General features: G+C 54.0%; 50 protein-coding genes (1 of these 50 running past the window's edge). 23 read left to right on the forward strand and 27 right to left on the reverse strand.

The annotated features are described in order from the left end of the window. Positions 1-51: 51 nt before the first annotated feature. Positions 52-1415 (forward strand): IS3 family transposase gene (locus AOY24_RS25055; protein WP_099433379.1). Its coding sequence is split into 2 segments (ribosomal slippage): positions 52-520 and positions 520-1415, totalling 1365 coding nucleotides; the frame shifts between segments, so codons are not numbered across the junction. A gap of 107 nt (positions 1416-1522) precedes the next feature. Next, positions 1523-1852: a sulfurtransferase TusE gene (gene tusE, locus AOY24_RS19415; RefSeq protein WP_043001148.1), complete on the forward strand. Its 330-nt coding sequence runs from the start codon at positions 1523-1525 to the stop codon at positions 1850-1852. Here the strand turns inward: tusE and yccX are convergent. After that, on the reverse strand, positions 1849-2130 hold the full coding sequence (gene yccX, locus AOY24_RS19420; RefSeq protein WP_043001149.1) for an acylphosphatase: 282 nt from the start codon (positions 2128-2130) through the stop codon (positions 1849-1851). The genes tusE and yccX overlap by 4 nt on opposite strands. A gap of 94 nt (positions 2131-2224) precedes the next feature. Between yccX and rlmI the strand changes: the two genes are divergently transcribed. Then, positions 2225-3415, forward strand: a complete 1191-nt coding sequence (gene rlmI / locus AOY24_RS19425) for a 23S rRNA (cytosine(1962)-C(5))-methyltransferase RlmI (RefSeq protein ID WP_044256297.1) — start codon at positions 2225-2227, stop codon at positions 3413-3415. A gap of 57 nt (positions 3416-3472) precedes the next feature. Beyond that, complete coding sequence (gene hspQ / locus AOY24_RS19430) at positions 3473-3790, forward strand: heat shock protein HspQ (RefSeq protein ID WP_042319966.1); 318 nt, start codon at positions 3473-3475, stop codon at positions 3788-3790. Between the two features lie 68 nt (positions 3791-3858). On the opposite strand, the gene AOY24_RS19435 is transcribed toward hspQ, so the two are convergent. Continuing rightward, positions 3859-4272 carry a CoA-binding protein gene (locus AOY24_RS19435; RefSeq protein WP_044256299.1) on the reverse strand — a complete coding sequence of 138 codons (414 nt, stop codon included), beginning with the start codon at positions 4270-4272 and terminating at the stop codon, positions 3859-3861. Positions 4273-4444: 172 nt separating this feature from the next. On the opposite strand from AOY24_RS19435, the gene AOY24_RS19440 reads away from it, so the two are divergent. Together AOY24_RS19440 and mgsA are read left to right on the forward strand one after the other, a co-directional pair. After that, positions 4445-5107, forward strand: coding sequence for a DUF2057 family protein (locus tag AOY24_RS19440; protein ID WP_043001152.1), 663 nt, complete (start codon positions 4445-4447; stop codon positions 5105-5107). 93 nt (positions 5108-5200) lie between these two features. Beyond that, on the forward strand, positions 5201-5659 hold the full coding sequence (gene mgsA, locus AOY24_RS19445; RefSeq protein WP_044256300.1) for a methylglyoxal synthase: 459 nt from the start codon (positions 5201-5203) through the stop codon (positions 5657-5659). A gap of 31 nt (positions 5660-5690) precedes the next feature. On the opposite strand, the gene helD is transcribed toward mgsA, so the two are convergent. Then, positions 5691-7745, reverse strand: a complete 2055-nt coding sequence (helD, locus tag AOY24_RS19450; protein WP_044256301.1) for a DNA helicase IV — start codon at positions 7743-7745, stop codon at positions 5691-5693. Between the two features lie 123 nt (positions 7746-7868). Here helD and AOY24_RS19455 point away from each other — a divergent pair, with 123 nt between their 5' ends. Beyond that, the gene (locus AOY24_RS19455) at positions 7869-8327 is read left to right on the forward strand and encodes a YccF domain-containing protein (RefSeq protein WP_043001155.1); all 459 of its coding nucleotides are present in this window, start codon (positions 7869-7871) and stop codon (positions 8325-8327) included. A 6-nt stretch (positions 8328-8333) separates the two neighbouring features. Beyond that, on the forward strand, positions 8334-10496 hold the full coding sequence (gene yccS / locus AOY24_RS19460) for a YccS family putative transporter (protein ID WP_046401452.1): 2163 nt from the start codon (positions 8334-8336) through the stop codon (positions 10494-10496). Here yccS and AOY24_RS19465 read toward each other — a convergent pair. Beyond that, positions 10450-11079, reverse strand: a complete 630-nt coding sequence (locus AOY24_RS19465) for a TfoX/Sxy family DNA transformation protein (RefSeq protein ID WP_043001157.1) — start codon at positions 11077-11079, stop codon at positions 10450-10452. The genes yccS and AOY24_RS19465 overlap by 47 nt on opposite strands. A 217-nt stretch (positions 11080-11296) precedes the next feature. Between AOY24_RS19465 and sulA the strand changes: the two genes are divergently transcribed. Then, a complete protein-coding gene (gene sulA / locus AOY24_RS19470; RefSeq protein ID WP_043001158.1) occupies positions 11297-11806 on the forward strand; it encodes an SOS-induced cell division inhibitor SulA in 510 nt (169 codons plus the stop codon). A gap of 355 nt (positions 11807-12161) precedes the next feature. Then, entirely contained in the window at positions 12162-13217 is a 1056-nt protein-coding gene (gene ompA / locus AOY24_RS19475; protein WP_043001975.1) for a porin OmpA, read from the forward strand. 76 nt (positions 13218-13293) lie between these two features. On the opposite strand, the gene matP is transcribed toward ompA, so the two are convergent. Then, positions 13294-13746, reverse strand: a complete 453-nt coding sequence (gene matP / locus AOY24_RS19480; RefSeq protein ID WP_043001159.1) for a macrodomain Ter protein MatP — start codon at positions 13744-13746, stop codon at positions 13294-13296. A 185-nt stretch (positions 13747-13931) separates the two neighbouring features. On the opposite strand from matP, the gene AOY24_RS19485 reads away from it, so the two are divergent. Both AOY24_RS19485 and fabA read left to right on the forward strand, forming a co-directional pair. Further along, positions 13932-15692, forward strand: coding sequence for a Lon protease family protein (locus AOY24_RS19485; RefSeq protein ID WP_054177186.1), 1761 nt, complete (start codon positions 13932-13934; stop codon positions 15690-15692). Positions 15693-15760: 68 nt separating this feature from the next. Continuing rightward, the gene (fabA, locus tag AOY24_RS19490; protein ID WP_013097260.1) at positions 15761-16279 is read left to right on the forward strand and encodes a bifunctional 3-hydroxydecanoyl-ACP dehydratase/trans-2-decenoyl-ACP isomerase; all 519 of its coding nucleotides are present in this window, start codon (positions 15761-15763) and stop codon (positions 16277-16279) included. A 95-nt stretch (positions 16280-16374) separates the two neighbouring features. On the opposite strand, the gene rmf is transcribed toward fabA, so the two are convergent. The 6 genes from rmf to rlmKL form a co-directional block, all read right to left on the reverse strand. Continuing rightward, a complete protein-coding gene (gene rmf, locus AOY24_RS24230) occupies positions 16375-16542 on the reverse strand; it encodes a ribosome modulation factor (RefSeq protein ID WP_042320000.1) in 168 nt (55 codons plus the stop codon). A gap of 257 nt (positions 16543-16799) precedes the next feature. After that, positions 16800-17363, reverse strand: coding sequence for a membrane integrity-associated transporter subunit PqiC (gene pqiC, locus AOY24_RS19495; protein ID WP_044256303.1), 564 nt, complete (start codon positions 17361-17363; stop codon positions 16800-16802). Next, positions 17360-19000, reverse strand: a complete 1641-nt coding sequence (gene pqiB, locus AOY24_RS19500; protein ID WP_044256306.1) for an intermembrane transport protein PqiB — start codon at positions 18998-19000, stop codon at positions 17360-17362. The genes pqiC and pqiB overlap by 4 nt, the downstream gene beginning before the upstream one ends. A gap of 4 nt (positions 19001-19004) precedes the next feature. Continuing rightward, positions 19005-20258, reverse strand: coding sequence for a membrane integrity-associated transporter subunit PqiA (gene pqiA, locus AOY24_RS19505; protein WP_054177187.1), 1254 nt, complete (start codon positions 20256-20258; stop codon positions 19005-19007). 14 nt (positions 20259-20272) lie between these two features. Next, a complete protein-coding gene (locus AOY24_RS19510; protein ID WP_054177188.1) occupies positions 20273-22180 on the reverse strand; it encodes an ABC transporter ATP-binding protein in 1908 nt (635 codons plus the stop codon). A 12-nt stretch (positions 22181-22192) separates the two neighbouring features. After that, positions 22193-24301 carry a bifunctional 23S rRNA (guanine(2069)-N(7))-methyltransferase RlmK/23S rRNA (guanine(2445)-N(2))-methyltransferase RlmL gene (rlmKL, locus tag AOY24_RS19515; protein ID WP_054177189.1) on the reverse strand — a complete coding sequence of 703 codons (2109 nt, stop codon included), beginning with the start codon at positions 24299-24301 and terminating at the stop codon, positions 22193-22195. A gap of 97 nt (positions 24302-24398) precedes the next feature. On the opposite strand from rlmKL, the gene AOY24_RS19520 reads away from it, so the two are divergent. Further along, the gene (locus AOY24_RS19520; protein WP_054177190.1) at positions 24399-25508 is read left to right on the forward strand and encodes a YcbX family protein; all 1110 of its coding nucleotides are present in this window, start codon (positions 24399-24401) and stop codon (positions 25506-25508) included. On the opposite strand, the gene zapC is transcribed toward AOY24_RS19520, so the two are convergent. Both zapC and pyrD read right to left on the reverse strand, forming a co-directional pair. Next, entirely contained in the window at positions 25505-26047 is a 543-nt protein-coding gene (zapC, locus tag AOY24_RS19525) for a cell division protein ZapC (RefSeq protein ID WP_043001167.1), read from the reverse strand. The two genes, AOY24_RS19520 and zapC, sit on opposite strands and share 4 nt — an antisense overlap. A 179-nt stretch (positions 26048-26226) precedes the next feature. Beyond that, entirely contained in the window at positions 26227-27237 is a 1011-nt protein-coding gene (gene pyrD, locus AOY24_RS19530; protein WP_054177191.1) for a quinone-dependent dihydroorotate dehydrogenase, read from the reverse strand. Between the two features lie 243 nt (positions 27238-27480). Between pyrD and ssuE the strand changes: the two genes are divergently transcribed. The 5 genes from ssuE to ssuB are packed head-to-tail and all read left to right on the forward strand — an operon-like array spanning position 27481 to position 31732. Continuing rightward, positions 27481-28056 carry an NADPH-dependent FMN reductase gene (gene ssuE / locus AOY24_RS19535; protein ID WP_043001169.1) on the forward strand — a complete coding sequence of 192 codons (576 nt, stop codon included), beginning with the start codon at positions 27481-27483 and terminating at the stop codon, positions 28054-28056. Continuing rightward, positions 28049-29023, forward strand: a complete 975-nt coding sequence (locus AOY24_RS19540; RefSeq protein ID WP_054177192.1) for a sulfonate ABC transporter substrate-binding protein — start codon at positions 28049-28051, stop codon at positions 29021-29023. The genes ssuE and AOY24_RS19540 overlap by 8 nt, the downstream gene beginning before the upstream one ends. Next, positions 29020-30165: an FMNH2-dependent alkanesulfonate monooxygenase gene (gene ssuD / locus AOY24_RS19545; RefSeq protein WP_043001171.1), complete on the forward strand. Its 1146-nt coding sequence runs from the start codon at positions 29020-29022 to the stop codon at positions 30163-30165. Before AOY24_RS19540 ends, ssuD begins: the two co-directional genes overlap by 4 nt. An 11-nt stretch (positions 30166-30176) precedes the next feature. Beyond that, positions 30177-30968, forward strand: coding sequence for an aliphatic sulfonate ABC transporter permease SsuC (ssuC, locus tag AOY24_RS19550; RefSeq protein ID WP_054177193.1), 792 nt, complete (start codon positions 30177-30179; stop codon positions 30966-30968). Next, positions 30965-31732 (forward strand): aliphatic sulfonates ABC transporter ATP-binding protein, encoded by a 768-nt coding sequence (ssuB, locus tag AOY24_RS19555; protein WP_043001173.1) that lies wholly within the window; start codon positions 30965-30967, stop codon positions 31730-31732. Before ssuC ends, ssuB begins: the two co-directional genes overlap by 4 nt. Before the next feature lie 105 nt (positions 31733-31837). On the opposite strand, the gene pepN is transcribed toward ssuB, so the two are convergent. Further along, positions 31838-34450: an aminopeptidase N gene (pepN, locus tag AOY24_RS19560; protein ID WP_054177194.1), complete on the reverse strand. Its 2613-nt coding sequence runs from the start codon at positions 34448-34450 to the stop codon at positions 31838-31840. A 266-nt stretch (positions 34451-34716) separates the two neighbouring features. Between pepN and pncB the strand changes: the two genes are divergently transcribed. From pncB to aspC, 4 genes are all read left to right on the forward strand, one after another. After that, positions 34717-35919: a nicotinate phosphoribosyltransferase gene (pncB, locus tag AOY24_RS19565; protein WP_043001175.1), complete on the forward strand. Its 1203-nt coding sequence runs from the start codon at positions 34717-34719 to the stop codon at positions 35917-35919. 162 nt (positions 35920-36081) lie between these two features. Then, entirely contained in the window at positions 36082-37491 is a 1410-nt protein-coding gene (gene asnS, locus AOY24_RS19570) for an asparagine--tRNA ligase (protein WP_044256319.1), read from the forward strand. A 600-nt stretch (positions 37492-38091) separates the two neighbouring features. After that, on the forward strand, positions 38092-39201 hold the full coding sequence (gene ompF / locus AOY24_RS19575; protein WP_044256321.1) for a porin OmpF: 1110 nt from the start codon (positions 38092-38094) through the stop codon (positions 39199-39201). Between the two features lie 183 nt (positions 39202-39384). Next, the gene (aspC, locus tag AOY24_RS19580; RefSeq protein WP_044327011.1) at positions 39385-40575 is read left to right on the forward strand and encodes an aspartate transaminase; all 1191 of its coding nucleotides are present in this window, start codon (positions 39385-39387) and stop codon (positions 40573-40575) included. Positions 40576-40624: 49 nt separating this feature from the next. Here aspC and AOY24_RS19585 read toward each other — a convergent pair whose 3' ends face one another. The 7 genes from AOY24_RS19585 to cmoM form a co-directional block, all read right to left on the reverse strand. Further along, the gene (locus AOY24_RS19585) at positions 40625-41272 is read right to left on the reverse strand and encodes an MBL fold metallo-hydrolase (protein ID WP_044256324.1); all 648 of its coding nucleotides are present in this window, start codon (positions 41270-41272) and stop codon (positions 40625-40627) included. Between the two features lie 19 nt (positions 41273-41291). Beyond that, the gene (locus tag AOY24_RS19590) at positions 41292-41840 is read right to left on the reverse strand and encodes a YcbK family protein (protein WP_043001180.1); all 549 of its coding nucleotides are present in this window, start codon (positions 41838-41840) and stop codon (positions 41292-41294) included. A gap of 176 nt (positions 41841-42016) precedes the next feature. After that, positions 42017-43867: a L,D-transpeptidase gene (ldtD, locus tag AOY24_RS19595; protein WP_054177195.1), complete on the reverse strand. Its 1851-nt coding sequence runs from the start codon at positions 43865-43867 to the stop codon at positions 42017-42019. A 172-nt stretch (positions 43868-44039) separates the two neighbouring features. Next, positions 44040-48500, reverse strand: a complete 4461-nt coding sequence (mukB, locus tag AOY24_RS19600; protein ID WP_054177196.1) for a chromosome partition protein MukB — start codon at positions 48498-48500, stop codon at positions 44040-44042. Continuing rightward, positions 48500-49204, reverse strand: a complete 705-nt coding sequence (gene mukE, locus AOY24_RS19605; RefSeq protein WP_043001183.1) for a chromosome partition protein MukE — start codon at positions 49202-49204, stop codon at positions 48500-48502. Before mukE ends, mukB begins: the two co-directional genes overlap by 1 nt. Then, a complete protein-coding gene (gene mukF / locus AOY24_RS19610) occupies positions 49185-50507 on the reverse strand; it encodes a chromosome partition protein MukF (RefSeq protein ID WP_042320184.1) in 1323 nt (440 codons plus the stop codon). Before mukF ends, mukE begins: the two co-directional genes overlap by 20 nt. Before the next feature lie 3 nt (positions 50508-50510). Further along, positions 50511-51290 carry a tRNA uridine 5-oxyacetic acid(34) methyltransferase CmoM gene (gene cmoM, locus AOY24_RS19615; protein ID WP_054177197.1) on the reverse strand — a complete coding sequence of 260 codons (780 nt, stop codon included), beginning with the start codon at positions 51288-51290 and terminating at the stop codon, positions 50511-50513. 135 nt (positions 51291-51425) lie between these two features. Here cmoM and elyC point away from each other — a divergent pair, with 135 nt between their 5' ends. Next, positions 51426-52205, forward strand: coding sequence for an envelope biogenesis factor ElyC (elyC, locus tag AOY24_RS19620; RefSeq protein ID WP_044256330.1), 780 nt, complete (start codon positions 51426-51428; stop codon positions 52203-52205). Here elyC and AOY24_RS19625 read toward each other — a convergent pair. The 6 genes from AOY24_RS19625 to msbA all read right to left on the reverse strand — a co-directional run. Beyond that, positions 52182-53075 carry a YcbJ family phosphotransferase gene (locus AOY24_RS19625; protein ID WP_043001187.1) on the reverse strand — a complete coding sequence of 298 codons (894 nt, stop codon included), beginning with the start codon at positions 53073-53075 and terminating at the stop codon, positions 52182-52184. The two genes, elyC and AOY24_RS19625, sit on opposite strands and share 24 nt — an antisense overlap. A gap of 152 nt (positions 53076-53227) precedes the next feature. Next, positions 53228-53974 carry a 3-deoxy-manno-octulosonate cytidylyltransferase gene (kdsB, locus tag AOY24_RS19630; RefSeq protein WP_043001188.1) on the reverse strand — a complete coding sequence of 249 codons (747 nt, stop codon included), beginning with the start codon at positions 53972-53974 and terminating at the stop codon, positions 53228-53230. After that, the gene (ycaR, locus tag AOY24_RS19635; protein ID WP_042320194.1) at positions 53971-54153 is read right to left on the reverse strand and encodes a protein YcaR; all 183 of its coding nucleotides are present in this window, start codon (positions 54151-54153) and stop codon (positions 53971-53973) included. The genes kdsB and ycaR overlap by 4 nt, the downstream gene beginning before the upstream one ends. Positions 54154-54204: 51 nt before the next feature. Next, positions 54205-55437: a winged helix-turn-helix domain-containing protein gene (locus tag AOY24_RS19640; protein WP_054177198.1), complete on the reverse strand. Its 1233-nt coding sequence runs from the start codon at positions 55435-55437 to the stop codon at positions 54205-54207. A 41-nt stretch (positions 55438-55478) separates the two neighbouring features. Then, positions 55479-56456, reverse strand: coding sequence for a tetraacyldisaccharide 4'-kinase (lpxK, locus tag AOY24_RS19645; protein ID WP_054177199.1), 978 nt, complete (start codon positions 56454-56456; stop codon positions 55479-55481). Further along, positions 56453-57671 carry the 3' portion of a lipid A ABC transporter ATP-binding protein/permease MsbA gene (gene msbA / locus AOY24_RS19650; protein ID WP_043001191.1) on the reverse strand. The gene runs 530 nt beyond the window's last position, so 1219 of the gene's 1749 nt are visible here — the last part of the coding sequence; its start codon lies off the right edge, out of view; the stop codon is at positions 56453-56455. Before msbA ends, lpxK begins: the two co-directional genes overlap by 4 nt.

Raw genomic sequence — 57671 nt, forward strand, 5'->3', positions numbered from 1 at the left:
TGGACTGCACCCCAAAAGTTGGACACTCAACTGAGTAAGGTGCAGTTTTTTATGGCAAAGCCAAAATATTCCCCTGAAACAAAACTGGCTGTGGTTAATCATTATTTGTCCGGAAAAGACGGAGAAGAGCGTACAGCCGACCGTTTTGGTGTTGAAAGAACTTCCGTCCGTCGCTGGGTCAGGGCGTGGCAACTCCACGGTATGGAAGGGCTGTCAGGGAAAAATAAACATCATTCAGCTGAATTTAAACTCGTCGTCGTCCGGGCGGTTATCCGTGACCACCTGACGATGCGTGAAGCAGCTGCCCGGTTTAATCTCTCTGCAGAAACGCTTGTCCGACACTGGGTCTGCGTGTACAACGATGCCGGAGCGGAAGGACTGCTAAACATTCAACGCGGACGGCCTGGAAAAATGACAAAACAAAAAATCCCCCCATCCCCTACAGATAAAGAACTGGAAAAACTCTCCCCCGAAGAACTCCGGGCTGAACTCCGTTACCTGCGGGCAGAGAATGCCTATCTAAAAAAGTTGAAGGCCTTGGTTCAGAGCGAAAAAAACGGCAGCAAGCCCTGATAATCAGTGAACTGAGGCATAAGCACGCTCTGCGAGACCTCCTGCGCGCGGCAGGCATGTCCCGCAGTACATGGTATTACAATATGAATGCCCTGAAGCAGGTGGACAGGCATGCCGGGCTGAAAGATAAAATCCGTGAGATATACGCCTGGCACAAAGGCCGTTATGGCTACCGCAGGATCACGCTTTCGCTGAGAAAGCAGGGTCTGCTGGTGAACCATAAAACCGTGCAGCGGCTGATGACAGAGCTGTCGCTCCGGTCTCTGATAAGGGCGAAGAAATACCGCTCATGGAAGGGGGAAACAGGCAAGGCAGCCCCCAATATCCTGAGCAGGAACTTCAGTGCATCAAAAGCCAATGAAAAATGGGTTACGGATGTTACAGAGTTCTCGCTGCAGGGTAAAAAGCTGTACCTGTCGCCGGTACTCGATCTTTTTAACCGGGAAATAATCTCCTACAGCCTGTCGGAAAGGCCGGTGATGGAGATGGTTAATACCATGCTGCGGGATGCGTTCTTAAAGCTCGGACCAGACGACGCCCCCTTGCTGCACACAGATCAGGGCTGGCAATATCGGATGGCAGGCTATCAGGCAAAGTTAAAGGCGCAGGGCATGACGCAAAGTATGTCCCGAAAAGGAAACTGTCTGGATAATGCCGTGATGGAAAACTTCTTCGGGACGCTGAAATCGGAGTGTTTTTACCTGAGTCAGTTCAGCAATATCAGCGAACTGAGGAAGGCGATAGAGGATTATATCCGTTACTACAACAACGAGCGGATAAGCCTGAAACTAAAAGGCCTGAGTCCGGTAGAGTACCGGGCCCAGGCTCTGAAGGCCGCTTAATATAAACTGTCCAGATTTATGGGGTCAGTCCACCCTCTCGGCCCCGCTTATGCGGGGCTTTGTTTTTTGGTAAACTGCCGCCAGGTTGTCTAACGCAGTGAAGAATTATGTTGATCTTTGAAGGTAAAGAAATCGCTACCGACGCCGACGGCTATCTGAAAGATAGCGCGCAGTGGAGCGAGCCGATGGCGGTGGTCATTGCTGAAAACGAGGGAATTATCCTCTCCCCGGAACACTGGGAAGTGGTGCGTTTTGTGCGCGACTTTTATCTGGAGTTTAATACCTCGCCTGCGATTCGTATGTTAGTCAAAGCGATGGCGAATAAGTTTGGCGAGGAGAAAGGCAACAGCCGTTATCTGTATCGTCTGTTTCCAAAAGGCCCGGCAAAACAGGCCACTAAAATTGCTGGCCTGCCAAAACCGGTGAAGTGTATTTAATAACGAATACTAAAACCGGTAAACGCCTCTCGAGGACGGTGCGGCTCACTCAGGACTCTGTCTACCCGGGCAGAACGCGGGCCGCCGTCCTTGAGCCATTTCAGTAATTTGTCGACCTGCTCCGCTTCGCCGCTGGCAACCACCTCCACGCTGCCATCATCCCTGTTCCTGGCGTAACCGGTTAAGCTCAGACGCCGTGCCTCCTGCTGCGTGGTATAGCGAAATCCCACGCCCTGAACCCGGCCATAAACCCACGCGATAATGCAGACTCTCGACATTGTTATTCTCCTTCACATCCTCGGGCGCGTTGCAAATCCGGGTAAAACTCAGGACAATGGCGCCCATTTCTTTGATTCGACAGAACCGTTAATTATGAGTGTACGTTTAGTGTTAGCCAAAGGGCGCGAAAAATCATTACTTCGCCGCCATCCGTGGGTCTTTTCTGGTGCCGTTGCCCGTATGGAAGGTAAAGCCAACCTCGGTGAAACCATCGACATTGTTGACCATCAGGGTAAATGGTTAGCCCGTGGCGCCTTTTCCCCGGCGTCGCAAATCCGCGCACGCGTCTGGACCTTCGACAAGAACGAGTCTGTCGATATCGCCTTCTTCACCCGCCGTCTGCAACAGGCGCAGCAATGGCGCGACTGGCTGGCGAAAAAAGATGGTCTGGACAGCTATCGTTTGATCGCCGGAGAATCCGACGGCTTGCCGGGCATAACCATCGACCGCTTCGGTCATTTCCTGGTGCTGCAACTGCTCAGCGCTGGCGCGGAATATCAGCGTGCCGCATTGATTAGCGCGCTGCAAGCGCTCTACCCGGAATGTGCGATTTATGACCGTAGCGATGTCGCGGTACGTAAAAAAGAGGGGATGGAGCTGACGCAAGGCCCGGTCACCGGTGAGATCCCCCCTGCACTGCTGCCAATTGAAGAGCACGGTATGAAGCTGCTGGTGGATATCCAGGGCGGTCACAAAACCGGTTATTACCTCGATCAGCGTGACAGCCGTCTGGCGACGCGCCGTTATGTCGAAAACCAGCGGGTGCTCAATTGTTTCTCCTACACCGGAGGTTTTGCTGTTTCAGCGCTGATGGGCGGTTGCCGTCAGGTGATCAGCGTCGATACCTCCCAGGAAGCGCTGGATATTGCGAAACAGAACGTTGAACTCAACAAACTCGATCTCAGCAAGGCAGAATTTGTCCGTGACGATGTCTTTAAACTGTTACGAACCTATCGCGATCGTGGCGAAAAGTTTGATGTCATCGTGATGGATCCGCCGAAGTTTGTCGAAAACAAAAGCCAGTTGATGGGGGCATGTCGGGGTTACAAGGATATCAACATGCTGGCGATCCAGTTGCTGAATCCGGGCGGCGTGCTGTTGACGTTCTCCTGTTCCGGCCTGATGACAACAGATTTATTTCAGAAAATCATCGCCGATGCCGCAATTGATGCAGGGCGTGATGTACAATTTATAGAGCAGTTCCGTCAGGCCGCCGATCATCCCGTGATCGCTACCTACCCGGAAGGGCTGTATCTGAAAGGGTTTGCCTGTCGCGTCATGTAACTTGAAAAGTGGAATTTTACCCTCATATCGAGAGTAATGATTTCCCGGGAGGTGACTATGATTGCCAGCAAATTCGGTATCGGCCAGCAGGTCCGCCATTCCCTGTTAGGATATCTCGGAGTGGTCGTGGATATCGACCCGGTCTATTCGCTTGCAGAGCCGTCACCTGATGAGTTGGCGGTCAACGACGAGCTTCGCGCCGCTCCGTGGTATCACGTGGTGATGGAAGATGATGACGGTCGTCCAGTGCATACCTATCTTGCCGAAGCGCAGCTAAGCAGCGAAACGCAGGACGAGCATCCTGAACAGCCTTCGATGGATGAGCTTGCTCAGACCATTCGTAAACAGTTGCAGGCCCCTCGCCTGCGTAACTGATCCTTACCAGGGCCCGATGGCGCATTGCTTCTCGGGCCTGTCTTCTTTCGGCCGCCAGACTCGTCGACTTACTTCGTTAACCCCAGTCGTGGGATCTCAATCGCCGGGCAGCGATCCATCACCACCATCAATCCCGCTTCGCGCGCCAGCACCGCAGCCTGCTCATTAATCACGCCCAATTGCATCCACAGCGTTTTCGCGCCAATCGCAATCGCTTCCTGAGCGACGCCCCATGCCGCTTCTGAATTACGGAACACATCCACCATATCCACTTTTTCCGGCACGTCCGCCAGCGTCGCGTAGCCCTTCTGCCCTAACAAGGTTTTACCGGCAACCTTCGGGGAAACCGGAATCACGTGATAGCCCTGATCGAGTAAATACTTCATCACGCGGTAGCTTGGACGGTCAGGCTTATCGCTTGCGCCAACCAATGCAATGGTTCGGGTCGAGGTTAAAATGCCAGCAATATCGGTCTCTTTCATCATCATTCTCCAGGCTGTTTTGCAAAGTGTACGACAATCCTGACAACCCAACCATGCGTCCCACCCGTAAGTATGAGAGCAAAACGCCAAAATATGTCTATATGTTAGTAAACATGATTATCGAAAAATTTTGATACATTCTTACCCGGCGGTCCTTGGACAGGAGAACCCTATGAAAACCGGCACTGTGACCCTGATGATAGCCCTCTGCTTGCCGGTCACGGTTTTCGCTACCACTCTTCGTCTTTCAACCGACATTGACCTGCTGGTACTGGACGGCAAGAAGGTCTCCAGTTCACTCCTGCGCGGCGCGGACAGCATTGAGCTCGATAATGGGCCCCATCAACTTGTTTTTCGGGTTGAGAAGACAATCCGCCTCCCCAGCCATGCAGAACAGCTCTACATTTCCCCGCCGCTGGTGATCAGTTTTGACACTCAGCGCGTGGAGCAGGTTAATTTTCACCTTCCGCGCCTGGAAAGCGACCGCGACGCCAGCCATTTTGACGTGGCGCCACGGCTGGAATTACTGGATGGCAATGCGATGCCGATCCCGGTACAACTGGATATCCTCGCCATTACCTCAAAAACTAAAGCCATTGATTTTGAGGCAGAAACGGAGCGCTACAATAAATCGGCAAAACGTGCTTCCTTACCCCAGTTCGCGACGATGATGGCCGACGACAGCACTCTGCTTTCGGGGGTCTCAGAACTGGATACCATCCCGCCGCAATCTCAGACGCTCACAGAACAGCGTCTGAAATACTGGTTTCGCCAGGCGGACCCGCAAACGCGTAATAGCTTTCTGCAATGGGCGGAGAAACAGCCCTCGTCCTGATGTTTTGTTCCGTCCGGCTTTTTTTTTCGTCTTTCTCTTGCAGCATCAGGCACATTCAGTACTCTGTAGCAAAACCCACAATGGAACTGAATGATGGAACTGACGACTCGCACTTTGCCGGCGCGTAAGCACATTGCGCTGGTTGCACACGATCACTGCAAAAAGATGTTGATGAGCTGGGTAGAACGCCACCAGCCGTTGCTGGAAAAACATGTGCTCTACGCCACCGGGACGACCGGAAATCTTATTCAACGCGCGACGGGTATGGACGTTAACGCCATGCTGAGCGGTCCGATGGGCGGCGATCAGCAGGTTGGCGCGTTGATTTCTGAAGGGAAAATTGATGTGCTGATTTTCTTTTGGGATCCGCTTAACGCGGTTCCGCACGATCCGGATGTGAAAGCGTTGCTGCGCCTGGCGACCGTCTGGAATATCCCTGTCGCCACCAACGTCGCCACGGCGGATTTCATTATCCAGTCGCCACACTTCAATGATGCCGTTGACGTGCTCATTCCGGACTATCCGCGTTATCTGGCTGAACGCCTCAAGTAATCCCGCGCAGGCGACGGGCGTCGCCTATTGCTTACGGTTTTCTTACCAACGGCACGTCCAGGTCTTTGAGATCCTCCACGAAGCGTGAGGGGGTCGCTTTGTTGTACAGCAGCCAGACCCGATGGCGGGCGCGGGTCAGGGCAACGTAAAGCAACCGCCGCTCTTCCGCATCCGGAAAATCTTCCACAACCGGCAGCAACGCCTCTTCCATGATGGATTCACGCGCCGGTGCCGGGAACCCATCGCTCCCTTCCTGTAGCCCGACAATGATAACGTAATCCGCCTGTTGCCCCTTGCTGGCGTGGATGGTCATGAAATCAAGTTGCAGCTTAGGCCAACGGGTTGCCGCCTTTTCGAGACTGGCCGGTTTCAGATGGTGATAACGCGCCAGCACCAGAATCCGCTCGTCGGCTTTCGCATAACCGGAGATCTTATCCAACAACGCATCAAGCTGCGTGTCATCCAGCAACGTAACGGCTTTCTTATCTCCCGTCGTCAGACTATTAAGCGGTTTCTTGAGTTGATGTGGGTTCTGCTGAATAAAGCGGTTAGCGATTTCGCCAATGCGATTGTTGAAACGATAAGTGGTGTCGAGATCGCAACGGTCACCGTCGCCGAAGGTCTGATGAAACGCAGTCGTTAAGGAAAGCTGCGCGCCGCTAAAACGATAAATAGCCTGCCAGTCATCCCCGACGGCGAACAACGTGGTATGGCTATTTTGCTTACGCAATGCAGCCAGCAGCGCGGCACGCTGCGGGGAGATATCCTGAAATTCATCCACCAGAATATGCTTCCACGGACTGACAAAACGCCCTTTTTCCAGAATCACAATGGCTTGATGAATCAGACCTGAAAAATCGACGGCGTTTTCCGCTTTCAGCGCACTTTTCCAGGCTTTCAGCAATGGCGCCATCAGCTTCACACGCTTTCCAAACAGATCCCGAATCTCCTCCGGTGCGCTGGCAATCATCTCCGCCTGGGCTCCGCCATGCATGCGCATCAGGCTCACCCAGCGATCCAGACGCGAGGCAAGACGCCGCTGTAGTTTTTCATCGTCCCAGAAATTGCCTTCCGGCACCGTCCACGCCATTTCCTCTTCCAGCCACTGTCGCCAGCCCTTCGCCTGCGCTTTTTTCTCGCTGCATTGTTGACGCCAGGTGCTGATGAATAGTTTATTTCGCGCGGCGGTGTCATTTTCAAGCTTACTAATGGTCGGTACTTTTTTGCTGCCCTGCTGAATGATGTGCAGCGCCAGGGCATGGAACGTCCGCGCCGTTATCTCCTCGGTATGCAGCCGCTCACGAATACGCTCATCCATCTCCTGCGCCGCTTTGCGACCAAAAGCCAGTAGCAGGATCTGTTCTGCGGCCGCTTCGCCCCGCGCCAGCAGCCAGCCCGCCCGCGCCACCAGCACGGATGTTTTACCGCTACCGGCCCCAGCCAGCACCAGCAAAGAATGTTCGCCATTGACGACCGCTCTGGCCTGAGCCGGATTGAGCGGTGACGATTCCACCTTCTGGAAAAAATCGGCGTATTCCGTCAACATCGTTTCGGTATACGCCTGGTTATGCTGCAGGCGACATGCCTCGATATCTTTCAGCCACGCCTGGCACTGTCGCAGCGCATCGCGACAGTTCTCAAACTCTTCCAGCCGATTAACCGGTAACGGCAGCGCAGCAAACGCCTGCAGGATCTGTTGCTGTAATCCCGTCGTCTGCTCGCGCGTCAGCCAGGCATTTTGCCCGGTTCGGGCCGCAATCAAATCCAGTTGCTCCTGCAGTACGCCAGCCGCAACTTCACTCATTTCCTGGCTCCACTGCTGCCAGCGGCTATTCAGATGGTGATGGAAGCGCTGAGTTTCTGCCCACTCGGTGCCATGCAGTCGCACCACTTTTTCGTCCGGCAGCACAAATTCCAGCTCACCCCACACCAGCCCGCGCTTACAATGAATCGCCAGTAACTGATTGAAGGGAATGAGATATTCATGGCGATCGCCCGATACCTTAATGCCGGCATTAAGGATCACCGCCCGATCGTACGGGTGTTGCGCCAGACGTTTACCTATAGACGTTGCTTTCAGTTCCATGACTCAGCCGATCCAGACAAAGCGTATTTCTTCTCAGTGTAACCGCCAGAGAATACGTGCTCCAGCCCAAAAAAACGTTACAATTGCCGGAAATCACAGAAAACCAGAATCAATCGAGGGTTTATGCGTACCGTTCTGAATATTTTGAATTTTGTGTTGGGGGGTTTTGCCACCACGCTGTCCTGGTTCCTGGCAACGCTGGTCAGTATAGTGCTGATCTTCACCCTGCCGCTCACCCGCTCATGCTGGGAAATCACTAGGTTGTCGCTGCTGCCTTACGGAAACGAAGCGGTTCATGTTGATGAACTGGATCCGGCGGGTAAAAGTGTGCTGATGAATACGGGCGGGACGCTGCTGAATATTTTCTGGCTGATCTTCTTCGGCTGGTGGCTGTGTCTGATGCACATCGCCGCAGGTATCACCCAATGCATCACGATCATTGGTATTCCGGTTGGCATTGCGAACTTTAAGATTGCCGCGATTGCACTCTGGCCAGTGGGACGTCGCGTTGTCTCCGTAGAAGTTGCACGTGCAGCACGAGAAGCGAACGCCCGTCGCCGTTTTGAGTCATCAGGACGCTAAGTCAGTATGTTAAGTCCCCTGCTTCGCCGCTATACCTGGAACAGCACCTGGCTGTATTACGTGCGTATTTTTATCGCCCTCTGCGGAACAACAGCGCTGCCCTGGTGGTTGGGTGATGTCAAACTGACCATCCCCCTGACGCTGGGGATGGTGGCAGCAGCGCTGACCGATCTGGACGATCGTCTCGCGGGTCGTCTGCGCAACCTGATCATTACGCTAATCTGCTTTTTTATCGCCTCTGCGTCAGTCGAGCTACTGTTTCCTTACCCATGGCTGTTCGCCATCGGACTGACGCTCTCTACCAGCGGTTTTATCCTGCTCGGCGGTTTAGGGCAGCGTTATGCGACGATTGCCTTTGGCGCATTGCTGATCGCCATTTACACCATGCTTGGGGCGTCGTTGTACGCCCAATGGTATCAGCAACCGCTTCTGCTGCTGGCGGGCGCTATCTGGTACAACGGGCTGACGCTTATCGGTCATTTGCTGTTCCCAATTCGTCCCTTGCAGGACAATCTGGCACGCAGCTATGAGCAACTGGCGCACTATCTGGAGCTGAAGTCACGGCTTTTTGACCCGGATATTGAAAATGAAAGCCAGGCACCGCTTTATGACTTAGCGCTGGCCAACGGCCAACTGATGGCGACACTGAATCAGACGAAAGTGTCCCTGTTGACTCGCCTGCGCGGCGACCGGGGGCAGCGCGGCACACGGCGAACTCTGCATTACTACTTTGTGGCGCAGGATATTCATGAGCGCGCCAGCTCCTCGCATATTCAATACCAGACGCTACGTGACCATTTCCGTCACAGCGACGTGATGTTCCGCTTTCAACGCCTGATGTCGATGCAGGGCCAGGCCTGTCTGCAACTGTCGCGCTGTATTTTGTTGCGCGTCCCCTATCAGCACGATCCGCATTTTGAACGCGCATTCACGCATCTCGACGCCGCGCTTGAGCGAATGCGGGCAAACGGCGCCTCCGCCGATCTGCTGAAAACGCTGGGATTTTTACTGGCTAATTTGCGCGCCATCGATGCACAACTGGCAACAATTGAATCAGAACAGGCGCAGGCTATGCCGCGTAACGAATCGGAGAGCCAGCTCGCCGATGACAGTCCGCACGGGTTCAGCGATATCTGGCTGCGTCTGAGTCGTAACTTTACTCCCGAATCGGCGCTGTTTCGCCATGCGGTCAGGATGTCTCTGGTTCTGTGCGTCGGCTACGCGATCATTCAGATAACCGGTATGCATCACGGTTACTGGATCCTGCTGACCAGCCTGTTTGTTTGTCAGCCAAACTACAACGCCACGCGGCACCGCCTGGCGCTGAGGATTATCGGTACCCTGGTCGGGGTGGCGATTGGTATCCCGATTTTATGGTTTGTTCCGTCGCTGGAAGGTCAGCTTATTTTACTGGTGATCACCGGCGTTCTGTTCTTTGCCTTTCGCAACGTCCAGTATGCCCACGCCACTATGTTTATCACGCTGCTGGTTCTGCTGTGCTTCAACTTGCTCGGCGAAGGGTTTGAAGTCGCCCTCCCCAGGGTGATTGATACGCTCATCGGCTGCGCCATCGCCTGGGCGGCAGTAAGCTTTATCTGGCCGGACTGGCGTTTCCGAAACCTCCCGCGAGTGATGGAAAGAGCGACCGATGCAAACTGTCGCTATCTTGACGCCATCCTGGAGCAGTACCATCAGGGACGCGATAATCGACTGGCATATCGGATTGCCCGTCGCGATGCCCATAACCGCGATGCTGAGCTGGCCTCCGTGGTGTCGAATATGTCCAGCGAGCCCGACGTGACGGCACAAACACGTGAGGCCGCGTTCCGTTTGCTCTGCCTCAATCATACATTCACCAGTTATATTTCTGCTTTAGGTGCGCATCGTGAGCAACTCACCAACCCCGACGTGCTGGCTTTGCTGGACGATGCGGTCTGTTATGTTGATGATGCGCTACATCATCTCCCGGCCGACGAAGCGCGCGTGCAGCAAGCTCTCGCCGAACTGAAACAGCGCATTCAGCAGCTTGAGCCACGTCCGGACAGCAAAGAACCACTGGTGATTCAGCAGGTCGGTTTACTGGTGGCCCTGCTGCCGGAAATGGGGCGGCTACAGCGGCAAATCACTCACTCTTCTCCACCGACATCGGCACCGGCGAAAGCGACTTAACCCACAGAGCAAGCTCCTGGCGGCGTATCGCCGGGAGCGCCGCTTCATGGATACCATAAATAGCCCCTTCAAGATTAAACAGCACCTTGTCAGTGATGGATTTGTTCATTTGTCGCAGTCGCAACCAGCACATTTTAGCGCCCAGCATTCGCAGGGTGGCGACGTCGTAGATCCCCGCTTCATTCAGCAAACTCTCCAGATGAAAGGTCATATTGGGGAGATCCTTAAGCCGCTGCTGAGAACTGCGGGACAACTTCTCCTGCAACGCGGCATCCAGCGAAAACTTCGACAACTGGATCAACTGTTGCTGGTCGCGCCAAAGAGTGTCATCAACCTGATAATAATTAAGCATGACCGGACGCCCGCGTTTAAGAAACGTCAGCCAGACCGGGGAATGTTGCACGCAATACTGTACGCTTTGCTCACAGGCACGCAGATAGAGCTCCCCATTGGCAACCATCGCAAAGACGGTATTCCTGATTGTCAGACTGTAACTGCCAAACAGTGAGCGGAAGTGGATCGTCCCCAGAGAAGATAAATATTCCTGTGATTTATAGATCCTGTCATAGGAGTGAATTTTCATAAAATTCCCTTTTAAATCATAAACTAAAAGAATGATTTGCCGTCACGAATCCGTTAATGACGAAAATAGGCAACTTATTCTCAAGGGGCAAGCTGAATTTCGTTTTTACCGCTACCATGAATAAAAATTGCGAGTCTCTTTCCGAAAATAAAGTTGATCTTTCACGACATCAGGGTTACTGTACATCCATACAGTAACTCACAGGGCTGGATTGATTATGTACACTTCAGGCTACGCAAATCGTTCTCCGTCATTCTCTTCCACATCGAACACGATGGCGCGCGTCTCTTCCGAGAAAGTGTCCACCGGGCTTATCAGCGAAGTGGTCTACCGCGAAGACCAGCCCATGATGACGCAGTTACTGCTGTTACCGCTTCTTCAGCAGCTAGGACAGCAATCGCGCTGGCAGCTCTGGCTGACGCCACAGCAGAAGCTGAGCCGTGAATGGGTTCAGTCTGCCGGGCTTCCGCTGACTAAAGTGATGCAAATTAACCAACTGTCCCCCTGCCATACGCTGGAATCAATGGTTCGTGCATTGCGCACGGGCAACTACAGCGTGGTAATTGGCTGGCTAACAGAAGAATTAACAGAAGAAGAACATGCTGAATTGGTTAAGGCGGCAGATGAAGGAAATGCGATGGGATTTATCATGCGTCCCGTGAATGCACACACCCATGCCACGAGACAGCAAACCGGGCTAAAAATTCACTCAAATTTGTATCATTGAGTAAATTTAGGATTTATCCTGGAATTTTTTTTCCTCCTCGACCTTCACATTGAGGACTAACGTTTATTTTCTGTGAACGCTTGGCGCACGCGGTTCCCGCGAAATCTGGCGATAAATTCTGATGCGCCAAATGTTAAATATTATGTATACAAGTTTTTTTTTTTCATATGCCTGACAGAGTTCACACTTGTAAGTTTTCAACTACGTTGTAGACTTTACATCGCCAGGGGTGCTCGGCGTAAGCCGCAGATATCGGTAGAGTAACTATTGAACTACTCCCCCGGTGAAGGATTTAACCGTGTTATCTCGTTGGAGATATTCATGGCGTATTTTGGATGATAACGAGGCGCAAAAAATGAAAAAGACAGCTATCGCGATTGCAGTGGCACTGGCTGGTTTCGCTACCGTAGCGCAGGCCGCTCCGAAAGATAACACCTGGTACACTGGTGCTAAACTGGGCTGGTCCCAGTACCATGACACTGGTTTCATCAACAACAACGGTCCGACCCACGAAAACCAACTGGGTGCCGGTGCGTTCGGTGGTTACCAGGTTAACCCGTATGTTGGCTTTGAAATGGGTTACGACTGGTTAGGTCGTATGCCGTACAAAGGCGACAACATCAACGGCGCTTACAAAGCTCAGGGCGTTCAGCTGACCGCTAAACTGGGTTACCCAATCACTGACGATCTGGACATCTACACTCGTCTGGGTGGTATGGTATGGCGTGCAGACACCAAGGCTAACGAACCTGGTGGCGCTTCCTTTAAAGACCACGACACTGGCGTATCCCCAGTATTCGCAGGTGGTGTTGAGTACGCAATTACTCCTGAAATCGCTACCCGTCTGGAATACCAGTGGACCAACAACATCGGTGACGCTAACACCATCGGTACTCGTCCAGACAACGGTCTGCTGAGCGTAGGTGTTTCTTACCGTTTCGGTCAGCAGGAACAAGCTGCTCCGATCGTAGCGCCGGCTCCGGCTCCGGCTCCTGAAGTACAGACCAAACACTTCACTCTGAAGTCTGACGTTCTGTTCAACTTCAACAAAGCGACTCTGAAACCAGAAGGCCAGCAGGCTCTGGATCAGATGTACAGCCAGCTGAGCAACCTGGATCCGAAAGACGGTTCCGTAGTGGTTCTGGGCTTCACGGACCGCATCGGTTCTGACGCTTACAACCAGGGTCTGTCTGAGAAACGTGCTCAGTCTGTTGTTGATTACCTGATCTCTAAAGGTATCCCGGCTGACAAGATCTCCGCACGTGGTATGGGCGAATCCAACCCGGTTACTGGCAACACCTGTGACAACGTGAAAGCTCGCGCTGCACTGATCGACTGCCTGGCCCCGGATCGTCGCGTTGAGATCGAAGTTAAAGGCATCAAAGACGTTGTAACTCAGCCGCAGGCGTAAGTTTCCGTCTTATGAAAAAACCCCGCGTTGCGGGGTTTTTTTTGGCCGTCAGCAAAACAGCTTTGATGAAAACCTGTCACTCTTTGCCTAACAGCGCCTGCAGATCCTGCTTTAGCGAAGACATCTTGTTAGCGTACTTCTCTTTATTCTCTGCATCTTCAATCAGCTGCACTACGGTCTCTGATAGCGTTTTGCCTCGCCGCTGTGCCAGCCCTGCCAGTCTCTGCCAGACAATAAATTCCAGATCGATAGATTTCTTTCGCGTGTGCTGATGCTCGGCATTGAAATGACGTTTACGCCGTGCGCGTATCGTCTGTTTCATGCGGTTTTGCAGCGCGGGACTCATATGTTCGTCAATCCAGAGATTGACCCGCACCGGTTCATTTTCCAGCGTAAGCAACAAATCCACGGCCTCCTGGGCTGCACTGGCCTCCACATAACGGGTTATTAATTCCCCTTCGCGATGCTTCTTCACCAGGTACTTCCACTTCCAACCGCTTTCAAGATTCTCAAGTTGTTGATATTTCATGGCGATCTCAATGTTACCGTGTCACTCCTATCAGAATATCAGCTTTTTTAGCATCTGAAGAAAAGAATCTTCAGGCTGTGAGCCACTCTGCAGCCTCCTGTGCGTTTGCCATCGCATTCCACGTGTGAAGCGCGGACGGTTACGCTATAATCGCGTCTTTTACAACAGACTAAAAAACATCAACTTTGACCATTACGAAACTTGCATGGCGTGATCTTGTCCCTGATACCGAAAGCTATCAGGAGATTTTTGCACAGCCACATGTCACTGAAGAAAACGACACATTACTGAGTGATACTCAACCACGTTTGCAATTTGCCCTGGAGCAATTGTTACAGCCCAGAGCCTCATCCCCTTTCATGCTGGCCAAAGCCCCCGAAGAGCTTGAGTATCTTAATCTTCTTGCCGATGCCGCACGTGCCTTGCAGCACAATGCCGGTCACCTGACGGGAGGTCATTACGAGATCTCTGGTCATACGATTCGCTATCGTGACGCTGAGCGGGAAGAGGATAATTTTTCTACCTTATCTCAGGTGGTGATTGCCGACTGGGTTGAGGCAGAGCAACTGTTTGGCTGCCTGCGTCAATTCAATGGCGACATCACGTTACAACCGGGACTGGTTCACCAGGCCAATGGCGGCGTGCTGGTTATCTCGCTGCGCACTCTGCTTGCACAACCGCTACTGTGGATGCGCCTGAAAGCGATTGTCAGCCGCGAACGCTTTGACTGGGTAGCCTTTGATGAATCACGTCCGCTACCAGTCTCTGTGCCGTCTATGCCGCTTAAACTGAAGGTGCTGTTAGTCGGTGAGCGCGAATCGCTGGCGGACTTCCAGGAGATGGAGCCCGAACTGGCCGAGCAGGCGATTTATAGCGAATTCGAAGATAACCTGCAGATTGTGGATGCAGAATCCATGACGCAGTGGTGCCAGTGGGTAACGTGGACCGCGAAACGTAATCAGTTGCCTTACCCGGCACCCGACGCCTGGGAAGTGCTGGTTCGCGAAGCGGTGCGCTATACCGGCGAACAGGATACGTTACCACTCAATCCGCTGTGGATCATCAGGCAGTTCACGGAAGTCGCGCCGCTGTGCGAAAGCGAAACCTGCAGCGGTGAACAACTTAGCCTGATGCTTGCTCAGAGAGCGTGGCGTGAAGGGTTCCTGGCTGAACGCATGCAGGATGAGATCCTCCAGGAACAGATTCTGATCGAAACCGAGGGTGAGCGCGTGGGTCAGATCAACGCCCTGTCGGTGATTGAGTTTCCGGGTCACCCTCGCGCCTTCGGTGAACCTTCTCGCATTAGTTGCGTCGTGCACATCGGCGATGGCGAGTTCACGGACATTGAGCGGAAAGCAGAACTTGGCGGTAATATTCATGCTAAGGGGATGATGATCATGCAGGCGTTCCTGATGTCGGAACTCCAGCTCGAACAACAGCTCCCCTTCTCGGCTTCACTCACGTTTGAACAGTCCTACAGTGAAGTCGATGGCGACAGCGCGTCCATGGCGGAACTGTGTGCACTCATCAGCGCCCTGTCAGATGTGCCGGTAAATCAGAACATCGCTGTTACCGGGTCGGTCGATCAGTTCGGTCGAGCCCAGCCGGTTGGTGGTTTAAATGAAAAAATTGAAGGCTTCTTCGCGATTTGCCAACAGCGTGAACTGACGGGTAAGCAAGGGGTGATTATCCCTTCTTCTAACGTCAGACACCTGAGCCTGCAACCCGCACTGTTACAGGCCGTTGAAGAAGAGAAGTTCACTATCTGGGCGGTAGATGACGTGACCGACGCATTACCGCTGCTGTTAAATCTGGTGTGGGATGGCGAAGGCCAGATGACGCTGATGCAGACTATCCAGGAGCGTATCGCCCAAGCGACGCAACAGGAAGGACGTCACCGTTTTCCATGGCCGCTGCGTTGGCTGAACGGTTTTTTTCCTAACTGATCGGACTTGTTCAGCGTACACGTGTTAGCTATCCTGCGTGCTTCAATAAAATAAGGCTTACAGAGAACATGGTAGATAAACGCGAATCCTATACAAAAGAAGACCTTCTTGCCTCTGGTCGCGGTGAGCTGTTTGGTGCGAAAGGCCCACAGTTGCCTGCTCCTAACATGCTGATGATGGACCGTGTCGTCAAAATGACCGAAACGGGCGGCAACTTCGACAAAGGTTATGTTGAGGCAGAGCTGGATATTAATCCGGATCTTTGGTTCTTCGGATGCCACTTCATCGGTGATCCGGTCATGCCGGGTTGCCTGGGACTGGACGCCATGTGGCAGTTGGTTGGATTCTACCTCGGCTGGCTCGGCGGTGAAGGCAAAGGCCGCGCGCTGGGCGTAGGCGAAGTGAAGTTCACCGGTCAGGTGTTGCCTTCTGCGAAGAAAGTGACCTACCGTATCCACTTCAAGCGCATCGTAAATCGCCGCCTGATCATGGGTCTGGCAGATGGTGAAGTGCTGGTGGATGGTCGTCTGATTTATACCGCAAACGATCTGAAAGTCGGGCTGTTCCAGGACACCTCTGCGTTCTGATGCCAACCGGGTGAATGACCAGACAGCGTCATTTATCACAGGTCATAAAAGGCGAAACCTCCGCACTGCGGAGGTTTCTTTTTAAAGAGACAGAATCAGGCCATTACCACCCTGTCAGCCATGGCTTCTCGCCAGCCTCCTAGCCAGTACGACCTCTGATTCAGCGTCTGATAGGGACACATTTCTTTTGAGCGTCCGGCAATACCGGCCTGATAACCACGTTGATGTGCCCGTTCCAGGCGATCTCGTTTTTGTCTCTTCATGCCTCGTTTCCCTCATGCTTAATATCTGGTGGAAAAGATAACAGTGATTACGAAGTGTGCAATCACACTAAACGAATACCGCGAATCCCCGGTTCCGTCAATGCGCAAAATTCACACAGGTGTCATATTTGTGAGCTAGTGAAAAACTCGGTTGTTCAAAAAATGTGAACCGGAACAAGTTCCTGGCCCCTCTCTACGACCAAAAAAAACCGCCTCAAACGCACGGTCTGAGACGGTTTTATTTACAAAATTTTAAACTATGGGATGCGCTTCAGCTCCTGAGCGATCGCCGCCGCTTCCTGACTCCAGACGTTCGCCAGCACTTTCACCATTTCATCGTAACCGTCCTGTGTCTGTATGGCTTCAATGTGGAACGGGCGCTTAATGAGACGTCCCTGATGGTTTAGCAGCCACTCACCGCTGACCACCACTTTGCCATCATAACGACCATGGAAGCCGGTGACCGTCACGTTGAGCGTGTCCTGCACGCTGCCTAACGGTTGAGACGCCACCACCCAACCCGGCAATTGTGTACTCAGATTGGCAACCAGCGTATTGCGCAACTGTTGATCCAGCGGACTGGCCCACAGATTATTATTGGCGATCACGTACTGTACATCGCTGGTCTGATAGACCACGCCATTGCCGGCCAGATAATCCGGCACTGCAACTTGCTCGACCCACAGCAGACGGTTCCCCTGGCTTGCGGTACTCTGCACGCCACCTTGCGCAACAGGAAGCTGGTAATAGCTTTTGTTATCTCCACTGGTACTGCATGATGTCAGCCAGAACGCCATCGCCACCACTAGCCACTTTTTCATTGTTTCGCCCTCTTCGGCTCTGGATCTTTCTTGTCCTTCGCTTCAAACACCAGCGCGTTACTCTTGTCATTCAGCGTTTTCAGCACCGGCTGTAGCTCGCGGAGCACCTGATCAAGACGTTGCATATCGGCCACCATCTTGTTGTAGGCTGCCGAACCAGGCTGGAAGCCCTGCATGCTGCGATTCAGTTCACGCAGAGTATTCTGCATATCTGCCGGCAGTTGTTGCATAGACTGACTGGACGTAATCTTGTTCATGTTATCCAGTGTCGTTTGCAGATGTTTCATCGTGCGCTGGCTTTCACTCAACGTATTGGTGGCCTGCTCAATCATCGGGTTCAGCGGCAGATTGTTGATCTTATCCAGCGCTTCCATCAGCCGCTGCTGAATTTGTGCCAGACCGCCGCTCACCGTCGGGATGATCTGATAACCGTTAAACTCGCGAATGCCGGTAATCGGCGGCTCTTTTGGATAGAAGTCCAGATCGACATACAACGCCCCGGTCACCAGGTTCCCGGTTTTCAGCGAGCCGCGTAAGCCCCGCTTCAGCAGGTCGGCCAGATGAGCGCCCACGTCGGTATCTTCGCCCAATTGCGCTTTCAGACGCTCGGGTTCAATGCGCACCAGCACAGGAATACGGTAATCGTTGTTAAACACCTGACGCATATTTGGCGCAAAGAACGGCACTTTACTCACCGTCCCCAGACGAATACCGCGGAACTCCAGCGGCGCTCCCGGTTGCAGACCGCGGATCGAATCTTTGAAGAACATCAGGTAATCGATGTGCTCGGTGAACAGCGAATCCTGGATGCTTTTCTGATCGTCATACAGGCTAAAGGCGGCCTTCTCGGCAACCGGCTGACCCTGCTCAAGCCCTTCCGGTACGTCAAAACTAACACCTCCGCCAAATAACGTCGTCAGCGAGCCCATTTCTACCCGCATGCCTGCGGACGTCAGATCCACGGCAATCCCGCTGTCTTTCCAGAAACGGACGTTGCTGGTGACCAGGCGATCGTTAGGTGCATTAATAAACAGCTGATAGCTGATGCTGCGTTTTTGTGGATCAAAAGTACTGGTTTCCACCGATCCGACGCGATAGCCACGGAACAGAACCGGATCGCCGGGACTAAGCTGACCGGCTTTTTTACTGTCGAGCACCACGCGGATCCCCTTGGCATCAGGCGGCGCCAGTGGCGGCGAATCCAGCAGATCATACTTTTCCAGTTTGTTACCTTTATTACCCGGCTGCAGTTCGATATAAGCGCCAGAAAGCAGTGTCCCTAAGCCGCTGATCCCTTCACGTCCAACCTGTGGCTTCACCACCCAAAACACGGAGTCTTTGTGCAGCAGTTTTTCCATACCGGCGTTCAGGCGCGCTTTGATTTCAACATGCGTCAGATCGTCGGTCAGCGTGGCGCTTTCGACGACACCCACGTCAACGCTGCGGCTTTTGATAGTGGTTTTTCCGCCCTCGATGCCCTCAGCATTGGTGGTAATCAGGGTCACAACCGGTCCCTGATGGCTGTAGTGATAGAACAGAACCCATGCCCCAATCAGCGCAGTGACGATGGGAAAAATCCACACGGGAGACCAGTTTTTTACCTTCTGGATTTTGGCTTCCCCACTTTTAGATTCCATGTTATCAGGACTCCTCATGGCCTGGTTCTGGTTCACGATCCCACGACAGACGCGGATCAAATGTCATCGCAGAAAACATTGTCATAATGACGACTAAAGCAAACATTAATGCACCCATTGCTGGATAAATATTCATCAAACCTCCCATGCGCACCAGCGCAGAGAGCACGGCGATAACAAACACATCAATCATTGACCAGCGACCTACAAACTCCACCACTTCATAAATCAGGTGCATGCGTTCACTGTCACGCTTGCCATGCCCTTTGGCGTCCCAGCACAGCCAGGCAATGGCGATCATTTTTAGCGTCGGCACCATAATACTGGCGATAAAGATCACCGCCGCGACCGGATAAGAGCCTTCACTCCAGATTAAAACCACCCCTTCAAGAATGGTGGAAGGCAGTTTCGACCCCAGTAAATCGGTGATCATGATCGGCAGAATATTCGCGGGAAGATACAGCATGATCGACGTGAACAGTAATGCCAGCGTCCACTGCAGGCTGTTTCTGCGGCGCACATACCCTTTCGTTTCGCAGCGCGGGCAAAGATGCTCATCCGCCGGAAGGATCGCCGTACAGCAGGAACAAGAGCGTAATCCCTGACGAATGCCGGGAACGCCAGGCGTTAACGTCTGTTTAATCACGGGCATAGGGGCGATGTCGTCCCACAGCCAGCGACGGTCAACACACTGAAACGCGCGGAGTTGCAGAATGCAGAAGAAGCACCAGGGGATAAAGCTGCTGCCGACGCCGATATCGCCGTATGCCATCAGTTTGACGAAACTCACCAGCACGCCCGCGAGGAAAATTTCCGCCATTCCCCAGCTCTTTAGCTGAAACAGAATGCGAGCCAGTTGGGCTTTGAGCTTTGCGGGCATTTGTACCCGATTCACCAACAACAGAATGGTTAACAGGCAAAACGCGGGAACCAGTTGAACGAAGAGTAAAAAGAACGTACCGAGACTGGCGTAATTTTCCGAAAACAGGACACCAGGGATTTGCATCAGGGTCACTTCACTGCTCACCCCAGCGACATTCATATTCACAAAAGGGAACAGATTCGATAAAAGCAACATAAACAGCGCAACTAACGCATAAGCAGTGGGACGCTGTCTCGGCGCGTCCCACATCACCGTCAATGTTGTGCCACATCTCGGGCATGCCGCTTTCTGCCCATGCTCAAGGTGGGGCAATGCCACCAGCATGTCACACTGCGAGCACAAAATGTGCTTTGCGGCATGATGATGTTCGCACATGGTGTGCTCCTTAATTATGCACCATTCTTTAACGCTTCAAGATACTCCCAGCGCTCAAAGGCCTGCTCAAGTTCTTGCTCTGCATTTGCCAGATCGGCCAAAACCTGTTGTGTCTGCTCATGAGGCTGGCTGAAAAACGCGGCGTCGGCAACCTGTGCCTGCAGGGCTTCCAGCTTCGCTTCCAGTTCTTCCAGCAGTTGCGGTAACTGTTCCAGTTCGCGCTGCAGTTTATAGCTTAGTTTGCTACTGGCGCGTTTTACAATTTCTGCTTTCGGGGCAACCACTTCCTCAGTTTTTTTCGCCGCTGGCTGTTTAAACGCCAGATGCTGTTCCTGTTGACTGCGTGCATCATGATAGCCGCCGACATAACGGCCGATTTTCCCGTTGCCTTCGAAAATCCAGCACTCGGTCACCGTATTGTCGACAAACTGACGATCGTGGCTCACCAGTAACACGGTGCCCTGATAACCATCAATCAGCTCTTCCAGCAACTCCAGCGTTTCGACGTCGAGATCGTTCGTTGGTTCATCGAGAATCAACAGATTGCTGGGTTTCAGAAAAAGACGCGCCAACAGCAGACGATTTCGCTCACCGCCAGACAGTGCGCGTACCGGGGTCATCGCCCGTTTCGGATGGAACAAGAAGTCCTGCAAATAGCCGAGCACATGGCGCGGTTTGCCGTTAACCATCACTTCCTGCTTACCTTCGGCGAGGTTGTCCATCACCGTCTTGTCTGGATCCAGTTCGGCGCGGTGCTGGTCGAAATAAGCGACTTCCAGTTTCGTACCGACGTGGATACGACCGCTGTCCGGCGGCAACTGGCCTAACATCAGCTTCAGCAGCGTGGTCTTACCGCAGCCGTTAGGACCGATCAGGGCAATTTTATCGCTGCGCTGTACCTGAGCTGAAAAGTCTTTCACCAGCTGTTTGCCGTCGACCTGGTAATCCACGTTCTCCATTTCGAAGACGATCTTACCAGAGCGGGTCGCCTCTTCGACCTGCATCTTCGCGGTGCCCATCACTTCGCGGCGTTCGCTGCGTTCGCGGCGCATCGCTTTCAGCGCCCTCACGCGGCCTTCATTACGGGTACGACGGGCTTTAATGCCCTGGCGGATCCACACCTCTTCCTGCGCCAGCTTGCGATCGAACTCGGCGTTCTGGAGTTCTTCGACGCGCAGCGCCTCTTCTTTCTCCACCAGGTATTGATCGTAATTCCCCGGGTAGGTCACCAGCTTGCCACGATCGAGATCGACAATGCGGGTCGCCATATTGCGAATAAAAGAACGGTCGTGGGAGATAAAAATAATCGTCCCATTGAACGACTTCAGGAACCCTTCCAGCCAGTCAATGGTTTCAATATCGAGGTGGTTGGTCGGTTCATCCAGCAGCAGAACGCGCGGATTACTGACCAGCGCACGACCCAGCGCGGCTTTACGCAGCCAACCACCGGACAGCGACGACAACGCGGCATTAGGATCCAGTCCTAACTGCGCCAGCACCTCATTGATGCGGTTTTCCAGTTGCCACAGATTGTGGTGATCGAGCTGCTCCTGCACTTTTGCCAGCTCATTTAAGTTTCTGTCGCTCGGATCGGTCATCACCAGACGCGAAATTTCGTGATATCGCTTAAGGTAGACCGCCTGTTCTTCGATGCCTTCCGCGACAAAATCGTAAACGGTGCCTTCAATATTGCGCGGAGGATCCTGTTGCAAACGGGCAACGATCAGATCCTGCTCATAAATAATGCGCCCATCGTCCAGACCCTGCTCACGATTGAGGATCTTCATTAACGTTGATTTGCCGGCGCCGTTACGGCCCACCAGACAGACGCGTTCGTTATCTTCGATATGCAGTTCTGCATTATCAAGAAGCGGCGCGTCGCTGAACGACAGCCATGCGCCATGCATACTGATTAATGACATTTACTTATCCTTTCAGGCCGCGGTAATCAACCAGCAGTTGTGGATTTGACGGTTACGGGCAAAGTCCTGGGAAAGCGTTTTTTGGGTGATTTCTTGTGCTTTCAGCCCCAGCGCCGCCAGTCCGTCAAGATCCATACGGAATCCGCGTTTATTGTTGGAGAACATGATCGTGCCGCCTTTACGCAGCAGACGTTTCAGATCTTTCATCAGCGCCAGGTGATCGCGCTGAACGTCAAAGGCATCCTCCATCCGTTTCGAGTTGGAGAACGTCGGGGGATCGATAAAAATCAGATCAAACTGTTCATTAGCTTCACGCAGCCAGGCCAGACAGTCGGCCTGGATCAGGCGATGCGCGCGTCCGCTCAAGCCATTCAGACGCAGGTTGCGCTCTGCCCACTCAAGATAGGTACGCGACATATCGACCGTCGTGGTGCTGCGCGCGCCGCCTAAACCTGCGTGCACACTGGCGCTGCCGGTGTAGGAAAACAGGTTAAGGAAGTCTTTGCCGTTGCTCATCTGCCCCAGCATCCGTCGCGCAATACGGTGATCGAGGAACAGTCCGGTATCCAGGTAATCGGTCAGGTTCACCCACAGGCGAGCGTTGTATTCGCTTACCTCGATGAATTCCCCCTTCTCGTTCATCTTCTGATACTGGTTTTTCCCTTTCTGCCGTTCACGGGTTTTCAGCACCAGCTTGTTCGGCGCAATCTCCAGCACCGACAAGGTGGCGGCGATGATGTCGAACAGTCGCTGACGCGCTTTCTGCGCATCGACAGTTTTAGGCGGAGCGTACTCCTGAATCACGACCCAGTCGGCGTAGCGATCGACCGCTACGTTGTATTCAGGCAGATCGGCATCGTACAGGCGGTAGCATTCAATCCCTTCCTGACGCGCCCATTTTTCCAGTTTCTTGATGTTTTTACGCAGACGGTTGGCATAGTCTTCCGCCACCGTTGCCGGTTTGCTGTCCGGCGTGCTTTCCGCTACATGGTAGTTTTTCTGCACACAGTCCAGCGGGCCGTTTTTCGCTTTGAATTGTTTGTCCGCGCGCAGTTGCAGGCTGCTTAGCAAATCCGGTGAGGCGCTGAACAAAGAGAGATTCCAGCCGCCGAACTGGTTCTTCATGGTGCGTCCCAGCAGGCTGTGCAGCGCAATCAGCGCCGGCTCGCTGTCCAGACGTTCGCCGTAAGGCGGGTTGCTGATCACCGTCCCGTAAGGACCTTTCGGCAGCGGATTGCTCAGCTTCGCCACGTCTTTGACTTCGAAGGTAATCAGTTCGCCAATCCCTGCGCGACGGGCGTTGCTGCGCGCGCGTTCGATCACTCGGGCATCACTGTCAGAACCGTAAAAACGCGAGGTATATTCAGCCAGACCTTTGCGGGCGCGGGTTTGCGCTTCCGCCTTCACGTCCTGCCAGATAGCGTCATCATGCTGCGCCCAGCCGCTAAAGCCCCAACGACCACGGTGTAAGCCCGGTGCGCGATCGGTTGCCCACATCGCCGCCTCAATCAATAGCGTGCCCGAACCGCACATCGGGTCGAGCAATGGAGTTCCCGGCTGCCAGCCAGAGCGCATCACAATCGCCGCCGCCAGCGTCTCTTTGATCGGTGCCAGACCGGTGCGATCGCGATAGCCGCGCAGATGCAGACCATCACCGCTTAAATCCAGCGCAATGCTGGCCGTGTCTTTATTCAGCCAGACGTTTACGCGGATGTCTGGCGATTCGCGATCGACATTCGGACGCGGCAGATTTTTACGCGTGAAGGCGTCAACAATCGCATCCTTGACTTTCATCGCGCCGTACTGGCTATTGCGAATGGTGTCGTTCAGCCCGCTGAAGTGGACAGCAAAGGTCGCACCCGGATTAAACATTGCCGTCCAGTCGATGGCCTGCACACCAAGGTAAAGGTCTAAGTCACTGTAAACTTTGCACTCACCCATCGGTAAAATAATGCGCGAGGCCAGGCGACTCCACATCAGGCTCTGGTAAACAAGCCGGGTGTCGCCCTGGAAATGGACCCCACCCTGAACTACCTGACACTCCACGGCGCCGAGGCTTTCCAGTTCAGTTTTTAACAGCTCTTCCAGCCCACGGGCCGTACTGGCAAACAAAGAATTCATAGCGTCACTTATACTCGAAGAAAATTGCTGCGCATTATAGCTAATATGGGCGCTATGTCATAAAGTTGAAGGCTTATTTCTTTCGAGGGACTGTACCGTGTTGACGTTATCCAGACTTTTCATCCACCCCGTCAAATCAATGCGTGGCATTGGGCTGACCCACGCTCTGGCAGACGTCAGCGGTCTGGCTTTTGATCGTATTTTTATGGTTACCGAAGCCGATGGCACCTTCATCACAGCGCGTCAGTTTCCACAAATGGTGCGCTTTACCCCCTCGCCCCTGCACGATGGCCTGCATTTGACCGCGCCTGACGGCAGCAGCGCGCTGGTGCGGTTTGCTGATTTTGCCGCCCAGGATGCGCCGACGGAAGTCTGGGGCAACCATTTTACCGCGCGAGTCGCCCCCGATGCGATTAATCAGTGGCTTAGCGGCTTCTTCTCCCGCAGCGTGCAACTGCGTTGGGTGGGACCACAGTTGACCCGGCGGGTTAAACGCCACGCGGGCGTGCCGCTCTCTTTTGCCGATGGTTTCCCGTATCTGCTGGTGAATGACGCTTCGTTGCGCGATCTGCAGCAGCGCTGCCCGGCGGGGGTGCAGGTTGAACAGTTCCGCCCCAATATCGTGGTCTCTGGTGCTACGGCATGGGAAGAAGACAACTGGAAAGTGATCCGCATTGGCGAGGTTATCTTTGATGTGGCGAAACCGTGCAGCCGCTGTATTTTTACCACGGTCAGTCCGGAAAAAGGGCAAAAGCATCCCTCCGGTGAGCCGCTGGCAACGCTGCAAACCTTCCGTACCGCGCCGGACAATGGCGATGTCGATTTTGGGCTGAACCTGATCGCCCGTAATAGCGGCGTGATTCGCGTGGGCGATGAAGTGGAGGTTTTATCGACCGGTCCGGCTCGCGTTTATGGCGCCGCCGACACCGGGGAGACGGTTGAAGTCGCGCAGCAACCGAATGCGACGGTCACCATCGACTGGCAGGGACAGGCGTTTCAGGGGAACAATCAACAGGTATTGCTTGAGCAACTGGAAAACCAGGGGATCCGGGTACCCTATTCGTGTCGGGCGGGAATTTGCGGCTGCTGTCGTATCAAACTGCTGGAAGGCGAAGTGAACCCGCTGAAGAGATCGGCACTTGGCGATGATGGCACCATCCTCAGCTGTAGCTGCGTGCCAAAAACCGCGCTGAAGCTGGCGCGTTAAACCGCCTGTTCCAGGCTGAAGCTGTGCGGACGAAACGACGGCTTCAGTCGGTCATTCATTATTTTAATCGCATCACCAAGCTGCATCGTCCGCCCGGCCACAACCACGCCGGGTTGCGCCAGCAGGCACAGCGCCGCATTTTCGCCAGGCTCTACCACTAACAGATTGATTTGTTCCTGGGTATCGCTCAGCCAGACACAGGCCGCATCGCCAGTGCCGGGTACCCAGTTTTCGCCGTGCGCCACAAAGTGCCAGCTTTTCGGCATTTGGGGTTTCAGATAGCGAATGGCCACCAGCGCATTGAGCACCAGCTCAGCTTTCTGGTCTTTAGAGAGCTCAAGGTCGCGGCACTTTTCTTCAAAGGAGAAGTACAGCGCGGCATCGTCAACGCAAAAACCGGACGGTGAGAATGCATCCGGGGTGAGCATTTTGCGGGCAAAACGCGAGCGAAATAACATGCCATTGGCTAAATCGAGCATCATTCGGTCATGCTCTTCGTCATAATACCAGCGCCAGTTATCGTCAGGTTTAATTCGCATTGTTTTCTCTCCCCTCTCCATCGCCCCGTTGCAAAATTGTCCTTTTTCGCCGCTTCGTTTATTACCTTAATAAGCAAAGCTTAAAATGTTTAAATAAGCAACAGTGAAAGAATATAAAACAACCAAGGGAGGAAATAAACCCCTGGTTGTCTGATATTCTGATAAAGAGAGAGAAAAAATCAAATATGGGTAACGATTTCTTTAATCAGTGGCGGACCTTTAAAAATAAAACCAGAATAAATCTGAACCAGCGACGCCCCGGCAGCCATCTTCTCGCGCGCGGCAATCACTGAGTCGATACCGCCAACGCCAATAACAGGCAACTGACCTTTTAATTCCTGAGACAGACGGCGGATAATTTCTGTACTTTTTAATTGCAGCGGACGACCACTTAAGCCACCCATTTGATCGCAATTTTTCATTCCCTGAACCAAAGAACGATCAAGTGTTGTATTGGTGGCAATAACACCATCAATATTATAGCGTACTAAACTATCGGCAACCTGGATCAGTTCTTCCTCAGAAAGATCCGGCGCGATCTTTACAGCGATCGGAACATATTTCTGGTGGATCTTTTGCAGATCGTTTTGTTTATTTTTAATCGCCGTAAGCAAATCATCCAGCGCGTCGCCATATTGTAATGAACGTAATCCCGGCGTATTTGGCGAGGAGATATTAATGGCAATATAACCGGCATAGGCATAGATTTTTTCCATACAAATCAGATAGTCATCTTTACCCTGCTCAACCGGCGTATCTTTATTTTTGCCGATATTAATTCCGAGCACCCCGTCATAATGGGCCTTTTTAACGTTCTCGACCAGGTTATCAACGCCGTGGTTATTAAAGCCCATACGGTTGATCAAACCTTCGGCATCGACCAGGCGGAACAGCCTTGGCTTATCGTTGCCGGGCTGTGGACGCGGGGTCACGGTACCGATCTCGATCGAGCCAAATCCCATCGCGCCCAGGGCATCAATACACTCCCCGTCCTTGTCCAGACCAGCAGCCAGACCAAGCGGATTTTTAAAGGTTAATCCCATACAGGTGACCGGTTTCGCCGGGACCTTCTGGCGGATCAACGCTTCTAGCGGCGTTCCCGTCACACGACGTAATTGCTGAAAAGTTAATTCATGAGCGCGCTCTGGATCGAGCTGGAAAAGGGCTTTACGAACGAAGGGGTAGTACATGAACTCTCCTGGATTCCCGGTGTGCAAACCGGGGGCGTATTATGGGTGATATCGAACAAAAAGGGAATTGACCTGCGGCAATAAAAAGCAAACGTTTTCCCTGGCAGCTTCTTTTTATGCAATTTTCAGCTTTTCAATTCCGCATAAATCATTTCGATTCCCGATTCCCCTCTGTCAGACTGCAAAAATTGTTATCAATGTTAAATAAAAGCGAACAATTGGTTATAAGGGGAGAATGCAATTATGCGCGTCATCACTTTGGCGGGAAGCCCACGCTTTCCCTCTCGATCCAGTGCTTTACTGGAATATGCCCGGGAAAAATTGAACGGTCAGGACGTTGAGGTGTACCACTGGAATCTGCACAACTTCGAGCCTGAAGATCTGCTGTATGCCCGTTTCGACAGCCCGGCATTGAAAACACTGGTCGCACAACTGAAAGAGGCGGACGGCCTGATCGTTGCCACGCCGGTTTATAAAGCCGCCTATTCCGGGGCGCTAAAAACGCTGCTCGATCTGCTCCCCGAACGGGCGCTGGAAGGTAAAGTCGTCCTGCCTCTGGCGACAGGCGGCACCGTTGCACATCTGCTCGCCGTCGATTACGCGTTGAAACCGGTGCTCAGCGCCCTGAAGGCCCAGGAGATTTTGCACGGCGTCTTTGCCGATGACTCCCAGGTGATCGACTATCAGCATAAGCCGCATTTCACGCCCAATTTACAGTTACGTCTTGATAAAGCGCTGGAAACGTTCTGGCACGCCCTGCATCGCCGCGACGTTAAGGTTCCTGCTTTTGATACTGTGCGAGGTGCGGCCCATGCGTAATCTTCTCAAAGCTCGTACGGCATGGCTGGCATTCGCCGGACTGCTGGCCTTTTGCGGACTGACACAGGCGGCGGAGCCCTCACCTGATGCCCTGCGTATAGGCTATCAGAAAGGCAGCATCAGCATGGTCCTGGCGAAAAGCCACCAGCTGCTGGAAACGCGTTATCCCGGAACCAAAATATCCTGGATTGAATTTCCCGCCGGACCGCAAATGCTGGAAGCCCTGAACGTCGGCAGTATTGATCTGGGCAGCACCGGCGATATTCCGCCCATTTTCGCCCAGGCCGCTGGCGCAGATTTAGTGTACGTCGGCGTCGAACCGGCGAAACCGAAAGCCGAAGTTATTCTGGTGCCGGAAAACAGCCCCATCAAAACGGTGGCGGAACTGAAAGGCCATAAAGTGGCGTTCCAGAAAGGATCCAGCTCGCACAACCTGCTGCTGCGCGCCCTGCAACAGGTCGGGCTGAAATTTACCGATATCCAGCCGACGTATCTTACCCCTGCCGATGCCCGAGCAGCGTTCCAGCAGGGTAACGTTGATGCATGGGCCATCTGGGATCCTTACTATTCCGCTGCATTATTGCAGGGCGGTGTGCGCGTACTGAAAGACGGCAGCGATCTGAAACAAACGGGATCGTTCTATCTCGCCGCGCGACCGTACGCTGAAAAGAACGGCGCGTTCATTCAGGGCGTGCTGGATACCTTCAGTCAGGCAGATGCGTTAACCCTCAGCCAGCGGCAGGAAAGCATTGCCCTGCTGGCGAAAACAATGGGACTGCCAGAGCCCGTGATTGCGTCATATCTTGATCATCGCCCGCCGACCCACATTTCACCGGTCAGTGACGCTGTGGCCGCGTTGCAACAACAAACCGCAGATCTGTTTTACGACAACCGCCTGGTACCGAAAAAAATCGATATCCGCCAACGCATCTGGCACCCCACTCAACAGGAAGGAAAATCATTATGAGTCTGAATATGTTCTGGTTTTTACCGACGCACGGTGACGGTCACTATCTGGGGACGGAGGAAGGCTCGCGTCCGGTGGATCACGGCTATTTACAGCAGATTGCGCAGGCGGCGGATCGTCTGGGATTCACCGGTGTGTTGATCCCCACCGGGCGATCCTGTGAAGACGCGTGGCTGGTCGCGGCATCAATGATCCCGGTAACTCAGCGACTCAAATTCCTGGTCGCATTGCGCCCGAGCGTCACTTCACCGACAGTCGCCGCACGGCAGGCCGCTACGCTTGACCGCCTCTCCAACGGTCGCGCGCTGTTTAACCTGGTCACCGGCAGCGATCCACAGGAACTGGCGGGCGACGGTGTGTTTCTCGATCACAGTGAACGTTACGAGGCCTCTTCGGAGTTCACCCAGGTCTGGCGTCGTTTATTGCAGGGTGAAACCGTCGACTTCAACGGTAAGCACATTCACGTTCGCGGAGCGAAACTGTTCTTCCCGCCCATCCAGCAGCCCTATCCCCCACTTTACTTCGGCGGCTCTTCAGATGTCGCCCAGGATCTGGCCGCTGAACAGGTCGATCTTTACCTCACCTGGGGCGAACCGCCTGAGCTGGTGAAAGAGAAGATAGCCCAGGTACGAGCCAAAGCGGCGGCGCGTGGGCGTAACATTCGTTTTGGCATTCGCCTGCACGTCATTGTCCGTGAAACCAACGAAGAAGCATGGCGAGCCGCGGACCGGCTGATCGCTCACCTTGATGACGACACGATCGCGAAGGCGCAAGCGGCGTTTGCCCGGACGGATTCTGTCGGTCAGCACCGAATGGCGGCGCTGCATAACGGCAAGCGCGACCAACTGGAGATCAGCCCGAATTTGTGGGCCGGTGTGGGTCTGGTGCGCGGTGGCGCCGGGACCGCGCTGGTCGGCGACGGACCGACGGTGGCGGCGCGCATCAACGAGTATGCCGCGCTGGGCATCGACAGCTTTGTCCTTTCCGGCTACCCACATCTGGAAGAGGCGTACCGGGTCGGCGAACTGTTGTTCCCGCATCTGGACGTCGCGATCCCGGAAGTCCCACAACCGCAACGCCAGCATCAGCAGGGTGAAGCGGTGGCGAATGAATTTATCCCGCGCAAGGTTGCGCAAAGCTGAGGAGAACCGTGATGGCAACGCCAACGAAAAAGTGGTTGTTACGCGTTGCCCCCTGGTTTTTACCGGTGGGCATCGTCGCCGTCTGGCAACTGGCCTCCTCCATGGGCTGGCTCTCCGGGCGTATTTTACCCTCACCGGAAGGGGTGATCATCGCCTTCTGGACGCTCTCCGCCAGCGGCGAACTCTGGCAGCATCTGGCCATCAGCTCATGGCGTGCGCTGATCGGCTTTTCGATCGGCGGTTCGATTGGCCTGACGCTGGGGCTGATCAGCGGCTTATCGCGCTGGGGGGAACGCCTTCTGGACACCTCCATTCAGATGCTGCGCAACGTTCCACATCTGGCACTCATCCCGTTAGTGATTTTGTGGTTTGGCATTGATGAAACCGCGAAGATTTTTCTGGTCGCGCTGGGGACGCTCTTTCCAATTTACATCAATACCTGGCACGGGATCCGCAACATCGATCGCGGCCTGGTGGAGATGGCGCGTAGCTACGGATTATCCGGCTTTTCGCTGTTTATCCATGTGATCCTGCCCGGCGCCCTGCCCTCGATCATGGTCGGCGTCCGCTTTGCGCTGGGGCTGATGTGGCTGACGCTGATCGTCGCGGAGACCATTTCAGCCAATTCAGGAATCGGTTATCTGGCGATGAACGCTCGCGAATTCCTGCAAACGGATATCGTGGTTGTCGCCATTATTCTCTACGCCCTGCTCGGTAAACTGGCCGATGTCAGCGCTCAACTGCTGGAACGCGTCTGGTTGCGCTGGAACCCGGCTTATCATGTGAAGGAGGCCACCGTATGAATACCGCCCGTCTGAACCAGGGTACACCGCTCCTGCTGAATGCGGTAACGAAAAAGTACGCGGGTAACATCGTACTGAATCAGCTTGATCTCCATATCCCGGCAGGCCAGTTTGTCGCCATCGTCGGGCGCAGCGGTGGGGGAAAAAGCACCCTGCTACGCCTGCTGGCGGGGCTGGAATCGCCAAACGCCGGTGAACTGCTGGCGGGAACCACGCCGCTTCGCGATAGTCAGGACGACACCCGCATGATGTTTCAGGATGCCCGACTTTTGCCGTGGAAATCGGTGATCGACAACGTGGGACTGGGTCTGAAGGGCCACTGGCGGGACGCTGCGCGTCAGGCGCTGGCGGCGGTTGGGCTGGAAGAGCGGGCGAGCGAATGGCCAGCAGCGCTTTCCGGCGGACAAAAACAGCGTGTTGCCCTTGCGCGGGCGCTAATCCACCGGCCGGGCCTGCTGTTGCTTGACGAACCGCTTGGCGCGCTGGATGCGTTAACACGTCTGGAGATGCAAGATCTCATTGTTTCGCTGTGGCAGGAGCATGGTTTTACCGTGCTGCTGGTGACACATGACGTCAGCGAAGCCGTGGCGATGGCCGATCGGGTGTTGCTGATTGAGGATGGTAAGATTGGACTGGATTTGACGGTCGACATTGCACGCCCCCGCCGCCTGGGATCGGTGCGTTTAGCGGAGCTGGAGGCCAACGTATTGAGTCGGGTGATGCAGCGTGGGGTAACGGAACAGCCGATCCGTCGGCATGGATAAGTATTCAGGACGTTGTAGGCCCGGTAAGCATGAGCGCCACCGGGCATTTTGCCGGATAGCGGCGTTACCGCCTTATCCGGCCTACAAAAACGACAGGTCAACGTCTCAGGCTAACGCTTTGGTTACCTTCTCGTACAGATCGCCGGAAAGATTCTCCAGCCCTTTCAATTGTTCCAGCGCGGCACGCATTTTTTGCTGACGCTTCGCATCGTAACGTTTCAGACGGATCAAAGGTTCGATCAGACGTGACGCCACCTGCGGGTTACGGCTGTTAAGCTCGGTCAACATCTCAACCAGGAACTGATATCCGCTGCCATCTTCCGCATGGAACGCCGCCGGGTTACTGCCGGCAAACGCACCAATCAGCGAACGAATACGGTTCGGGTTGCTCAGGCTGAACGAACGATGTTTCAACAGACCACGTACCGTATCCAGCACGTTATCCGCCGGGCTGGTAGCCTGCAGGATAAACCATTTGTCCATCACCAGACCGTCCTGATGCCAATTGTCGTCATACTCCTGCATCAGCGCATCACGGCACGGCAGTTGCGCCGCTACGGCCGCAGACAGCGCCGCCAGCGCATCGGTCATGTTGTTAGCTTCACGATACTGCTTACTTACCAGCGTGTCCGCCAGCGTCGTTTCACCAAAGGCCAGGAAGCGCAGGCAGGCGTTACGCAGCGTACGTTTACCGATGTCCGCATGCTCAACACGATACTCCTCCAGCCGGTTGGCGTTGTAGATCGCCAGGAACTCATCCGCCAGTTCGGTCGCCAGCGTACGCGTTAACGCTTCGCGAACTTCAGCGATCGCCAGCGGATCGATGATATCAAACAGCTCAGCAATTTCGTTTGCCGAAGGTAACGTCAGGATCTCCGCCGCCAGCGCCGGATCGATCTTCTCATCCAGCAGCACCGCGCGGAACGCGTCAGCCACATGGACAGGCAGCGACAGCGGCTGGCCCTGCTGATGGCGGTTTACGTTGAGCTTGATGTAGGTCGCCAGTAGGCTTTGCGCCGCATCCCAGCGGGAGAAGTCATTGCGCGCATGACGCATCAGGAACGTCAGTTGCTGATCGCTCCACTTATACTCCAGTTTCACCGGGGCTGAAAACTCGCACAACAGCGCCGGTACCGGCTGGAAGTAAACGTTATCAAAGACAAACGTCTGCTCCGCCTGGGTGAAATTCAGTACCGAATTCACCGGGTGACCGCCTTTCTGCAGCGGGATCACTTTACCTTCGTTGTCATACAGTTCGATGGCAAACGGAATATGCAGCGGCAGTTTTTCCGCCTGATCCGGTGTTGGCGGCGTGCGCTGGCTGAGAGTCAGCGTGTATTGTTCGGTTTCCGGGTTGTAGTCATCTTTAACGGTGACAATTGGCGTGCCGGACTGGCTGTACCAGCGGCGGAAGTGGGAAAGATCAACGTTGGAGGCATCTTCCATGGCCTGAACGAAGTCATCGCAGGTCGCCGCGCTGCCGTCGTGACGTTCAAAGTACAGTTGCATCCCTTTCTGGAAATTTGCCTCACCCAGCAGGGTGTGGATCATGCGAATCACTTCTGCGCCCTTTTCATACACGGTCAGGGTGTAGAAGTTGTTCATTTCAATGACCATGTCCGGGCGGATCGGATGCGCCATCGGACTGGCATCTTCTGCAAACTGCAGGCCGCGCATGGTGCGCACGTTGCTGATCCGGTTAACGGCACGGGAACCGAGATCCGAACTGAACTCCTGATCGCGGAAAACGGTCAAGCCCTCTTTCAGGCTCAACTGGAACCAGTCGCGGCAGGTAACGCGGTTACCGGTCCAGTTGTGGAAATATTCATGGCCGATCACGCGCTCAATATCGAGATAGTCTTTGTCGGTGGCGGTATCGGCACGCGCCAGCACATATTTGGAGTTAAAGATATTAAGCCCTTTATTCTCCATCGCGCCCATATTAAAGAAGTCGACAGCGACGATCATATAGATGTCGAGATCATACTCCAGGCCGAAGCGCTCTTCGTCCCACTTCATTGAGTTCTGTAACGAGGTCATCGCCCAAGGCGCACGGTCGAGATTGCCGCGATCCACGTACAGCTCCAGCGCGACTTCGCGCCCGGAACGGGTCGTAAAGGTGTCGCGCAGCACGTCGAAATCACCGGCAACCAGTGCAAACAGATAGCACGGTTTCGGGAACGGATCCTGCCACTGAACCCAGTGACGACCGTTTTCCAGTTCCCCCTCGCCGGTGCGGTTACCGTTGGAGAGCAGGAACGGATATTGACTCTTATCGGCAATAATTTTGGTGGTAAAACGCGCCAGCACGTCAGGGCGGTCGAGATACCAGGTAATATGGCGGAAGCCTTCCGCTTCGCACTGAGTGCAGAGGGCATCGCCAGATTGATACAGGCCTTCCAGCGCGGTATTCCGGGCCGGGCTGATTTCATTCACAATACGCAGCGTAAAACGCTCGGGCAGATTGCTGATCACCAGCGCACCCGCTTCTTCTTTATAAGCGGTCCACGGTTCATCGTTGACGTGGAGAGAGACCAGCGTCAGATCTTCTCCATCCAGTTTCAGCGGGGCATCCGATGCGCCATGACGAACAGCCTGGCTCACTGCCGTGACCACGGTTTTTTCAGCATCCAGGTCAAAGGTCAAGTCAATATCAGTAATCTGGTAATCCGGCGCACGGTAGTCGTGGCGGTATTTGGCTTGTGGCTGTTGTGTCATAAAAAAACCTTTAGCATCTTTTGAAGAGTCTCGACTCCAGTCTATTCCTGTTGCGGAAATCGCGCTACGCAGAATGTTTATCTTTTCAGGCACAAACACTCTTTTCGCTACATTTTTATAACACGAGGCACGAAATGCACTCGACCCTAACGTCAGCTTATGGTGTGATCAGGGTTCAATAAATCGCTAAACAAGGTATACTCCAGCGGTTTTCTTAGTTGTTTATTGTACTAAACGCTCCCGTGAGAGGATGCTACTGCGCACCTATGACACAATTCGCTTCTCCTGTTCTGCACTCGTTGCTGGATACAGATGCTTATAAGTTGCATATGCAGCAAGCCGTATTTCACCACTACTATGATGTGCAAGTAGCGGCTGAATTTCGTTGCCGAGGCGACGACCTGCTGGGTATTTATGCCGACACCATTCGCGAGCAGGTTAATGCTATGCAGCATCTGCGCCTGCAGGATGAAGAGTACCAGTGGCTCTCCGGCCTGCCCTTCTTCAAAGCGGATTACCTCAACTGGCTGCGCGATTTTCGCTATAACCCGCAACAGGTATCCATCAGCAACGACAACGGGAAGCTGAATATCCGCTTAACTGGCCCATGGCGTGAAGTCATCATGTGGGAAGTCCCACTGCTGGCGGTGATCAGTGAGCTGGTCCATCGGTATCGCTCACCAGAAGTGGGTGTCGCGCAGGCCCTCGATACGCTGGAGACGAAACTAGTCGATTTCTCTGCTTTAACGTCAAGTCTCGATATGTCCCGCTTCCACCTGATGGATTTCGGCACTCGTCGCCGTTTTTCCCGTGAAGTGCAACAGGCTATCGTTAAGCGTTTACAGCAGGAGTCGTGGTTTGTTGGCACCAGTAACTACGATCTGGCGCGTCGTTTGTCGCTAACCCCGATGGGCACACAGGCGCACGAGTGGTTCCAGGCGCATCAACAGATAAGCCCTGAACTGGCAACCAGTCAACGCGCCGCTCTCGCCGCATGGCTGAATGAATATCCGGATCAGCTAGGTATTGCGCTGACCGACTGCATCACAATGGATGCGTTCTTACGCGATTTTGGCAGCGAATTTGCCACCCGTTACCAGGGACTGCGCCATGACTCTGGCGATCCGGTTGAATGGGGTGAAAAAGCTATCGCTCACTATGAAAAGTTAGGTATCGACCCGCACAGCAAAACGCTGGTCTTTTCCGACAATCTGGATCTGAATAAAGCCGTCGATCTTTACCGGCATTTCTCATCCCGCGTGCAGTTGAGTTTTGGTATTGGCACGCGTCTGACGTGCGATATTCCGCAGGTTAAGCCGCTTAACATCGTGATAAAACTGGTGGAGTGCAACGGTAAACCGGTTGCCAAACTGTCTGATAGTCCGGGCAAAACCATTTGCCACGACAAAGCTTTTGTTCGCGCATTGCGCAAAGCGTTTGATTTACCGCATATCAAAAAAGCCAGTTAATCCTGCCAGGGAGCCGCTTCGGCTCCCTTTTAGCATTTATTTCTGAATTCTTTTCTTTTCCTGTTAATTCTACTTGTCTGATTGCAGATGCCAGGTAACATAGGAAATCCCCATTCCGGGGAACATGTGTTTATATATCGGACTATTAACAGAGAGAATATTATGAGCGTTGTGCCTGTAGCCGACGTACTCCAGGGCCGCGTAGCCGTTGACAGCGAAGTCACCGTGCGCGGATGGGTACGTACCCGCCGAGATTCAAAAGCTGGCATCTCCTTCCTCGCCGTTTATGACGGTTCCTGCTTTGATCCTGTACAGGCCGTCATTAATAATTCTCTGCCCAATTACAATGAAGAAGTGCTGCGTCTGACCACCGGCTGCTCCGTTATCGTCACCGGCAAGGTTGTGGCCTCTCCGGGACAAGGACAGAGTTTTGAGATCCAGGCCTCTGAGGTTGAAGTTAGCGGTTGGGTTGAAGATCCAGACACCTACCCGATGGCGGCGAAACGTCACAGCATCGAGTACCTGCGTGAAGTTGCGCACCTGCGTCCGCGTACCAACATGATTGGTGCCGTTGCACGTGTTCGCCACACGCTGGCCCAGGCGCTGCACCGTTTCTTTGATGAGCAGGGCTTCTTCTGGGTTTCCACTCCGCTGATCACCGCATCCGATACCGAAGGTGCTGGTGAGATGTTCCGCGTGTCGACGCTGGATCTGGAAAACCTGCCGCGTGACGATCAGGGCAAAGTGGATTTCGACAAAGACTTCTTTGGTAAAGAGTCCTTCCTGACCGTATCCGGCCAGTTGAACGGTGAAACTTACGCCTGTGCGCTGTCGAAAATCTATACCTTCGGCCCGACTTTCCGTGCGGAAAATTCCAACACCAGCCGTCACCTGGCGGAGTTCTGGATGCTGGAGCCGGAAGTGGCGTTTGCCAACCTGAGCGATATCGCCGGCCTGGCGGAAGGCATGCTGAAATATGCCTTCAAAGCCGTACTGACCGAGCGTGCTGACGACATGAAGTTCTTTGCCGAGCGCGTAGATAAAGAGGCGATTAGCCGTCTGGAACGTTTCATTGAAGCGGATTTCGCCCAGGTAGATTACACCGATGCAATCGTTATTCTGGAAGAGTGCATTAAGAAAGGCAGAAAGTTTGAGAACCCGGTTTACTGGGGTGTCGATCTCTCCTCCGAGCACGAACGTTATCTGGCAGAAGAACACTTTAAGGCACCAGTGGTAGTGAAAAACTATCCGAAAGATATTAAAGCGTTCTATATGCGCCTGAACGAAGATGGAAAAACCGTTGCCGCGATGGACGTTCTGGCGCCGGGTATCGGTGAAATCATCGGTGGTTCTCAGCGTGAAGAGCGTCTGGATGTGCTGGATGCGCGCATGCTTGAAATGGGTCTCAATAAAGAAGATTACTGGTGGTATCGCGATCTGCGCCGCTACGGTACCGTGCCGCACTCCGGCTTCGGTCTCGGCTTTGAGCGCCTGATCGCCTACGTCACCGGCGTACAGAACGTTCGTGACGTGATTGCCTTCCCGCGTACACCGCGTAATGCGACGTTCTAAGATCGTTCACAAAAAGGCCAGCGTTGCTGGCTTTTTTATTGCCTGAAATGTCAGTTTTTGCGAGTAATAAGTAAGCAATTCTAAGATCAACCCCGATATCCCCCACTCCTGTTACCTGATATTACGTTGTAATATTTCTGAACAAAAAATAAACCGTAGTATTCTTGCGGATTAGTATTTACTCATCCATTAGCACGTTTTTTAAACAATCCAACAGCATTCCAGACGTCCAGATAATGCCATAAGCAAAACTGGAAATGTCTATTTTCTGTACATTGTTTTTCTTTTATTCAAATTAAAGATAAGAAAATCATATAAATAGATATAAGTGGTGTGTTCTGGCGCTGAAATCGTTTCGAAATTTGATATCGTTCACAAAGTTCCAAAAATGAAATAATTAGTTACACATTTTTTCTTTCTGAAACTAATTCTTTATCTTTGTAGCACTTTCACGGTAGCGAAACGTTAGTTTGAATGGAAAGATGCCTGTCAGACACATAAAGACACCAAACTCTCATCAATAGTTCCGTAAATTTTTATTGACGTAATTTATTGACGGCAGTGGCAGGTGTCATAAAAAAACCATGAGGGTAATAAATAATGATGAAGCGCAATATTCTGGCAGTGGTTATCCCTGCCCTGCTGGTAGCCGGTGCAGCTAACGCTGCAGAAATCTACAACAAAGACGGCAACAAACTGGACCTGTACGGTAAAGCGGTAGGTCTGCACTATTTTTCTGATAACAAAGGCAACGACGGCGACCAGACTTATGCTCGTCTTGGTTTCAAAGGGGAAACTCAGATCAATGACCAACTGACCGGTTACGGCCAGTGGGAATATAACTTCGCCGGTAACAACTCTGAAGGCGGTTCTGACGCACAGAACAACAACAAAACCCGTCTGGCGTTCGCCGGTCTGAAATTCGGCGACGCGGGCTCCTTCGACTATGGTCGTAACTACGGTATCGTTTACGATGCACTGGGTTACACCGATATGCTGCCAGAATTCGGCGGTGATACTGCATACAGCGATAACTTCTTCGTTGGCCGTGTTGGTGGCGTAGCAACTTACCGTAACGCTAACTTCTTCGGTCTGGTTGATGGCCTGAACTTCGGTGTTCAGTACCTGGGCAAAAACGAGCGCGCAAGCAGCTACGAAGTTGACGCTACCGATCCGACCAGCACCAACTTCAGCGATGTTCGTCGTTCTAATGGTGACGGCGTTGGCGGCTCCATCAGCTATGAGTTCGAAGGCTTCGCTGTTGTAGGTGCTTACGGTGCAGCTGACCGTACTAATGCACAGCAAGATCCGGCACTGCGTGGCAGTGGCGAAAAAGCTGAGCAGTGGGCGACCGGTCTGAAATATGACGCGAACAACATCTACCTGGCGACCAACTACGGTGAAACCCGTAACGCTACTCCGATCAGCGGTGGTTTCGCCAACAAAACTCAGGACTTCTTCGTGGTCGCTCAGTACCAGTTCGATTTCGGCCTGCGTCCGTCCATCTCCTACAACAAATCTAAAGCGAAAGACGTAGAAGGTGTCGGTAGCGAAGATCTGGTGAACTACATTGAAGTGGGTGCCACCTACTACTTCAACAAAAACATGTCCACCTATGTTGACTACCAGATCAACCAGATTGATTCTGACAACAAACTGGGCGTGAACTCTGACGACACCGTTGCTCTGGGTATCGTATACCAGTTCTAATAGCAGACCCCTTTGCTAAATGCCTAAAAAACAGGACTTCGGTCCTGTTTTTTTATGCCTGTCAGCAAAATCTTGCGACTTCAAAAAACCTTCAGGCTTTTCATCACTAACGGTTGGCATTTTGTAAATCTACCGTTAACCTGATAACGGATTTCCCTTCTGTAACCACAATGGAACCTCGTCATGTTTGAGAACATTACTGCCGCCCCTGCCGACCCCATTCTGGGTCTGGCCGATCTGTTTCGTGCTGATGACCGTCCTTCGAAAATTAACCTTGGGATCGGTGTCTATAAAGATGAAACTGGCAAAACGCCAGTGCTGACCAGCGTTAAAAAAGCCGAGCAATACTTACTCGAAAATGAAACAACAAAAAACTACCTCGGCATTGACGGTATTCCGGAATTTGGCCGTTGCACGCAGGAGCTGCTGTTCGGCAAAGGTAGTCATCTTATCAATGACAAACGCGCACGCACGGCGCAAACGCCGGGCGGCACCGGCGCGCTACGCGTTGCTGCCGACTTCCTGGCAAAAAATACGGCAGTAAAACGCGTCTGGGTGAGCAACCCAAGCTGGCCGAACCATAAGAGCGTGTTTAACTCCGCCGGGCTGGAAGTACGCGAGTACGCTTATTACGACGCAGAAAACCATTCACTCGACTTCGATGCGCTGCGAAACAGCCTGAGCGAAGCACAGGCGGGCGATGTGGTGCTATTCCACGGTTGCTGCCATAACCCAACCGGTATCGATCCTACGCTTGAGCAGTGGCAAACCCTGGCACAGCTTTCCGTCGAGAAAGGCTGGTTGCCGCTGTTTGACTTCGCGTATCAGGGCTTCGCCCGTGGTCTGGAAGAAGACGCGGAAGGACTGCGCGCGTTCGCCGCGCTGCACAAAGAGCTGATTGTCGCGAGCTCCTACTCCAAGAACTTTGGCCTGTACAACGAACGTGTGGGTGCCTGTACGTTGGTTGCGGCAGATGCGGAAACCGTTGACCGCGCCTTCAGCCAGATGAAATCCGCCATTCGTGCGAACTACTCTAACCCGCCAGCCCACGGCGCATCAGTGGTTGCCACAATTCTCAGCAACGATGCGCTGCGCGCAATCTGGGAACAGGAACTGACCGACATGCGCCAGCGCATTCAGCGTATGCGTCTGCTGTTTGTGAACACCCTGCAAGAGAAAGGGGCTGAACGCGATTTCAGCTTCATCATCAAACAAAACGGCATGTTCTCATTCAGCGGCCTGACCAAAGAGCAGGTTCTGCGTCTGCGTGAAGAGTTTGGCGTTTATGCGGTGGCTTCTGGTCGCGTCAACGTTGCCGGAATGACGCCGGATAACATGGCGCCGCTGTGCGAAGCCATTGTTGCCGTGCTGTAAGACGTGCGATAAAAGCAAAGCCCGCGATAAGCGGGCTTTTTAACGGGAATTACCAGACAGGCATTTCATCCTGCAGGAACGGATTGTGCAACCGTTCATAGCCCAGCGTCGACAGCGGGCCATGACCCGGAATAAACGTCACGTCATCGCCTAACGGCAACAGCTTACGTTTGATCGAGTCAATCAACTGGCTGTGATCGCCGCGCGGGAAATCACTGCGCCCGACTCCACCTTTAAAAATCACGTCGCCTGAGATAAGAAGTTGCGACTGCTCATCAAAGAAAACAACGTGTCCAGGCGTATGGCCCGGGCAATGCAACACCTGTAAAGTCACATTCCCTACGCTGACACGATCTCCTTCGTTAAGCCAACGGTCGGGCGTCAGTGGCTGACATTCGCCGAGGCCAAACATGCGACTCTGTGCAGGCAAACCCTGCAGCCAGAACTCATCTTCTTTTTCCGGACCGATAACCGGTACTCCGTAGTGTTGCGCCAGTTCCGCCGCGGCACCCACATGATCGAGGTGTCCGTGAGTGAGCAGGATCTGCGTCAACGTGATGCCGCTGGCATCCACTTCCTGTTTGATTTTTTCAGCATCGCCGCCGGGATCGACAAGCGCTGCCAGACGCGTTTGCTCACACCAGATCAAAGAACAGTTCTGGGAGAACGCGGTGACCGGAATAATACGATAGTTCATACTGCTCCTGTTTCGTTAATCACCAGTGCCGCGCCGGCCCGGTGTCAATATGCACAAAGTTACTGCGTGGGTAGTATCCTACACCACCTGCGCGCATAGATAACGCGGCTTTGCGAATATTACTTAACGAAATGCCTTCAATATGAAAATCCATGGCCTGGCCTTTGGTGTGATAGCTTTGTTTCGCAACCCCACGGCTGTGCGCACGCAATTCATTGTTGGTATCCAGTGAACGATAACCGGAAATCAGTTGAACGGGCTTACGTGTTCCCAACAGCCCTTGCAGGCGGAAAAGCTGATCGAAGAGTCTGGGATCGATGGACTTCACCTTATTCGCGCGATAGTCACGGAAAAAATGGTTAAGTTTGGCTAATTCATCCTGAATATAAGCTCTGCCATCAAAAAATTCCGCTTTAATTGACTCTCCGGTGTTGAGGTTGCTCAGAGTCAAAATACGCGGACGCGGGGTAGAGAGTGTGGCAAACGCAGGCACAGGCAAGATGGCAGCTCCGAGGGCAGCGCCACCTAACGCCAGCAGTTTGCGGCGATTAGCGTCAAATTTGTCCATGGTTTAAGGTCTACAGGTCAATGTTATCGTCTATATGCTTTAGCGCACGATAGGCACCTTAACTGGCATCAAAGCCGCCGTCAAGTTGGCCCAACCCCAGCAATGACGGGGCTTCTGGGCCGATGCCCCTGTCACTGCCAATTATTACGACAACAGATTAACCAGAACTTCTTCATTTACCTGATTAATTGTTCTGCTTTTGCCACAATTTGTGCGCTGGATCGCGCTGTCAGATCATAATTGTAAATATCTGTACGATACTGGGTACGCCCGTCCGCGCCAACAAACGCCGTCAGGTAATACAGATTGACCGGGATAGTCTGACGAATATTGACGTAGCGCGTGTCGCCCTGCTTCAGCGCATCGGAAATTCGCGTATCGTTCCAGCCCGCATCCTGTAACAGCATGTTTGCCAGTTCAGAAGCCTTGTTCACACGCACGCAACCGGAACTAAGCGCCCGGGAATCCTTCTGGAACAAATTATGGTTAGGCGTGTCGTGCAGATAAATTGCATCGGAACTTGGCATATTGAACTTGTAGCGGCCCAACGAGTTACGCGCTCCCGGCGCCTGCTGGAAACGGAACGGTAAATTTGACGGCGTGATGGTTGACCAGTCAACCTGCCACGGATCAATCGCTTCTCTGCTGTTCCAGCCCCGCATCACGGTATAGCCGTGACGTTCAAGGTAGCCAGGATCGTTCCACAGCTTGGGCAGAATATCCTTACGCGCCAGCGTCGGCGGGACGTTCCATGGCGGATTGACCACCACGTTATTCAGCGCGCTGCTCATCATCGGCGTTTTACGATCGGGACGACCGACAATCACCCTGGACGCCAGCACCTGATTACCATTCTGATAATAAACCAGCGAATACGCCGGAATATTCACCATAATACCCGTCGACAGTTCAGATGGAAGCAAACGCAGACGCTGGATATTGAGCGCCAGTACCCCTGCACGCTGCGCGGGGGTCACGTTCAGCCAGTCGCGGGTAGCCGGGCCAATAGCGCCATCTGCGCCCAACCCTTGCCACGTCTGGAAGCGTTTTACCGCTTCAACCAGCTCTTTATCATACACAGCACGGACAGCCGGTGCTGGCTTACTGCGCGGCGCAGTCTGTTTTGCCGTGTCAGCGCTCGGGGTTTCAACGGCAACGGCTGACGGGCTGACCACCGCTTCTGACGGGGTCTCATCTCCCGGCAGCGCAATTTTCGGTCCGCCTTCCAGCATCCCGGTACGTTGCAGTATTTCCCGCAGCGCAGGCACGTCGTTGCTCCACTGACCCGGTCGTAGCGTTGCTTTGCCGGTCAGTTGCGGCCATGGACGTGAATCGCCCACCAGCGCTAATAGCGACGCGTGCATTGACGCATACTGCGGGTGCTGAGGTGCCAGCCCGGCAATAAACGTCGGAAGTTGTCCATTATCCAGCGCAACCTGCCACTGATTGATGACCGACAGCGGTGGCGTCGCCAGTGCATACGGTTTACTGCTGTACAGCCAGCGGTTGCCTTTGACCGGAATATTGGCGATCAGATGGAGATACCCCATCATCGCATCAGACAACACCAGATCGCGCGCGATGCCGTTAACGGCAGGATCGGTCAGTAACGCCACCCAGGTGGTGAACTGAGGCTGGAAGCCCGCAATAGCGACCTCTGCCAGCTGTTGCTGGAACGCTTTGACGGCTTCGCGATTTTCCCACATGGGTTTCATATCGCGCGCCGCATAAAGCAGTTCAAGCTGATTCATATAGACAGGCGTATAGCCTGAAGGAAGTTGCGACTGAAGCTCAGCTCGCGCCTTTTCCGCCGCCCCCTCAGGGAGTGGCTGCAGACCCGCCATCACCGCCGTTGCGCCAGATTGCGCCTGCGGCTGAGCGAGACTCTGTTCACTGACAACGACAGGGCTGTCGCCAGGTATCACTTCAGGCTCATCAGCCTGAACACTGGACAGTGGAGCGAATACTACGGCCAGGCATAAACTTATTGCCGAGAACCGACGACCACCAATTTTATTAAGCAACATCCCTTGCCCTCTGGTTACATTACGACATGCTCACATCTACCGGAGCTTTCCTACATTATAGAAAGGCTGATATGCGATTGCCTAACCTAATGTAAAGAAGTTTAAAGAAAATGCACCTGAAATCCATAGTTTAAGAAATGAAAAAGACGGCTTTTCAGCCGTCTTTAAGGTTTTAGCTGGCCTCTGACGGGGCATCAGCCTCGCCGGGGAGAGGATCCGGTAACTGCGGCGCAAACCCGCGCAGACCAACCACATGAACGTGTTCCGTATTCTGGAAGACTTTACGCACCAGCTTATAGGTGGTGCCCTTCTCCGGACTGATGTTTTCCGGCGCCGCGATGATGAGCTGCATCTGCAGACGCTCACACAGCTCAAACAACGTCGCGATGGAGCGCGCATCCAGACGGGCGGCTTCATCGAGGAACAGCAGACGGCACGGGGAGATATCTTTCCCGCGCAGACGGCGCGCTTCATCTTCCCAGCTTTGAACCACCATCACCAGGATCGACATCCCGGTCCCGATCGCTTCACCGGTCGATAGCGCACCGGACTCTGCACGCAGCCAGCCGTCAGAACCACGGTTAACTTCCACTTCCATTTCGAGATAGTTACGGTAATCCAGTAACTCCTCGCCAATGGTTTGCGGCGTACGCTGTCCCATGTCGATTTGCGGGTTCAGGCGTTGATAAAGCTTCGCCAGCGCTTCTGAGAAGGTCAGGCGGTTGCTGTTGAACAGATCCTGATGCTGCTCATGCTGTTCAGACAGCACTTCCAGCAGCGTGGCATGGGTTTCACGCACATTCACGTTCAGACGCACGCTGTGAACCTGACCGAACGACACGCTTTGCAGCCCCTGGTTGAGCTGACGAATACGGTTCTGCTCACGCTGGATGGTCTTGCGAATAATGTTCGCCACGCTACGTGAGCTGATCGCCAGTTTCTGTTCACGGGAGGTCAGCTCTTCGGTCAGGCGGCCCAGCTCGATTTCCATCTGTTCGATGGCTTCCACTGGATCGTCGGTACGAATGATATCCTGACGGATACGCTCGCGCAGATGCTGATACACTGCGACAAAGAACTGGATCTTACGTTCCGGACGTTTCGGATCTTCCGACAGACGCAGGACATCACGCAGATGTTCGTTATCAGCGACCGCCAGACGCAGCGCACCCAGCGCCTTATCCGACATGGAGCGCAGATCATCACCGGAAAGATAGGCCAGCTCGCGACGATGCAAACGACGCTCGACGCCGCTGTCTTTCACCAGTCGCATCACGGCGCACCAGCCTGCTTTCGCGGTTACCACCTGCTCACGCATTTCGTGGTAATCGCGTTCCAGTTTGCGCAGTTTGCGGGTCAGGTTATCCATCTCCGCTTCACAGAAGGTAAGCGCTTTTTCGAGCTGGTTACGTCGCGCACGGTTGTTGCTGAGCTGCGAATGCAGTTCATCGCGACGAATGCGCGCACGCTCTTCCGCTCCGCTGTCGGCACGCACGCCAATATCCTGCAATTCACGCTGCAAATCGTTAAGCAGCTCTTTCTTGGTATCGTAAGAGCTTTTCAGCGAAGCCAGAACCTGATTGTACTGACTCAGTTGCGCCGCATGACCACGCAGGGCTTCACGGGCACGGGTACGTTCAGCTTCCGCATGTTCCAGGCGCTCACGCAGTTTTTCGTTCAGATCGCTGTTGCCGCTGAGCATTTCCGCTGAGTCGGAATAGCCGAAGTGTGCACGACGCTGGACCACTTCGGTCAGCGCAAACGCCTGCTGACGCGCATCGCGCTGCGTCTGCTGGGAGTACGCGTAATCTTCTTTCAGTTGTTCAAACTGTTCCGGGTCGCTCTGCAACACCGACACCATCGGTTCCAGTTTCGCCAGTTGGTTGCCGTGCTGCTGTACAAAGCGCGCGGCTTCTTGCGCTTCATCCAGACGCTCGCGGATCTCTTCGACGCGATCCGCCAGACTATCGTCAGCCAGCAAATTCAGACGCGGCAGCAGGCGGTTAAGCGCGGCAACGCCCTCTTTCGCCTGTTCGTACTGCAGACGCTGCTGCTGGTTGTCGTTTTCGTGGGCGGTCAACGCACGTTCCAGCTCAACGCGACGGCTGTTGAGCTGGCGAATTTCGGCTTCCGGATCGGATTCAAAAGCCACCGAAAGATGGCTGCCAATGAAGCGGCTGAACGCCTGATGCAGACGCTGCGTTTTCTGAACGTCAAAAGAGAGCGTGGCAAAACGCTCGGATAATCCTTCACGCTCGGCATGCAGCGTTTCGATACGGTTTTCTCGCGCCGCACGGCCAAACAGCGGTACGGACGGGAAGCGCGAGTAGCGCCACTGGCGATCGGCAATCTTCACCACCACCGCTTTTTCCAGTTCGTCGACGCTGAAGACGCTGTCATCAAATGACTGCGGATCCCCTTCGATCAGATACAAATCTTCCGGGCAATCCGTCAACCCTTCCAGTTGTTCAGCGATCAGCGACAGATCCGGCACCACAATGGCGTGACGCGACGGACCATACAACGCGGAGAAGTACGGCGCATCTTCAAGACTGACGTCGTCATAGATTTCTGACAGCAGCACGCCGCCAAAGCGTTCCGCCAGCGCGTTCAGACGCTGATCTTCCGAGCCACCAGGCTGGCTTAAGCGTTCGATCTCTTCATCGACGGCATTCTTGCGCGCGCCGACTTCGTCGCGTTCCACAATCGCTTCACGCTCTCGCTCGAGCAATTGCTGCAGATATTCGGTCACTTCCTGGCTGGACGTAAACTCTTCACCGCACTGTTCACTCAACTGACTCAGGCTGTTTTGCGCCGCCAGCCAGACGGGGGCACGCTGCATGAGATGCTGAATGCGCGACTGTAGCTGTTCCTGCTCCTGACGCAGCGCCATACGCTGTTCATGCGCGCTGGAAACGTTGTCAGACAGCGAGGCGATACGCGCTTCCAGCTCCTGATGCAGGGCTTCCAGTTCGTCAATGTCGAAATTTTTCCCCTGACGTTTGCAGAATTCCACCAACAGACGTTCGGCTTCCTGCTGCTCGCGCAGACGCTGTTCCAGTTCGCTCAGTCGCATACGCAGCGACTGCGCCTGTTCCGCCAGGTGACGCTGGTCAACGCCTTCGCGCAGCAGTTCGCGCGCCACGTCCCAAGCTTCATTACGCGCCAGCGGGCCATTGATCGCCACCACCAGCTGATACGCCTGCTCGAACTGACTGTGCGCGGTTTGCGCCACGCTCATTTTCTGTTCCAGCGAGAGCATTTTTTCGGTGGCTTCCTGCTCTTTCGCCTGGAAGGTTTCCAGCCACTCGGCGGCGCTATCGGCCGTCAGATCCGGCAGATGGCACACCGCTCTGGCGCGTTCCAGCGCCGAGATCGCCTGGTTGTACTGGATGGCGCGGGTCTGTTGAACGTCCAGCGCCTGCTGGTAATCCGCCAGTTGGCTTTTCAGCTCATCCACTTCCAGCTCGGCAGCTTCGGCGCGCGCTTCGTTCTCTTCCTGACGATCGGCGGCTTCTGCGACCACTTCATTTTGTTCTTCGAGACGGATCTGCAACTCGTCGAGATCCGCTTCATAACGTTCAATTTTTTCCTGCTGGCGTAGCGCGGTTTGCACCAGGTTCAGGTGATCGCTTGCTGCCTGATAATCGGCTTCGAGATCGCCTTCCGCACCGTTGTGCTCGCCCAACTCACGCGCCATGTCGACGTGTTTATACTGCTCGGCCGCCAGTTGTTTGCGCGACGTGTACAATTCGCGACGGAATTCCAGCGCTTTATCGAGGTGGATCCGGCGCTCATTGGCGTGACGCATATAGTCCGCCGCCACATAGTTGGTGGCTTCGCTAATCAGGTGTTTAAACAGATCGCGATCGGACTGGGTAACGCGAATGGCTTCCAGCGTCAGGCGGTTTTCCCGCAGCGCAGCTTCCATATCCTGGAACGCCTTACGCACCCCGCTGTTTTCCGGCAACAGGTAGTCGCGCAGAGACCGGGTGATCGCGCTGGAAATCCCACCGTACAGCGAGGCTTCAATCAGGCGATAGAATTTACTACGGTCAGACGCAGAGCGCAGACGACGGGCGATGAGGCCCAGATCGAACATCAGCGAATGGTAATCGGTGATCGAGTTGAACTGCTTAAACTGCACGCCTTCCATCGCGTCGAGCTTTTCTTTCAGCTCCGTTAACGGCAGGACGCGCGCCTGACGTTCGTTCAGCGTCTCCGTCACCAGTTGCGTAGGCTGCACAGACATCGGCAGTCCCTGAATGGCAAACGGTTTGATATCGACTTTACGGTCGCGTCCGGCAACCTGCTGCAAGCGCACACCCACCACCACGCGCTGATGGCGCGAGTTGATCGTATCGAGCATCGAATAACAGACACCCGCTTTCAGCTTACCGTGCAGACCTTTGTCGCGTGAGCCGCTGGTCGCGCCTGCTTCCGTGGTGTTACGGAAGTGCAACAGGGTTAAATCCGGGATTAGCGCCGTGACGAACGCCGCCATGGTAGTGGATTTCCCCGCGCCATTCCCCCCGGAAAGCGTGGTAACCAGTTCATCCAGGTCAAAGGTACGGGCAAAGAAACCGTTCCAGTTAATCAGCGTTAGTGAGCGAAATTTACCGCGTTCAATCATTATTCTTCTTCTCCACTGTCCGGCTGATTCTCTTCGGTCTCATCATTGAGCTGCAGGTGGTTTTCGACCGGCATCGCTTCGCCATCGCGGATCAGGCGACGCTGCGCTTCGCGCGGGTCGTCACCCGTTCGTACATCCGCGCCAAAGCGGAACACCGATTCCGTAATGCGGAATTTGCTGCTGTCGTGCCCCATAAACCACACCATGCCTAAACGGCGAAGACGGTTTAAAGACGAGCGCATTTTTTCCTGTAACTTCTGGCGGTCGACGTCGGAGCCGGTTGAGCGGTTATTCACCAGCTTCAACAGTTTGGCTTCGTCAGCCAGCGTCAGCAGCTCGTCGTACAACTCCTGCTGAGTGAAAATCCCCTCGTTCGCCAGCCGCTCCGGACTGAGATAGAGGTAGCAGAGAATTTTACCGACCATCATGTCCAGTTCAGACAACACGGAACGCGGGATAATGGTCGTTGAACGCGGACGCAGGTAGAAGAAACCTTCCGGCGCGCGGATCAGCTCCACGTTATAGCGGCTGTAAAACTCTTCCAGATAGTCCTGAAAGTCCATCAAAAAGGCATGATTATCCAGTTCATCCAGACCAATGTGGCGGCCTGAACGTAATGCGCTATCCAGCGCCGGAAATAACGGATTCGCCAGCGCCTGCGCCAGCTTAACCGGCATCACTTGTTCAATATTTGTCAATGACATGCGCCTGTACCTTGGCTCCGTAATCATTAATCGGCTGCCATTTGGCTGGCAGTCCGGTGAAGTCTGCTTGCGCTACGCCAAGACGTACCGCCTGATCGATAACAATGCGCGCGACGTCAAAGTGACGCGCACGCGGGTATTGCGCAAGATACTCGCGCACTACCAGACCGAGATCTAACGGCGTCTCTTTCGATTTATAGATAGCCAGTTGGCCTTCGATAATCGCCGCCAGCTGTTCGCGGATCTCGTTAAACTCTTCGTACTCTAAATCCGGCGGAAGTTCCCCGGTGACCTCTTCATCACGCAGCGCCATCTCTTCGTCACGCATATCCAGCAGACGATCGGCGTTGGCATAGGTCAGCGCCCACGGCTCGTCAAAATAGGTCTGTACCGACTGACGTAAGCGCTGGGCAAAGACGCGGTTTTTATCCATATCGATGGCGGTACGGATAAATTTGTGAACGTGGCGGTCATAGCCAATCCACAGATCGATCGACTGCTGACCCCAGCTGATAATACGATCGAGCTTGCTTTGCAGGTCAAACACCAGGCGATCAACAAAATGCAGATCGTCATGAGCCAGCGTCGCATCCTGGATACGCAGCAAATTGGCCTGCAATTTATCGCCTGCCGCTTCCAGCGTATCCTGCAACTCGCGCAGAGTGCCGGAGGTTTCTGACAGTAGCAGTTCACAGCTCGAAATCGCCGCGCGCCAGTCTTTATTCAGCAGTTGCGCGATATCATCTTTCACCTGCTGCTGCTGTTCATCCATGATGCGCTGAGTCAGATCGATACTGTCGAAAATCTCAGCGACCGAATACTTGAGTGGCGCATAGACGTTGCGATGCCAGTGGAACTCATCGCCGCCCTCATCGGCGGCATCCGCCGCGCGCTTGAGCTCACCCGCCACGATCGACAACTGCATTGACAGACGCAGCGTGGAAAATTCACGTTGGCGAATATAGTAATCGGTAATGCCAATGCCGAGCGGCGTCAAACGATAAATCGCGTTCCCTTCTGCCTGCTCACTGGTAAAGCGGTTCAGCAGACGTTGACGCACCATATCGTTGATCGCATTGTTCGCGCGCACGCCAATGGTTTCGCTGGTTTGCTCAAACGCATCACTTACATGGCGGAACGCATCCACCAGTTCGCCTTCACTCATCTCACCGTCCAGGCGCTCGCCATTCAGCGTGGCCACCGCCAGCAGAAACGAGAGTCGGTCTACCGGCAGCGAGATAGAGAAGTCATTTTTTCTGGCCCAGGCAACCAGTTCGGGGACTGTCTGGGAAAATTCACTCATAGGTTATCCTTGCATCTGCGGTTTACGCGCGGTGACGTGAATGTAACGACCCAGGCTGACATACGGCTCCAGGCGACAGTAACGCGTTTCTAATTCAAGCAATATCTCATAACAGTCACGCTGCTGATGTTTCTCACGCAGATAATCATGAAACACGCGCACCCCGGTTTTCCCGGTGATCTGCCAGCCCATCTGTTCCAGCCACTGGTAAACCTCTCCTGGCTCACGCGGATAGTCTGGTGAAAGGGTACGCTTCTTACGTTTGGGCATCCCTATCTGCACGTAGTCAAAGTTCCCCGCCACCATGTTATGCATCAACAGGCCGTTGGCATTGTAGAACATTAATGACAGTACGCCACCGGGACGCAATACCGACCAAAGGGTCTCTAACACGCTGACCGGATCGGCGACCCACTCCAGCACAGCGTGAAACAATATCAGATCAACGGAGCTTTCCAAATGCGAAGCGACGTCCTGAGCAGCGCATTGTATAAAATGCATGTTGTGGCTCACACCTTTGGCTTCTGCCGCCCGTTGCGCACGGGCGATCATCTCACCGGAGACGTCACACAACGTCACGTGATGACCACGTTCTGCCATTTTAATGGCCGTTTGTCCTTCACCGCCGCCAGCGTCCAGCACACGAAGTGGTTGCGCGCCGAAGTCTGTCAGAATAAGGTCGAGATCCTGCCACAGGATCGCCTGCCTTAGCTGCCCTTTTGTGGTGCCGTAAATATTACGGGAAAACTTCTCAGCAATGTCATCAAAATTGCGATCCCGCATCGGGCTCTCCACAGGCTGGCTTAGCTGTTCTCTGATAAAACCGCTATTTTGTCACACCCGCGCGGAGAATGAACCTCTCTGGTGTAATATCACGATTATTCTTCTGCTGTATGGTCAAAAAAGGAACCAAAAAGGATGCTTTTTACGCTGAAGAAAGTGATTGGCGGCATGCTGTTGCCTCTCCCTTTTCTGCTCTTGATGATGGGTATCGGTCTGGCACTGCTTTGGTTTAGCCGTTTTCAGAAAACCGGCAAGGTATTTATCAGCCTCAGTTGGCTGGTACTGTTCCTGCTCAGCCTGCAACCCGTTGCTGACCATCTGCTGCGCCCGATAGAAAATAGCTACCCCACCTGGCAGGATACGCAGAAAGTTGAATACATCGTCGTGTTAGGCGGCGGCTATACCTGGAACCCGCAGTGGGCGCCCAGTTCTAACCTGATCAACAACAGTTTGCCGCGTCTAAATGAGGGAATACGTCTGTGGCGGGCTAACCCAGGTTCGAAATTGATTTTTACCGGCGCGAATGCCAAAACCAATCCGGTGAGTACGGCAGAAGTTGGCGCACGGGTGGCGCAATCGTTGGGGGTGCCGGAAGAGGATATCATCACGCTCGACAAGCCTAAGGATACGGAGGAAGAAGCCGCTGCCGTGAAGCAGGCTATCGGCGACGCGCCATTCCTGCTGGTCACTTCAGCCTCTCATCTGCCGCGAGCAATGATTTTCTTTCAGCAGGCCGGGTTAAATCCGCTGCCGGCTCCGGCGAATCAACTGGCTATCGATTCCCCGTTGAATCCGTGGGAGCGGGCAATCCCCTCTCCCGTCTGGTTGATGCATAGCGATCGCGCAAGCTACGAGACGCTGGGGAGAGTCTGGCAGCGGTTGAAAGGCTCGTCAGGCGAGCCAGGGCAGGAGTGATTTCGCAGCGAGATCAAAATGAGATCGGTTAAAGCGCCCGGTATTGACCAGTTGCGCCACTTCATCCCATAACACGTATAACCAACGCCGCCAGATGAACGATTCCGCCACTGGCGCGCGTTGCAGGTAGTGCCAGAGTAGTCCTTCCGCCAGCGTGTTATCTACCAGCCGGAACAGTTCGTACTCCCGTGGTGCCCAGAGCATAATACCAGGCCCCACCATCGCCAGAAGCTGGTCGCTCCGGGCGTCTTTTAACATGCTGCGCAGACTGAAATTGCCATGCACCAGCACACAGTTGTCGTTAAAGCCGTCAAACAGCGCGGGCAGACATTCGCGGGTGCGAAACAGAATGCGCTTATCCTGCATGGTTAGCCCGGTGTTGTTGAACTGATTGAGCGTACTCCAGAGCACCTCAACCCGCTGACGATACCAGGAAGGCCAGATATTCTCCTGCGTATTGTCCACCGCACCGACACACCCCCGGCTATCCTGGCGGTGCCAGGCCAGTAACCCTTCGACAATCTGATCTTTGAGCTGCTCCCAACGCTCCGGCGTCCGGGCCGGCGCTTCAACGGGGACGCCACGCAGACGTTCCAGCAGTAAGACATCCGGACCGGGATGTTCATCGTGAGTCATCACCCCATAAATGACCGGCATTCGCACGGTGCCGCTACGCGCTAACATGGTGGTTTTCCAGGCCAGTTGTTGCGCGACCCCCGGCGTGGTGAAACTTTGGGCCATCAGCGGCATTGGGTTGCCCTGGCTGTCATAGAGCGACCACAGTGCTGTGTCGACTTTTTCATTCACGCATTCAATGCGGCTCAGTTTTTCGCCCAGTAAATGACTTAATTCGGCGCGCAGCTGTTCCATTCAGATTGCCCTCATAAAAGCTACTGCTTTTATAATGAGCGCCACACCGACGGATGTCACCCGGATGAGATCAATTGTTGAAAAGAAAAAGCGTGGAAAATCGTAACGGTACGACACTCCTCTCACTAAAGAGCGGAGTGTCGTAAAGAAAATTAACGCATTTCAGCGCGAACGCGCTCGAGGTCTTCTGCGGTATCAACACCGGTACCAGGCACCTCTTTTGCCACAGCCACGTGGATTTTTTCGCCGTACCACAGCACGCGGAGTTGCTCCAGCATCTCGATGTTTTCCAGCGGGCTGGGCTCCCAGCTCACATAGCGACGGATAAATCCTGCGCGGTAGCCGTAAATGCCGAGGTGGCGCAGGAAATTATCGCCGACGGTCTCGCGACTTTTCGCAAAACGATCGCGATCCCAGGGGATCGTTGCACGCGAGAAATACAGCGCATAGCCTTCGGCATCCAGTACCACCTTCACTGCATTCGGATTGAACGCCTCTTCCGCGCTATGAATCGGTGCCGCGAGCGTGGCCATTCCAACCTGACGCTGCGCCAGGTTTTCTGCCACCTGGCGAATAATGATGGCCGGGATCATCGGCTCATCACCCTGCACATTGACAATCACGGTGTCATCACTGAAACCACACTTCTCAACCACTTCAGCCAGACGTTCTGTCCCGGACTGGTGATCGACGCGGGTCATGCACACTTCTCCACCCGCCACTTCAACGGCGCGTGCGACCTCTTCATGATCGGTCGCGACAATAATACGCTCAGCGCCGGATTCACGGGCGCGTTCCAACACATGCACAATCATCGGTTTACCGTTGATGTCCTGCAACGGTTTACCCGGCAGACGCGTGGAGGCGTAGCGGGCAGGAATAATGACGACAAAACTCATGATTTACGCTCATCAGCCGCTAATACACGGGCCTCGGTTTCCAGCAAAACGGGAATGCCATCACGCAGTGGAAAAGCGAGGTTATCCAGTTTGCAGATCAGTTCTTGTTTTTCCTGGTTGTACCAGAGTTTGCCGTTACAGACCGGGCAGGCAACGATTTCAAGCAGTCGATGATCCATAGTTCCTCCAGATGGACCGGGTAATGAATGCAGAGATCTTATCATACTCGCTCATGCGACTGCGTCTATTTCCCACCCCTGTCGACATTGCGTAAATATCCCTGCCGGACAGCGGCCGAGCGTCACGCGAACGGCATTCTGCCAGCGGGCAAAATCGGTTATCGCCTGCTGTAGTCCATTTTGCAGCGTCACTCCTGGCTTTACGCCTTCTTGCAGATAGAGAGAAATCACTTCCAGTACGCCCGTCTTACGGTGCATTTTGGCGTCCATCCGCCCCACCAACTGACCCCGGTGCAGTAAAGGCAGGACAAAATAACCATACTGGCGCTTTGGGGCTGGCGTGTAGCACTCCAGCCGATAGCTGAAATCGAACAGTTGCTCCGCACGTTTGCGATCCCAAACCACCGGATCAAACGGCGACAGTACCGCGCTATGCGTCGCTGTCAGCTTGCCTGCCTGTGCCTGTTCAAGTAGCGGCAGCAAATCCGCATGCAACCACAGCCGACCAAGTTTTTCGACCTCTACCGGAATGATGTACTGCTGTTCAGCCCGCACGTCGCGCCAGTTTTGTAACTCAGGACGTTTCAGGCGGTAGTAATCTGCCAGCCACTGCTCACGAAAAATACCCAGGCTGCGCGCACTGTTGTCCAGCATGACAGATTCTGCTTGCGCCCGGGGTAGCAAATCGCGTTCATCATCCCAGTGTGGCATCACGCGATGAGTGAGATCGTACACGCGCTGGAAATTGCGACGCTCAATCACCATCACTTTTCCTGCCGTAAACAACCCTTCCAGATGCAGCTTGTGCGGCTTCCAGTCCCACCAGCCGCTGTTGCCTTTACGCGGATGCTCAAAGTCAGCCGAGCGTACCGGTCCATTTTGATGAATATGCTGCAACAGTTGCTCAATTTCGCCGGCATGCTCTTCCATCCACGCCGCCTGGTACTTCCAGCCCATTTTTTCAGGTGCCAGCATCCGGTGGCGTATCAGCGTAAAATCACTACGCGGCAGGAAACAGGCCTCATGGGCCCAGTACTCCATCAGTTCACCCTGCGCCAACGCATCATCCAGCCACTGTGGGGTGTAATTGCCCAGTCGACTGAACAACACAAGGTAGGGACTGCGGGCGACAATATTGATGGTATCGATTTGTAGTAGCGACATACGGGTAATCGTCGGCAGGATATCGCTTGCCAACGCGCGACGACGTGGTTTTTTTAACAATCCCTGGGCGGCGAGATGAAGGTTACGGGCATCCGTAAGTGAGAAGTACGGCAACGACATTCATGATTCCCTCATTTGTACGCTGCCGTCATGGTGGTGCGCTAACGTGTCAGCGAGATAAATTTTTCGAGTAATGTCTCAGGTTCAGTCCCCGACAAATGTGCATCGACAGGAAGATACCACCAGTTGTCTTCGGCAAAGGCGCGGCACTTCACGGCGTCCTTCTCCGTCATGACCAGCGTTTGCGACCCGTTTAGTAGGCCGTTGACATCCTGCGAAGTCAATGCCTGATGATCCGCCAGAGGAACACATTTTTGCGGCTGTACGCCACAGGATTCTAACGTGGCAAAAAAGCGTGGCGGATGACCAATACCGGCCATTGCCACGACATTTTGCAATTGCGCGACATCACGGCGCTCACCGGTACGCAGGTTCACAGCCTGTCCTGGCGCCAGATGCATCGGGATCTCACCCGCCTGTGGAATACCGCCATTGACAATAACCGCATCCACCGTTTTCAGGCGACCTGCTCGCTCCCGCATCGGACCTGCCGGTAGCCACCAGCCGTTGCCGAAGCGACGAACGCCATCAACCACCACAATCTCGACATCGCGCGCCAGACGGTAGTGCTGAAGACCATCATCAGTAACGATAATCTGCACATCGTGATGCGCCAGAATCGCTTTTACCGCGTCAGCCCGGTTGGGCGATACGGCAACTGGTGCGCTGGTGCGCTGATAAATCAGCACCGGCTCATCACCCGCTTCCGCCGTGGTGGTTTCGGCATTCAGCAGCAAGGGATAGGACGCGGCTTTGCCGCCATATCCACGAGAAACTACCCCAACGCGAAGACCGCGCTGCTGGAGTTGTTCCACCAACCAGATCACTACCGGCGTTTTGCCATTGCCACCTGCCGTCAAATTACCGACCACCACCACCGGCACCGGTGCGCGCCAGGCGCGTTTGATCCCGAGCGTGTAGCACAGACGGATCGCCCCGCTCACCAGGCCGTATAGCCAGGAAAGTGGGAGTAACAGTCGCCACAAGGGCGACTCACCGGACCAGATGCGTGCGATCATTGACCAAATTGCATTTTGTGCAGTTGCGCGTAGACGCCGCGGTGTTCCAGCAGTTCGTTGTGCGTACCGCGCTCCACAATCAGCCCATCTTCCACGACCACAATTTCATCGGCCTGTTCGATAGTTGAAAGGCGGTGCGCAATCACCAGCGAGGTGCGGTTTTTCTGCAGTTCGTCCAGCGCCGCCTGAATGGCGCGTTCAGATTCGGTATCCAGCGCTGACGTGGCTTCATCAAGGATCAGAATCGGGCTGTCGCGCAGTAAGGCGCGCGCGATGGCGATACGTTGACGTTGACCACCGGAAAGCAGCACGCCGTTTTCACCGATCACCGTATCAAGGCCGTTATCCATCTTATTGATAAAGTCCATGGCATAAGCCATACGAGCCGCTTCTTCGATCTCCTCACGGCTATACTGCTCAGTTCGCGCGTAGGCGATGTTATTCGCCACCGTGTCGTTGAACAGATGTACGTTCTGCGACACCAGCGCGACCTGATTACGTAATGAGGCCAGGGTGTATTCCCGCAGATCGTGACCATCCATCAGGATTTCACCTTCATTGATGTCATAGAAACGCGTGATCAGACTGGCAATGGTTGATTTGCCGGAACCTGAACGCCCCACCAGCGCAACGGTTTTGCCCGCCGGAATTTTCAGGTTGATGTTACGCAGCGCCGGTACTTCACGCCCCGGATAGGTAAAGGTGACATTGCGGAATTCCAGATCGCCGGTCGCACGCTCAATCACACGTTTACCTTCGTCTTTTTCCTGCTCGCTATCCAGGATGGCAAATAAAGTCTGGCATGCGGCCATCCCACGCTGGAACTGGGCGTTAACGTTAGTCAACGATTTCAACGGACGCATCAGGGCGATCATTGAGGAGAAGACCACGGTGATCGTCCCTGCCGTCAGGCTGTCCATCACGCTTGGGAAGCTAGCCGCGTACAGCACAAACGCCAGTGCCAGTGAAGCGATCAACTGGATGACAGGATCGGAAATGGAAGAGGCAGAAACCATCTTCATCCCCTGCAAACGCATCTTGTTACTGACTTTGTCGAAGCGCTTCGTTTCCACTCCCTGACCACCGAAGATCAGTACCTCTTTGTGGCCTTTCAGCATCTGCTCCGCACTGGTTGTCACCTGCCCCATCGTATTCTGCATATTCTTACTGATAGCACGAAAACGTTTGGAGACTACGCGAATCGCGATCGACACA

Source organism: Citrobacter sp. CtB7.12 (assembly GCF_001297795.1).
GTDB lineage: Bacteria > Pseudomonadota > Gammaproteobacteria > Enterobacterales > Enterobacteriaceae > Citrobacter_A > Citrobacter_A amalonaticus.

Bases quoted from the DNA above. Each gene is read 5' to 3' on its own strand.
- mukE (WP_043001183.1), bottom strand. From the start codon at position 49,204: ATGTCATTGACAAATATTGAACAAGTGATGCCGGTTAAGCTGGCGCAG.
- ldtD (WP_054177195.1), bottom strand. From the start codon at position 43,867: ATGTTGCTTAATAAAATTGGTGGTCGTCGGTTCTCGGCAATAAGTTTA.
- AOY24_RS19540 (WP_054177192.1), top strand. From the start codon at position 28,049: ATGCGTAATCTTCTCAAAGCTCGTACGGCATGGCTGGCATTCGCCGGA.
- pyrD (WP_054177191.1), bottom strand. From the start codon at position 27,237: ATGTACTACCCCTTCGTTCGTAAAGCCCTTTTCCAGCTCGATCCAGAG.
- elyC (WP_044256330.1), top strand. From the start codon at position 51,426: ATGCTTTTTACGCTGAAGAAAGTGATTGGCGGCATGCTGTTGCCTCTC.
- yccS (WP_046401452.1), top strand. From the start codon at position 8,334: ATGTTAAGTCCCCTGCTTCGCCGCTATACCTGGAACAGCACCTGGCTG.
- zapC (WP_043001167.1), bottom strand. From the start codon at position 26,047: ATGCGAATTAAACCTGACGATAACTGGCGCTGGTATTATGACGAAGAG.
- AOY24_RS19510 (WP_054177188.1), bottom strand. From the start codon at position 22,180: ATGTCATTAATCAGTATGCATGGCGCATGGCTGTCGTTCAGCGACGCG.
- pncB (WP_043001175.1), top strand. From the start codon at position 34,717: ATGACACAATTCGCTTCTCCTGTTCTGCACTCGTTGCTGGATACAGAT.
- cmoM (WP_054177197.1), bottom strand. From the start codon at position 51,290: ATGCGGGATCGCAATTTTGATGACATTGCTGAGAAGTTTTCCCGTAAT.
- mukB (WP_054177196.1), bottom strand. From the start codon at position 48,500: ATGATTGAACGCGGTAAATTTCGCTCACTAACGCTGATTAACTGGAAC.
- AOY24_RS19585 (WP_044256324.1), bottom strand. From the start codon at position 41,272: ATGAACTATCGTATTATTCCGGTCACCGCGTTCTCCCAGAACTGTTCT.
- mgsA (WP_044256300.1), top strand. From the start codon at position 5,201: ATGGAACTGACGACTCGCACTTTGCCGGCGCGTAAGCACATTGCGCTG.
- AOY24_RS19440 (WP_043001152.1), top strand. From the start codon at position 4,445: ATGAAAACCGGCACTGTGACCCTGATGATAGCCCTCTGCTTGCCGGTC.
- AOY24_RS19435 (WP_044256299.1), bottom strand. From the start codon at position 4,272: ATGAAAGAGACCGATATTGCTGGCATTTTAACCTCGACCCGAACCATT.
- fabA (WP_013097260.1), top strand. From the start codon at position 15,761: ATGGTAGATAAACGCGAATCCTATACAAAAGAAGACCTTCTTGCCTCT.
- yccX (WP_043001149.1), bottom strand. From the start codon at position 2,130: ATGTCGAGAGTCTGCATTATCGCGTGGGTTTATGGCCGGGTTCAGGGC.
- asnS (WP_044256319.1), top strand. From the start codon at position 36,082: ATGAGCGTTGTGCCTGTAGCCGACGTACTCCAGGGCCGCGTAGCCGTT.
- helD (WP_044256301.1), bottom strand. From the start codon at position 7,745: ATGGAACTGAAAGCAACGTCTATAGGTAAACGTCTGGCGCAACACCCG.
- rmf (WP_042320000.1), bottom strand. From the start codon at position 16,542: ATGAAGAGACAAAAACGAGATCGCCTGGAACGGGCACATCAACGTGGT.
- rlmI (WP_044256297.1), top strand. From the start codon at position 2,225: ATGAGTGTACGTTTAGTGTTAGCCAAAGGGCGCGAAAAATCATTACTT.
- AOY24_RS19590 (WP_043001180.1), bottom strand. From the start codon at position 41,840: ATGGACAAATTTGACGCTAATCGCCGCAAACTGCTGGCGTTAGGTGGC.
- ssuC (WP_054177193.1), top strand. From the start codon at position 30,177: ATGGCAACGCCAACGAAAAAGTGGTTGTTACGCGTTGCCCCCTGGTTT.
- ompF (WP_044256321.1), top strand. From the start codon at position 38,092: ATGATGAAGCGCAATATTCTGGCAGTGGTTATCCCTGCCCTGCTGGTA.
- AOY24_RS19640 (WP_054177198.1), bottom strand. From the start codon at position 55,437: ATGTCGTTGCCGTACTTCTCACTTACGGATGCCCGTAACCTTCATCTC.
- pepN (WP_054177194.1), bottom strand. From the start codon at position 34,450: ATGACACAACAGCCACAAGCCAAATACCGCCACGACTACCGTGCGCCG.
- pqiB (WP_044256306.1), bottom strand. From the start codon at position 19,000: ATGGAATCTAAAAGTGGGGAAGCCAAAATCCAGAAGGTAAAAAACTGG.
- ssuE (WP_043001169.1), top strand. From the start codon at position 27,481: ATGCGCGTCATCACTTTGGCGGGAAGCCCACGCTTTCCCTCTCGATCC.
- pqiC (WP_044256303.1), bottom strand. From the start codon at position 17,363: ATGAAAAAGTGGCTAGTGGTGGCGATGGCGTTCTGGCTGACATCATGC.
- pqiA (WP_054177187.1), bottom strand. From the start codon at position 20,258: ATGTGCGAACATCATCATGCCGCAAAGCACATTTTGTGCTCGCAGTGT.
- ompA (WP_043001975.1), top strand. From the start codon at position 12,162: ATGAAAAAGACAGCTATCGCGATTGCAGTGGCACTGGCTGGTTTCGCT.
- mukF (WP_042320184.1), bottom strand. From the start codon at position 50,507: ATGAGTGAATTTTCCCAGACAGTCCCCGAACTGGTTGCCTGGGCCAGA.
- lpxK (WP_054177199.1), bottom strand. From the start codon at position 56,456: ATGATCGCACGCATCTGGTCCGGTGAGTCGCCCTTGTGGCGACTGTTA.
- matP (WP_043001159.1), bottom strand. From the start codon at position 13,746: ATGAAATATCAACAACTTGAGAATCTTGAAAGCGGTTGGAAGTGGAAG.
- ssuB (WP_043001173.1), top strand. From the start codon at position 30,965: ATGAATACCGCCCGTCTGAACCAGGGTACACCGCTCCTGCTGAATGCG.
- aspC (WP_044327011.1), top strand. From the start codon at position 39,385: ATGTTTGAGAACATTACTGCCGCCCCTGCCGACCCCATTCTGGGTCTG.
- ycaR (WP_042320194.1), bottom strand. From the start codon at position 54,153: ATGGATCATCGACTGCTTGAAATCGTTGCCTGCCCGGTCTGTAACGGC.
- AOY24_RS19455 (WP_043001155.1), top strand. From the start codon at position 7,869: ATGCGTACCGTTCTGAATATTTTGAATTTTGTGTTGGGGGGTTTTGCC.
- rlmKL (WP_054177189.1), bottom strand. From the start codon at position 24,301: ATGAATTCTTTGTTTGCCAGTACGGCCCGTGGGCTGGAAGAGCTGTTA.
- hspQ (WP_042319966.1), top strand. From the start codon at position 3,473: ATGATTGCCAGCAAATTCGGTATCGGCCAGCAGGTCCGCCATTCCCTG.
- AOY24_RS19625 (WP_043001187.1), bottom strand. From the start codon at position 53,075: ATGGAACAGCTGCGCGCCGAATTAAGTCATTTACTGGGCGAAAAACTG.
- sulA (WP_043001158.1), top strand. From the start codon at position 11,297: ATGTACACTTCAGGCTACGCAAATCGTTCTCCGTCATTCTCTTCCACA.
- kdsB (WP_043001188.1), bottom strand. From the start codon at position 53,974: ATGAGTTTTGTCGTCATTATTCCTGCCCGCTACGCCTCCACGCGTCTG.
- AOY24_RS19465 (WP_043001157.1), bottom strand. From the start codon at position 11,079: ATGAAAATTCACTCCTATGACAGGATCTATAAATCACAGGAATATTTA.
- tusE (WP_043001148.1), top strand. From the start codon at position 1,523: ATGTTGATCTTTGAAGGTAAAGAAATCGCTACCGACGCCGACGGCTAT.
- ssuD (WP_043001171.1), top strand. From the start codon at position 29,020: ATGAGTCTGAATATGTTCTGGTTTTTACCGACGCACGGTGACGGTCAC.